General features: G+C 70.7%; 54 protein-coding genes and 3 tRNA genes (2 of these 57 running past the window's edge). 36 read left to right on the forward strand and 21 right to left on the reverse strand.

The features are described from left to right. Positions 1 to 1,401, forward strand: partial view of a succinic semialdehyde dehydrogenase gene (locus Q7L65_RS15935; RefSeq protein WP_304722475.1) — the 3' portion only. It extends 132 nt beyond the left edge of the window; only the last 1,401 of its 1,533 coding nucleotides appear in the window; its start codon lies off the left edge, out of view; the stop codon is at positions 1,399 to 1,401. A gap of 6 nt (positions 1,402 to 1,407) precedes the next feature. Here Q7L65_RS15935 and Q7L65_RS15940 read toward each other — a convergent pair whose 3' ends face one another. The 4 genes from Q7L65_RS15940 to Q7L65_RS15955 form a co-directional block, all read right to left on the reverse strand. Next, positions 1,408 to 2,082, reverse strand: a complete 675-nt coding sequence (locus tag Q7L65_RS15940; RefSeq protein ID WP_304722476.1) for a hypothetical protein — start codon at positions 2,080 to 2,082, stop codon at positions 1,408 to 1,410. Positions 2,083 to 2,170: 88 nt separating this feature from the next. Continuing rightward, positions 2,171 to 2,692, reverse strand: coding sequence for a hypothetical protein (locus Q7L65_RS15945; RefSeq protein ID WP_304722477.1), 522 nt, complete (start codon positions 2,690 to 2,692; stop codon positions 2,171 to 2,173). A gap of 183 nt (positions 2,693 to 2,875) precedes the next feature. Then, complete coding sequence (locus Q7L65_RS15950) at positions 2,876 to 3,172, reverse strand: hypothetical protein (RefSeq protein WP_304722478.1); 297 nt, start codon at positions 3,170 to 3,172, stop codon at positions 2,876 to 2,878. Positions 3,173 to 3,330: 158 nt separating this feature from the next. Beyond that, positions 3,331 to 4,734 carry a hypothetical protein gene (locus tag Q7L65_RS15955; protein ID WP_304722479.1) on the reverse strand — a complete coding sequence of 468 codons (1,404 nt, stop codon included), beginning with the start codon at positions 4,732 to 4,734 and terminating at the stop codon, positions 3,331 to 3,333. Between the two features lie 99 nt (positions 4,735 to 4,833). Between Q7L65_RS15955 and Q7L65_RS15960 the strand changes: the two genes are divergently transcribed. Together Q7L65_RS15960 and bcp are read left to right on the forward strand one after the other, a co-directional pair. Continuing rightward, positions 4,834 to 5,679, forward strand: coding sequence for a DNA-formamidopyrimidine glycosylase family protein (locus tag Q7L65_RS15960; protein WP_304722480.1), 846 nt, complete (start codon positions 4,834 to 4,836; stop codon positions 5,677 to 5,679). Positions 5,680 to 5,761: 82 nt separating this feature from the next. After that, positions 5,762 to 6,235 (forward strand): thioredoxin-dependent thiol peroxidase, encoded by a 474-nt coding sequence (bcp, locus tag Q7L65_RS15965; RefSeq protein WP_304722481.1) that lies wholly within the window; start codon positions 5,762 to 5,764, stop codon positions 6,233 to 6,235. Positions 6,236 to 6,355: 120 nt separating this feature from the next. Here bcp and Q7L65_RS15970 read toward each other — a convergent pair whose 3' ends face one another. Next, positions 6,356 to 6,535 carry a hypothetical protein gene (locus Q7L65_RS15970; protein WP_304722482.1) on the reverse strand — a complete coding sequence of 60 codons (180 nt, stop codon included), beginning with the start codon at positions 6,533 to 6,535 and terminating at the stop codon, positions 6,356 to 6,358. 82 nt (positions 6,536 to 6,617) lie between these two features. On the opposite strand from Q7L65_RS15970, the gene Q7L65_RS15975 reads away from it, so the two are divergent. Together Q7L65_RS15975 and Q7L65_RS15980 are read left to right on the forward strand one after the other, a co-directional pair. Then, a complete protein-coding gene (locus tag Q7L65_RS15975) occupies positions 6,618 to 6,944 on the forward strand; it encodes a hypothetical protein (RefSeq protein ID WP_304722483.1) in 327 nt (108 codons plus the stop codon). 129 nt (positions 6,945 to 7,073) lie between these two features. Then, entirely contained in the window at positions 7,074 to 7,553 is a 480-nt protein-coding gene (locus tag Q7L65_RS15980; RefSeq protein WP_304722484.1) for a hypothetical protein, read from the forward strand. A 119-nt stretch (positions 7,554 to 7,672) separates the two neighbouring features. Here Q7L65_RS15980 and Q7L65_RS15985 read toward each other — a convergent pair whose 3' ends face one another. Beyond that, the gene (locus Q7L65_RS15985; protein WP_304722485.1) at positions 7,673 to 8,236 is read right to left on the reverse strand and encodes a TetR family transcriptional regulator; all 564 of its coding nucleotides are present in this window, start codon (positions 8,234 to 8,236) and stop codon (positions 7,673 to 7,675) included. 125 nt (positions 8,237 to 8,361) lie between these two features. Here Q7L65_RS15985 and Q7L65_RS15990 point away from each other — a divergent pair, with 125 nt between their 5' ends. Then, on the forward strand, positions 8,362 to 9,282 hold the full coding sequence (locus Q7L65_RS15990) for an SDR family oxidoreductase (RefSeq protein ID WP_304722486.1): 921 nt from the start codon (positions 8,362 to 8,364) through the stop codon (positions 9,280 to 9,282). Here Q7L65_RS15990 and Q7L65_RS15995 read toward each other — a convergent pair. Further along, positions 9,279 to 10,163 carry a hypothetical protein gene (locus Q7L65_RS15995; RefSeq protein ID WP_304722487.1) on the reverse strand — a complete coding sequence of 295 codons (885 nt, stop codon included), beginning with the start codon at positions 10,161 to 10,163 and terminating at the stop codon, positions 9,279 to 9,281. The two genes, Q7L65_RS15990 and Q7L65_RS15995, sit on opposite strands and share 4 nt — an antisense overlap. Before the next feature lie 68 nt (positions 10,164 to 10,231). Between Q7L65_RS15995 and Q7L65_RS16000 the strand changes: the two genes are divergently transcribed. Beyond that, positions 10,232 to 11,338 (forward strand): trans-acting enoyl reductase family protein, encoded by a 1,107-nt coding sequence (locus tag Q7L65_RS16000; protein ID WP_304722488.1) that lies wholly within the window; start codon positions 10,232 to 10,234, stop codon positions 11,336 to 11,338. Positions 11,339 to 11,402: 64 nt separating this feature from the next. Here the strand turns inward: Q7L65_RS16000 and Q7L65_RS16005 are convergent, their stop codons facing one another. After that, a complete protein-coding gene (locus Q7L65_RS16005; RefSeq protein WP_304722489.1) occupies positions 11,403 to 12,212 on the reverse strand; it encodes an alpha/beta fold hydrolase in 810 nt (269 codons plus the stop codon). A gap of 87 nt (positions 12,213 to 12,299) precedes the next feature. Between Q7L65_RS16005 and Q7L65_RS16010 the strand changes: the two genes are divergently transcribed. From Q7L65_RS16010 to Q7L65_RS16020, 3 genes are all read left to right on the forward strand, one after another. Then, complete coding sequence (locus Q7L65_RS16010) at positions 12,300 to 12,566, forward strand: hypothetical protein (RefSeq protein WP_304722490.1); 267 nt, start codon at positions 12,300 to 12,302, stop codon at positions 12,564 to 12,566. Positions 12,567 to 12,709: 143 nt separating this feature from the next. Beyond that, positions 12,710 to 14,704, forward strand: coding sequence for an acetate--CoA ligase (acs, locus tag Q7L65_RS16015; protein ID WP_304722491.1), 1,995 nt, complete (start codon positions 12,710 to 12,712; stop codon positions 14,702 to 14,704). Between the two features lie 79 nt (positions 14,705 to 14,783). Then, positions 14,784 to 16,355, forward strand: a complete 1,572-nt coding sequence (locus tag Q7L65_RS16020) for an acyl-CoA synthetase (RefSeq protein WP_304722492.1) — start codon at positions 14,784 to 14,786, stop codon at positions 16,353 to 16,355. Between the two features lie 36 nt (positions 16,356 to 16,391). On the opposite strand, the gene Q7L65_RS16025 is transcribed toward Q7L65_RS16020, so the two are convergent. From Q7L65_RS16025 to Q7L65_RS16045, 5 genes are all read right to left on the reverse strand, one after another. Then, positions 16,392 to 16,979: a TetR/AcrR family transcriptional regulator gene (locus Q7L65_RS16025; protein WP_304722493.1), complete on the reverse strand. Its 588-nt coding sequence runs from the start codon at positions 16,977 to 16,979 to the stop codon at positions 16,392 to 16,394. A 90-nt stretch (positions 16,980 to 17,069) separates the two neighbouring features. Next, the gene (locus tag Q7L65_RS16030) at positions 17,070 to 19,250 is read right to left on the reverse strand and encodes a PQQ-binding-like beta-propeller repeat protein (RefSeq protein ID WP_304722494.1); all 2,181 of its coding nucleotides are present in this window, start codon (positions 19,248 to 19,250) and stop codon (positions 17,070 to 17,072) included. 235 nt (positions 19,251 to 19,485) lie between these two features. After that, on the reverse strand, positions 19,486 to 20,577 hold the full coding sequence (locus tag Q7L65_RS16035; protein WP_304722495.1) for an FUSC family protein: 1,092 nt from the start codon (positions 20,575 to 20,577) through the stop codon (positions 19,486 to 19,488). Between the two features lie 27 nt (positions 20,578 to 20,604). Further along, on the reverse strand, positions 20,605 to 21,843 hold the full coding sequence (gene serS / locus Q7L65_RS16040) for a serine--tRNA ligase (RefSeq protein ID WP_304722496.1): 1,239 nt from the start codon (positions 21,841 to 21,843) through the stop codon (positions 20,605 to 20,607). Positions 21,844 to 21,861: 18 nt separating this feature from the next. Beyond that, a complete protein-coding gene (locus Q7L65_RS16045) occupies positions 21,862 to 22,341 on the reverse strand; it encodes a cytochrome c (protein ID WP_304722497.1) in 480 nt (159 codons plus the stop codon). Positions 22,342 to 22,375: 34 nt separating this feature from the next. Here Q7L65_RS16045 and Q7L65_RS16050 point away from each other — a divergent pair, with 34 nt between their 5' ends. Then, entirely contained in the window at positions 22,376 to 22,777 is a 402-nt protein-coding gene (locus Q7L65_RS16050) for a hypothetical protein (RefSeq protein ID WP_304722498.1), read from the forward strand. A gap of 167 nt (positions 22,778 to 22,944) precedes the next feature. Here Q7L65_RS16050 and Q7L65_RS16055 read toward each other — a convergent pair whose 3' ends face one another. Then, positions 22,945 to 23,397, reverse strand: a complete 453-nt coding sequence (locus tag Q7L65_RS16055; RefSeq protein ID WP_304722499.1) for a hypothetical protein — start codon at positions 23,395 to 23,397, stop codon at positions 22,945 to 22,947. Between the two features lie 94 nt (positions 23,398 to 23,491). Between Q7L65_RS16055 and Q7L65_RS16060 the strand changes: the two genes are divergently transcribed. From Q7L65_RS16060 to hemW, 15 genes are all read left to right on the forward strand, one after another. Next, positions 23,492 to 23,857 carry an NADH-quinone oxidoreductase subunit A gene (locus tag Q7L65_RS16060; RefSeq protein ID WP_304722500.1) on the forward strand — a complete coding sequence of 122 codons (366 nt, stop codon included), beginning with the start codon at positions 23,492 to 23,494 and terminating at the stop codon, positions 23,855 to 23,857. A gap of 86 nt (positions 23,858 to 23,943) precedes the next feature. Beyond that, complete coding sequence (locus Q7L65_RS16065; RefSeq protein ID WP_370552580.1) at positions 23,944 to 24,546, forward strand: NADH-quinone oxidoreductase subunit B; 603 nt, start codon at positions 23,944 to 23,946, stop codon at positions 24,544 to 24,546. Continuing rightward, the gene (locus Q7L65_RS16070; RefSeq protein WP_304722502.1) at positions 24,539 to 25,048 is read left to right on the forward strand and encodes an NADH-quinone oxidoreductase subunit C; all 510 of its coding nucleotides are present in this window, start codon (positions 24,539 to 24,541) and stop codon (positions 25,046 to 25,048) included. Before Q7L65_RS16065 ends, Q7L65_RS16070 begins: the two co-directional genes overlap by 8 nt. A 62-nt stretch (positions 25,049 to 25,110) precedes the next feature. Then, complete coding sequence (gene nuoD / locus Q7L65_RS16075; protein WP_370552581.1) at positions 25,111 to 26,286, forward strand: NADH dehydrogenase (quinone) subunit D; 1,176 nt, start codon at positions 25,111 to 25,113, stop codon at positions 26,284 to 26,286. After that, on the forward strand, positions 26,286 to 26,927 hold the full coding sequence (locus Q7L65_RS16080) for an NAD(P)H-dependent oxidoreductase subunit E (RefSeq protein WP_304722504.1): 642 nt from the start codon (positions 26,286 to 26,288) through the stop codon (positions 26,925 to 26,927). Before nuoD ends, Q7L65_RS16080 begins: the two co-directional genes overlap by 1 nt. Further along, positions 26,920 to 28,230 (forward strand): NADH-quinone oxidoreductase subunit NuoF, encoded by a 1,311-nt coding sequence (gene nuoF / locus Q7L65_RS16085; protein WP_304722505.1) that lies wholly within the window; start codon positions 26,920 to 26,922, stop codon positions 28,228 to 28,230. The genes Q7L65_RS16080 and nuoF overlap by 8 nt, the downstream gene beginning before the upstream one ends. Further along, positions 28,230 to 30,704, forward strand: coding sequence for an NADH-quinone oxidoreductase subunit NuoG (nuoG, locus tag Q7L65_RS16090; protein WP_304722507.1), 2,475 nt, complete (start codon positions 28,230 to 28,232; stop codon positions 30,702 to 30,704). Before nuoF ends, nuoG begins: the two co-directional genes overlap by 1 nt. Continuing rightward, positions 30,701 to 31,735, forward strand: a complete 1,035-nt coding sequence (nuoH, locus tag Q7L65_RS16095; protein WP_304722509.1) for an NADH-quinone oxidoreductase subunit NuoH — start codon at positions 30,701 to 30,703, stop codon at positions 31,733 to 31,735. The genes nuoG and nuoH overlap by 4 nt, the downstream gene beginning before the upstream one ends. Further along, positions 31,735 to 32,268 carry an NADH-quinone oxidoreductase subunit NuoI gene (nuoI, locus tag Q7L65_RS16100; protein ID WP_304722511.1) on the forward strand — a complete coding sequence of 178 codons (534 nt, stop codon included), beginning with the start codon at positions 31,735 to 31,737 and terminating at the stop codon, positions 32,266 to 32,268. Before nuoH ends, nuoI begins: the two co-directional genes overlap by 1 nt. 6 nt (positions 32,269 to 32,274) lie before the next feature. Further along, complete coding sequence (locus Q7L65_RS16105; protein WP_304722513.1) at positions 32,275 to 33,027, forward strand: NADH-quinone oxidoreductase subunit J; 753 nt, start codon at positions 32,275 to 32,277, stop codon at positions 33,025 to 33,027. A 2-nt stretch (positions 33,028 to 33,029) separates the two neighbouring features. Further along, positions 33,030 to 33,329 carry an NADH-quinone oxidoreductase subunit NuoK gene (nuoK, locus tag Q7L65_RS16110; RefSeq protein ID WP_304722515.1) on the forward strand — a complete coding sequence of 100 codons (300 nt, stop codon included), beginning with the start codon at positions 33,030 to 33,032 and terminating at the stop codon, positions 33,327 to 33,329. Continuing rightward, entirely contained in the window at positions 33,326 to 35,341 is a 2,016-nt protein-coding gene (gene nuoL / locus Q7L65_RS16115) for an NADH-quinone oxidoreductase subunit L (protein ID WP_304722517.1), read from the forward strand. The genes nuoK and nuoL overlap by 4 nt, the downstream gene beginning before the upstream one ends. A gap of 10 nt (positions 35,342 to 35,351) precedes the next feature. Beyond that, on the forward strand, positions 35,352 to 36,878 hold the full coding sequence (locus tag Q7L65_RS16120) for a NuoM family protein (protein ID WP_304722519.1): 1,527 nt from the start codon (positions 35,352 to 35,354) through the stop codon (positions 36,876 to 36,878). Next, positions 36,875 to 38,437 carry an NADH-quinone oxidoreductase subunit N gene (locus Q7L65_RS16125; RefSeq protein WP_304722521.1) on the forward strand — a complete coding sequence of 521 codons (1,563 nt, stop codon included), beginning with the start codon at positions 36,875 to 36,877 and terminating at the stop codon, positions 38,435 to 38,437. The genes Q7L65_RS16120 and Q7L65_RS16125 overlap by 4 nt, the downstream gene beginning before the upstream one ends. Positions 38,438 to 38,551: 114 nt before the next feature. Beyond that, positions 38,552 to 39,778 (forward strand): radical SAM family heme chaperone HemW, encoded by a 1,227-nt coding sequence (gene hemW / locus Q7L65_RS16130; protein WP_304722523.1) that lies wholly within the window; start codon positions 38,552 to 38,554, stop codon positions 39,776 to 39,778. A 40-nt stretch (positions 39,779 to 39,818) separates the two neighbouring features. On the opposite strand, the gene Q7L65_RS16135 is transcribed toward hemW, so the two are convergent. Beyond that, positions 39,819 to 40,478, reverse strand: coding sequence for a metalloregulator ArsR/SmtB family transcription factor (locus tag Q7L65_RS16135; RefSeq protein WP_304722526.1), 660 nt, complete (start codon positions 40,476 to 40,478; stop codon positions 39,819 to 39,821). 56 nt (positions 40,479 to 40,534) lie between these two features. Between Q7L65_RS16135 and Q7L65_RS16140 the strand changes: the two genes are divergently transcribed. Continuing rightward, a complete protein-coding gene (locus Q7L65_RS16140; RefSeq protein WP_304722528.1) occupies positions 40,535 to 41,140 on the forward strand; it encodes a superoxide dismutase in 606 nt (201 codons plus the stop codon). Continuing rightward, entirely contained in the window at positions 41,137 to 41,397 is a 261-nt protein-coding gene (locus Q7L65_RS16145; protein WP_304722529.1) for a ferredoxin family protein, read from the forward strand. Before Q7L65_RS16140 ends, Q7L65_RS16145 begins: the two co-directional genes overlap by 4 nt. A 28-nt stretch (positions 41,398 to 41,425) precedes the next feature. On the opposite strand, the gene Q7L65_RS16150 is transcribed toward Q7L65_RS16145, so the two are convergent. Then, positions 41,426 to 41,986 carry an RNA polymerase sigma factor gene (locus tag Q7L65_RS16150; RefSeq protein WP_304722530.1) on the reverse strand — a complete coding sequence of 187 codons (561 nt, stop codon included), beginning with the start codon at positions 41,984 to 41,986 and terminating at the stop codon, positions 41,426 to 41,428. A 175-nt stretch (positions 41,987 to 42,161) separates the two neighbouring features. On the opposite strand from Q7L65_RS16150, the gene Q7L65_RS16155 reads away from it, so the two are divergent. Next, positions 42,162 to 43,193 (forward strand): hypothetical protein, encoded by a 1,032-nt coding sequence (locus Q7L65_RS16155; RefSeq protein ID WP_304722531.1) that lies wholly within the window; start codon positions 42,162 to 42,164, stop codon positions 43,191 to 43,193. On the opposite strand, the gene Q7L65_RS16160 is transcribed toward Q7L65_RS16155, so the two are convergent. Both Q7L65_RS16160 and Q7L65_RS16165 read right to left on the reverse strand, forming a co-directional pair. After that, positions 43,194 to 45,302 (reverse strand): bifunctional chorismate-binding protein/class IV aminotransferase, encoded by a 2,109-nt coding sequence (locus tag Q7L65_RS16160; protein WP_304722533.1) that lies wholly within the window; start codon positions 45,300 to 45,302, stop codon positions 43,194 to 43,196. A 138-nt stretch (positions 45,303 to 45,440) separates the two neighbouring features. Next, a complete protein-coding gene (locus Q7L65_RS16165) occupies positions 45,441 to 45,929 on the reverse strand; it encodes a Dps family protein (RefSeq protein WP_304722536.1) in 489 nt (162 codons plus the stop codon). A gap of 145 nt (positions 45,930 to 46,074) precedes the next feature. On the opposite strand from Q7L65_RS16165, the gene Q7L65_RS16170 reads away from it, so the two are divergent. Next, positions 46,075 to 46,977 (forward strand): hypothetical protein, encoded by a 903-nt coding sequence (locus Q7L65_RS16170; RefSeq protein ID WP_304722538.1) that lies wholly within the window; start codon positions 46,075 to 46,077, stop codon positions 46,975 to 46,977. Between the two features lie 34 nt (positions 46,978 to 47,011). On the opposite strand, the gene Q7L65_RS16175 is transcribed toward Q7L65_RS16170, so the two are convergent. Next, positions 47,012 to 47,569 carry a PadR family transcriptional regulator gene (locus Q7L65_RS16175; RefSeq protein ID WP_304722540.1) on the reverse strand — a complete coding sequence of 186 codons (558 nt, stop codon included), beginning with the start codon at positions 47,567 to 47,569 and terminating at the stop codon, positions 47,012 to 47,014. Positions 47,570 to 47,638: 69 nt separating this feature from the next. Between Q7L65_RS16175 and Q7L65_RS16180 the strand changes: the two genes are divergently transcribed. After that, the gene (locus Q7L65_RS16180) at positions 47,639 to 49,108 is read left to right on the forward strand and encodes an NAD(P)/FAD-dependent oxidoreductase (protein ID WP_304722542.1); all 1,470 of its coding nucleotides are present in this window, start codon (positions 47,639 to 47,641) and stop codon (positions 49,106 to 49,108) included. Beyond that, entirely contained in the window at positions 49,105 to 49,956 is an 852-nt protein-coding gene (locus tag Q7L65_RS16185) for an alpha/beta fold hydrolase (protein WP_304722544.1), read from the forward strand. The genes Q7L65_RS16180 and Q7L65_RS16185 overlap by 4 nt, the downstream gene beginning before the upstream one ends. A gap of 4 nt (positions 49,957 to 49,960) precedes the next feature. Here the strand turns inward: Q7L65_RS16185 and Q7L65_RS16190 are convergent, their stop codons facing one another. Together Q7L65_RS16190 and Q7L65_RS16195 are read right to left on the reverse strand one after the other, a co-directional pair. Further along, entirely contained in the window at positions 49,961 to 50,701 is a 741-nt protein-coding gene (locus tag Q7L65_RS16190) for an exonuclease domain-containing protein (RefSeq protein WP_304722546.1), read from the reverse strand. Between the two features lie 126 nt (positions 50,702 to 50,827). Beyond that, positions 50,828 to 50,914: transfer RNA gene (locus tag Q7L65_RS16195), tRNA-Ser, on the reverse strand. A 110-nt stretch (positions 50,915 to 51,024) separates the two neighbouring features. On the opposite strand from Q7L65_RS16195, the gene Q7L65_RS16200 reads away from it, so the two are divergent. From Q7L65_RS16200 to Q7L65_RS16215, 4 genes are all read left to right on the forward strand, one after another. Beyond that, positions 51,025 to 51,114, forward strand: a tRNA-Ser gene (locus Q7L65_RS16200). Between the two features lie 307 nt (positions 51,115 to 51,421). After that, positions 51,422 to 53,452 (forward strand): FG-GAP-like repeat-containing protein, encoded by a 2,031-nt coding sequence (locus Q7L65_RS16205; RefSeq protein WP_304722548.1) that lies wholly within the window; start codon positions 51,422 to 51,424, stop codon positions 53,450 to 53,452. 327 nt (positions 53,453 to 53,779) lie between these two features. After that, positions 53,780 to 53,853: transfer RNA gene (locus tag Q7L65_RS16210), tRNA-Arg, on the forward strand. A gap of 68 nt (positions 53,854 to 53,921) precedes the next feature. Next, a protein-coding gene (locus tag Q7L65_RS16215) for a hypothetical protein (RefSeq protein ID WP_304722549.1) crosses the window boundary here: on the forward strand, positions 53,922 to 54,091 show its 5' portion. The gene runs 37 nt beyond the window's last position; 170 of the gene's 207 nt are visible here — the first part of the coding sequence; the start codon lies at positions 53,922 to 53,924; its stop codon lies off the right edge, out of view.

Below are 54,091 nucleotides of genomic sequence, written 5' to 3' on the forward strand. Positions count from 1 at the left end.
AGAGCGCGCGCGGCGCAGCCGGCGTGGGAGGCGATCGGCTTCGAGGAGCGCGGCCGCGTGCTGCGGCGCGCCCAGAAGTGGGTCACCGACAACTCCGAGCGGATCATCGCGACGATCGTCAGCGAGACCGGCAAGACCTACGAGGACGCCCAGCTCGCCGAGATCATGTACGCCGCCGCCGCGTTCGGCTTCTGGGCGAAGGAGGCGCCGCACTTCCTCGCCGACGAGCCGATGAAGTCCGCCAACCCGCTCGTGAAGGGCAAGAAGCTGGTCGTGCGCTACCGGCCCGTCGGCGTCGTCGGCGTGATCGGCCCGTGGAACTTCCCGTTGACGAACTCCTTCGGCGACTGCATCCCGGCGCTCGCGGCCGGCAACGCGGTGATCCTGAAGCCGAGCGAGGTGACGCCGCTGACGTCGCTGCTGATGGCCGAGGGGCTGCGCGCCGCGGGCCTGCCCGACGACGTCTTCCAGGTCGCGACAGGCGACGGCGCGACCGGCAGCGCGCTGATCGACCACGTCGACTTCGTGATGTTCACGGGCTCGACGAAGACCGGCAAGAAGGTGATGGAGCGGGCCGCCAAGACGCTCACGCCGGTCGGTCTCGAGCTGGGCGGCAAGGACCCGATGATCGTGCTCGCCGACGCCGATCTCGACCGCGCCGCCAACGCCGCCGCCTACTACTCGATGAACAACGGCGGGCAGGTCTGCATCTCGATCGAGCGCGTCTACGTCGAGGCGCCCGCCTACGACGAGTTCGTGCGCAAGGTCACCGACAGAGTCAAGTCGCTGCGCCAGGGCCGCCCGTCAGGCCCCGGCAGCATCGACGTCGGCGCCGTCACCTTCCCGCCGCAGCTGGACATCATCGAGGCGCACGTCGCCGACGCCGTCGCGAAGGGCGCCAGAGTGCTGACCGGCGGCAGAGCCGCGCCCGGCCCCGGCATGTTCTACGAGCCGACCGTGCTGGTCGACGTCGACCACACGATGTCGTGCATGACCGAGGAGACGTTCGGGCCGACGCTGCCGATCATGAAGGTCGCCGACGCCGACGAGGCATTGAGACTGGCGAACGACTCGCCCTACGGCCTGCAGGCGTCCGTCTGGACGAAGGACCTGCGCCGCGGCGAGCAGCTCGCGCGCCGCGTCGAGGCCGGCGCCGTCTGCGTCAACGACGCGCAGGTCAACTACACGGCGCTCGAGCTGCCGATGGGCGGCTGGAAGTCGTCGGGCCTCGGCACCCGCCACGGCGCCGGCGGGATCCGCAAGTACACGCAGCAGCAGACGCTGCTGGTGACCCGCTTCGCGGGCAAGAGAGACCCGCACATGTTCCCCTACAGCAAGCGCGTGACGAAGCTGATCGGCGGGCTCACGAGACTGCTGTACGGCCGCGGCAAGCGCGCCTGACCGGTGTCAGGCGACGCGCTTCAGTCTCAGCGTCCCGCTCCAGCTGACGTGGTGCAGGCCGCCGTCGTCGCTCCAACTCGAATCGATGCCGGGAGCGATGCGGACGTTCTTGCCGCGCTTGACCGCCAGCAGCTGTCTGAGCGAGTAGGTGCGCGTCGTGGCGGCGACCGGGATGCCCGGGATCGACCACGCCGGCGCGCCCTGCGGGCAGCTCATCGGCGGCGGGAAGAAGCTCCACTGGATCCGCATTCTGTCGCCTCTGAAGGTGATCCCGGCGGCGATGCTCGTCGGCTCGAGCGCGTCCGGTGTCGCCTGCCCGCAGTCCCATGTGCGCGTCGGTGTCACGATCGTCGCGTCGCTGTTGCCGCCGTAGGTGAGGCCCGTGGCGGTGAACGGGAGCAGCAGGGCGCGGCGCTTCGCGGCGCTGAGCGGGATCGTCAGCTCGCCGCGCGTGGCGTTGCCGTCGGCGTAGGTCGCTCTGCCGCTGTAGGTGTAGTGGTCCGCGCCGTCGTCGAGCGCCACGCCGACGGTGCCTCTGACGTTCACGTCGACCAGCTCGAAGCGGGCTGAGGTCGCGGTTCTGGCGGCGGCTGCGGGCGCGGGCGCCGGCGCGACGGCGGCGCAGAGGAGCGCGGCGGTCAGGACGGCGAGCGGCGGCGGAAGACGGAGGCGTCGTTGCATGGTCCGACACGATCGTCGTCGCCGCCTTGCGCCGCCTCCGTCGTTCGGTGCAAGCGGCTCAGACGTTCGGGCCGGATCCGCCGCCCGCTCAGTGGCTCACGCAGGCGGGGATTCTCAGCCTGCGCCAGGTCGCGTCGGCGGTCGGCGAGACGAGCGCCAGTCTGCGCTGCAGTTGCTGGTAGGTGTCGATCGGGTCGGCGCCGCCTCTCAGGTCTCTGACGGCGTTGCCGATCAGCTGCAGCTGGCGGGCGTTCGCCGAGACGGCCAGCTCATAGTCTCTGCGCAGCGAGTCGGGCGCTCTGTCCTGCAGTCTCTGCAGTCTCACGAGCGCCGGGCGCAGCTGCGTGAGGCCCTCGGACAGGAACCGCTCGCCGCCGGCCGGCGCGTTCGGCACCGCGACCCTGTCGGTCGTCGCCGCGACTCTGTTGCAGATCTCGCTCGCCTGCGTGCGCAGCTCCTGCTCGCTGAGGCCGCTGCCGCAGCCCTTCACCAGCAGCACGATCACGATCAGCACGACGACCCCGGCACCGATCAGCACCGCGCGGCTTGGCAGCGCGGGGCTCCTCGGCGGTGGTGCGGTGCGACGGGACGACTGGGCACGTCTGGACAAGAGGCCGGATGCTAGTGAACGGTGCCGCTGGCAACTTCCCAGGCGCGCTGCGCGAGCTTCGGCACGCCGTCGTCCAGCAGTGGCGAAGAAGGGTCGTCCATGGTCCCCTCCAGCAGTTCCCGCCGACTCGCCGAACGCGCGTTGGCGTTCGGCGAGGGCCGCGGGGACGTCTGGGCAAAGCGATCAGGCGGTTGCGAGCAGCTTGCGCGAGTCGATCACGGCGTCGAACTCGTCCAGCGCGAGCTGGGAGGGGTTGCCGACCATCCCGACGACGGCGGCGCCGGTCGCCAGCGAGGTCGCGGTCAGCAGCGTCGCGAGCCTGTCGCGGCGGTCATGCGCCGTCTGCGCCGGGCTCCACGACCAGGCCGGGTCGCTGCCTTCGATCAGCACCGTGACGTGGTGCGGGTGGTGCGCAGCGGCCGACGCGACGAGCTCTTCGTCATGTCCGTTGGGCCCTGCGATCAGGAGGATGTCAGTCATCATGGCCGCCAGTCTGGTGTCGGGCTGTTAAGAACCCCTAACGCCTTTGGAACGTCCGTCTTAAGCCTCGTAACGCCCTTCTTAACAGCGTCCATGCGCCCGAGTTGCGGCGGCGTGCCGGATTCCAGATTGGACTACGCCACCGCTCCTGCGGCGGATCAGCGCACGACGACGGACTCGGTCATCGCGACCGGGTGCAGCGCGCAGAAGATGCGGTATGTGCCGGCCTTGCTGAAGCGCTGCGTGAAGCTGCCGCGGTCGAGATTCTCCGAGCCGAAGCCGATCGGCCCGGAGGCCAGCGTGACGTTGTGGATCGTGCCGTCGTCGTCGAAGTCCCAGCGCAGTCTGCTGCCGCGTCTGAGCACGATGTTGCGCTTGGAGAAGTTGAAGCCCTTGATCTTCACGGTCGCGCCGCTTCTGAGCGCGACGCGTCTGCCGGGCGGCGCCTGGATCGTGATCGCTCTGCCGCTGTCGGGATCGATCCCGGTCAGCGGGACGGTGAAGCGCGGCGGCGTCGGGCGGCCGGGCGGCCGGCCGCTGTAGGAGACGTCGAGCGGGAGCGCTCCGCATGGTTCGGTGACGGTCGGATCGGGCGCGACGTAGACGACGGAGATCCCCATCACGCGGGTGTGCGGGAGCACGCCGTCGTAGGTCGAGGTCAGCCGCAGCTTCGAGTTGGCGGCGAGCGGGACGCCGGTCGGCGAGGTCATCGCCGTCACGTTGATCGGACCGGGTTCGTGGAGGATCGGGCGCACGTTGTAGAACGGGTGCGTCGCCTGGCCCCAGGTCGGCTGGAAGCGGGCGATCTCGCGGTCGCCGCAGGTCGGTTCGGTGACGGTGAGGTCGCGGCCGCCGCCGTGGACGTGGCCGGTGCCGGCGACGAGGCGGCCGGCGGTCGGGATCGTCCACTCGGCCGAGCGTCTGTCCAGCGCACCCGGTCTGCCGCCGCCGGGGATGTTGTAGATCGGGTCGACGAGGCAGTTGTTGACGTCGAGCCAGTATGGCGTGACCTCCTGCAGCGGGTCGGCCGTCTCGACCGTCATGTCGTACTTGATGTACGCCTGGTCGGGAAGCTGTCTGTGGTTCATCAGCATCCACACGAGGAACCACGTGTCGTCTCTGGCGACGGGGTAGCCGTAGCCGGCCGGCAGCCGCATCTCCGCGCGCTCCTCGCCGGCGGCGTAGAAGCGCTCGGCCAGCGCCGGCAGTCTCGAGCGCGAGTCCCACAGCGTGAACTGCGAGCAGGTCTTGTCGGTGCGCGGTCTGGCGGGGCTGCCGGCGTTGAGGAAGACGACGTGGTGCAGCATCACGCGCGAGATCGGCAGCGGCTTGCCCCGCTTGTCGACGACGTTCACTCTCATGTCGGTGATGTAGCCGTCGACGCCGGGCGTCGGGACCCCGATCGAGTTCTCCTGACGGACCTCGTATCCGCCGATCTTGATCGGCCCGAACGTCTTGGAGATCGTCTGCGTCGCGGCCTGCGCGGTGGTCGCAGCGAGCGCCCACGACAGCAGGGTCAGCAGCGTCATCGCCAGCATCGTGGTCGAACGTCGGCGTGCCACAGCGCAACCTCTCCTCGCAGGTCCCTCTCCTGCGGGCAGCATACGCCCGGCGTGCAAGCCGCGGGCCACCTCCGCGCGAGCGTCTAGTGTGGAGGCCGGATGCCCGAGCTGCCCGAGGTCGAGATCACCGCCCGTCTGCTGGGTGAGGCGGTCGCAGGAGCCCGTGTCGAGTCGACGCTCGCGCCCGGGATCAACGCGATCAAGACGTTCGACCCGCCGCTGCACGCGCTCGACGGCACGACGCTGACGGGTACGCTGCGCCGCGGCAAGCAGCTCGGCGTGACCAACGACACGGGTTTGGTGCTGCTGTTCCACCTGATGTCGGCCGGCCGGCTGCAGCTGTACGACAGACGCGCGGGTCTGCGCGACAGAACGTCGCGCGTGCTGGTGCGGCTGGACGACGGGCGCGAGCTGCGTCTGCGCGAGTTCGGCACCAAGCAGGCGGCGTGGGCGAAGCTGCTGCGCGCCGAGGAGGTCGATGCCGAGGAGTCGATCGCGACGCTGGGCCCGGAGGCGTGGCCCGACCCGCCGCCGTTCCTGCCGCTGCTGAGACTCGCGCGCCCGCTGCACACGCTGCTGCGTGACCAGCGCACGATCGCCGGGATCGGCCGCTCCTGGGTCGACGAGATCCTCTGGACCGCGAGACTGTCGCCGTTCAAGCGCGGCAGAGACCTGTCCGAGGAGGAGGCCACGAGGTTGCGCTCGGCGACGGTGGACGTGCTCGGCGGCGCGATCGCGTTCTACGAAGAGACGCTGAGACTGCCGCTGCCGGACAAGCTCCCGCTGCCGCTGAAGGTCCATCGCAAGCACGGCGAGCCGTGCCCCAGCTGCGGCGCCGAGCTGATGGCCGTCCACTACGAGGACTACGTGATCTCGTACTGCCCGGTCGAGCAGACCGACGGCAAGGTCCTGAAGGACCGCCGCATGTCGCGGTTGTTGAAGTAGCGGGTCACGTCGCGGACCCGGTCTGCTCGCAGGGGTCTCGTATCCTCCGGCGCGAAGCATCCGCGAGCCCGAAAGGCATCCCATGATCGAGACCGGCGAGAAGGCCCCCCAGTTCACGCTTCCCGACCAGGACGGCAACGACGTCAGCCTGTCCGACTTCGCGGGCAAGACGGTCGTCCTCTACTTCTACCCGAAGGCGGACACCCCCGGCTGCACGACCCAGGCATGCGGCGTGCGCGACCACCTGCCCAACTACGCCGAGGCCGGCGCCGTCGTCCTGGCCGTCTCACCCGACTCGGTCAGAAGAGTGAAGAGATTCGCCGACAAGTTCGCGCTCGACTTCGCCCTCCTCGCCGACGAGGAGCACGCCGTCTGCGAGGCCTACGGCACGTGGGCCGAGAAGAGCATGTACGGCAAGAAGTACTGGGGCGCCCTGCGCGCGACCTTCATCATCGACGCTGAGGGCGTCGTGGTCCACGTGATCCCGAGAGTGACGCCGAGAACGCATGACGACGAGGTGCTGAAGGCGTTGGAGGAGCTGAGCGCGGCGGCGTAGGCGACCTCGCGTCCGGGCATGAGCGTCCGCGTCGGGCGTTGTCTGCGTCTCGTTCCGAGGACCGCGAGAATGGCTGACGGGTTGGCTGCCTCTGAGTGAGGCGCGAGCGCGGAGGAGCAGCTACAGCGGCCGCGTGCCGAGCAGCGTTGGGACGCGGGTGCGTTCGGCGAGCCAGCGTTCGGCGTCCGGATCGATCCAGCCGGCGATGAGGAGCATGTCGTCGGATCGTGCGGCTATGTCCTGTTTGAGCAGGCAGTCGTGGTGTGCGATGCGGTTGCGGAAGCGCTGGAGCAGGCGCATCCGCTGAGTCAGGTCTCTTCGGACGACCGAGCCGTGTGGGAAGGCGTGATGGAGTCGGTGTCGCCACAGTTCCTCGTAGGTCTTGCTGAAAAGACCGGCCCAGAAGCCGAACGGCGACGACCCGACCTCGTGTGACCGCCTTGCCTCTGTCGAGGCGCTCGACGGCGACGATGACCTGCTTGACGCCGTCGGGCTGGAGGACTCTGAAGTCCATGAGCCAGGTGTCGCGGAGCGGGTCTTGCGGTTGGCCGTCGCCGAGCACGGCGTCGATCGCGTTGCGGACGAGCACCTCGAAGTGGTGGACCATGCCGAAACATGCGGTGGCCAATTCGGCGTGCCAGTCATAGAGCGCGAGCGCCCGTTCGTGATCCCCGCCGACCTCATCCAAGAACGGCTGGAAGCGGGCTGACGAGAGCCAGGTCTGGGCTTGGCTCGGCTCCACGATCGCGCTACCCTACTTCTTGACGCCCCGGTCCCGCCTAGGACTCCTGCAAGGGAGTTATGCGGCCGGGGCTTTGCATTTCCGGGAGTCGCCGCTGTGTCCGCGCCCGTCGTGCTGAGAGCCGCCGGAGCGCGGGTGGCCTCGTCGCTCGGCGATGCGTCGGCGACGGTCGCGCCCGGCACGATCGTACGGGCTCGCGTCACCGCCCTGCGCGTCGGTTCGCCGCGCATCAGCGTCGTATTGCGCCGCACCGACGGATCGCGCGGCGTGCGGGTGCTCAAGCGGCGCAGCCTGCGCGCCGGAGCGTTCGCGGCGAGACTGCCGGCCGCCTTCGGCGCCCGCTACACGCTGACGGCACGAGCCGTGGGAAGGACGTGGCGGGCCGTGATCCGCACCACGCCGAAGCCAGCGCGCAGGCCTGCCGAGCCGAAAGCATCGGTGTCGGATCCCTCGTCGCCGACACCGATCCCGCCGAGCCCGCCGCCGGGCACGCCGATCGACGTGCCGGGGAAGGGAGCGTATGGAGAGGAAGTCGCGCGATCGGTCGAGTTCGACATCGCGAATCCGGTCGAGTGAGCGCGCGGCGCGCCCGAACAGGGTGCCCGATCGCGGCGCGAACGTAGACGCGCCCTTCGCGCGCGAGTTGCGCGCGCGGTCAGCGCGCGCGGGTCGCGGATGCGACGCGGGCGGATCCGCTACGCGGCCGTCACGGCCCGCAGCTCCGCGAACGACTCGTGGATCAGCTGTTCGAGGTCCTTCTCGTTGGCCCGGGCGACCCACCGCTCGAACGCGACGCGGAAGACGAGGATCGCGGCCTCGGCGGTGAGGGGTGCGGCGGGATCGTCGACGCCGCGCTGGCGCAGCGCGGCCGCGACCGCGTCGGCGAGCTTTGCGAGCTTGATCAGCTCGCGCTCCTGCAGCGCCGGGTTGGCGGCGATGATCTGCTGGCGGTGGGCGGCGAACTCGCGCCGCTCCTCGAACGCGGCGGCGACTGCGTCCAGGGCGACGGTCACGGCTTCGAGCGGTGGTGCGGACGCGGGGGCGGCGATGACCTGGGTCACGAACAGCTCTTCGAGCGCCTCCGCACCGTGGAAGAGCACCTCGCGCTTGTCGGCGAAGTAGCGGAAGAACGTGCGCTTGGTCAGCCCTGCGCGCTCGGCGATGTCCGCGACGGTCGTCGCGTCGAAGCCGCGCTCGCCGTAGAGCGTGAGTGCGGCGTGCTGGAGTTTCCCGAGCGCGTCCGGTTGCCATCGGCCCATACGGTCCAGGTTAGTCGATGGCACCTGGTGACATGACTCTGCTACGGTGATGTCACTTAGTGTCATCGACCGTCCTTGGGCTCGCCGACGCGGGGCGAAGGACGGGCTCCTCCGGAGGTCTTCTCATGCGTGTTCTCGTCACCGGCGCGTCCGGCCACATCGGCTCCGCGGTCGTTCCCGAGCTGCTCCAGGCCGGCCACCGGGTCGTCGGTCTCGCCCGCTCCGACAGCTCCGCGGACGCCCTCGCGGCCGCCGGCGCCGAGGTCCGCCGCGGCGATCTCGACGACCTCGACGGCCTGCGGGAGGCCGCCGCCGCTGCCGACGGCGTCATCCACCTCGCCTTCAAGCACGAGGCGATGCAATCCGGCGACTTCCCCGGCGCGGTCGCCGCCGACCTGCGCGCGATCGAGGCGATCGGGGCGGGGCTGGAGGACTCCGGCAAGCCGTTCGTCAGCACCTCGGGCACGCTGATGCTGACCTTCGGGGGGATCACCGGGCGCGCTGGCACGGAGGAGGACGTGCTGGAGGCCGGCCCGCGGATCGACGCGGAGAACACGGTGATCGGGCTGGCTCAGCGCGGCGTGCGCTCCTCGGCGGTGCGCCTTCCGCCGCTGGTGCACAGCACGCTCGACCACCACGGCTTCGGCCCGACGCTGATCGCGATCGCACGCGAGAAGGGCGTTGCGGGCTACGTCGGCGACGGATCCAACCGCTGGCCCGCGGTCCACACGCGCGACGCCGCGCGCGTCTACCGCCTGGCGCTGGAGAACGCCGCGGCCGGATCGCGGCTGCACGCGGTCGCCGACGAGGGCGTGCCCTTCCGCGACATCGCCGCGGTCATCGCGAGCAAGCTCGACGTGCCCACGGCGAGCATCGCGGCGCAGGAGGCCGGCGAGCACTTCTCATTCCTGGGCGCCTTCGTCGCGCTCGACAATCCGACGTCGAGCGCGCTGACCCGGCAGCGGCTGGGCTGGGAGCCGACCCATCCGGGGCTGATCGAGGACCTCGGCGCCGGTCACTACTTCGGTGCCGCGACAGCCGCTTAGCGGCGCTTCTTGCGCTTGCGGCGAGCGCCCTGGCTCTCGCCGTCGTCGCCGAGGCCCGGGAGGGTCTCGACGGCGTCTTCGTCGCCGCTGTCCGCGGCGGGCGCGGACGCGTCGAGGTCCTCGGGGGCGTGTTCACCGCGGCGGACCTCGGCGGCGCGCACGCGCTGCTCGCGCATCTCGGCCGCCGTCGGCCACGGCACGGCTTCGCCGCTGGACCAGGCCGCCGGCTCTCTCGCTCTGTTGAAGCCCCAGAACAGCAGCGCCAGCATCAGCAGCCAGTAGACCTGGACGATCGGCAGCGGCAGGATCGCGATCACGAACAGGACCGCGCTGAAGACGCCGAGGTAGCCGAGGAAGCGCGACAGCAGGCCGACTCTCATCGCGTTCAGCGAGACCATGATCAGGCCGATCGCGAAGGCGAACTGGGCGGCGATGCCGATGTAGATCAGCGCGCCGACGCCGGAGGCGTCCTTCAGCTCGTCCCACGTCAGCGAGCTCTCGGTCGCGAAGTGGTGGATGCGGATCGCGGTCACGACCTGCAGCACGCCGCTGAAGATCGCCAGCGCGACGCCGCCGATCAGCAGCAGCGGGCGTATGAACGGCTGCACCTCGGCGCGCGCCGAGGTGGCGCGCAGCAGGAAGTCGGCGACGAGGGTGATCGCGAGCAGGCCGAGCAGCGACGAGGCCGCGCCGATCAGCACGGCCGTGCGGTGGTCCGCCTGCGTCAGCGCGCTGGTGAGCGCGTTGTCGGTCGACGCGGTGCCGACGGCAATTCGCACGATCAACGGCGCGGCGATCGTCAGGACGGCTGCGAAGACCGCAAGGATGGCCACGCGCGGACGCTCGCGCGCCTCCGCCTGGAGAAGGTCGTTCGTGGCCATGTGGCGCACATGCTAACCGGGCCGGTGATGCGGCGACTCGCGGGGTGCGCTGCCGTAGACTCGCGCGGATGCGGAACGGCGCGATCGCCGTCTACGGCGCGACTGGCTACACCGGCACGCTGGTGGCGCACGAGCTGCGCCGTCGGGGGCTCGACTGCGTGCTTGCCGGCCGCGACGCCGGCAAGCTCGCGGGGCTCGCCGATCAGCTCGGCGGGCAGGTCCGCACGCATGCCGTCGAACTGGAGGACCGCGACGGCTTGCGCCACCTGCTGGGCGGCTGCAAGGTCGTGATCGACTGCGCCGGACCGTTCATGCGCTATGGCGAGCCGATCGCGCGGGCCGCGGTCGAGACCGGCTGCCACTACCTCGACACGACCGGCGAGCAGTCCTACGTCCAGCTGCTGCACCGCCGTTTCGACGACGCCGCGCGCGCCGCCGAGGTCGCCGTCGTGCCGGCGATGGGGTTCGACTACGTGCCGGGCGACCTGATCGCTCACCTCGCCGCGCAGGGGCTCGAGCCGCTCCGAGAGCTGACGATCGCCTACTCGACGCGTGACGTGACCCCGACCCGCGGCACGACGCGCACCGCGATGGAGCAGGCGCGCGACGGCGGCGAGGTCTACGAGGACGGCGACTGGCGACCCGCGCCGCTGCGCGCGCGCCGGATCCGCTTCCGCTTCCCCGAGCCGCTCGGCTGGCAGCCGGTGATGCGCTACCCCTCAGGCGAGGTCGCGATCGTGCCGCGCCATGTCCGCACGCGCCGGCTGACGACGCTGATGGGCGTCGAGACGCTCGTCGGCCACCGCGCCGCGGCGCCGCTGGTGCCGATGCTGATGCCGGCGTTCACGCTCGCGCTGCGCACGCCGCTGGAGCGGCTCGTGCACGCGGCCGTCGACCGCTTGCCGGAGGGTCCGCCGGAGGACCAGCGCCGCGCTGCGCGATTCACCGTCGCGGTGGTCGCGGCGGGGGAGGACGGCCGCACGCGCAGCGGGCTCGTGCACGGCGCCGACCCCTACGGCCTGACCGCGACGACGACGGTCGAGGGTGCCGCGCGGATGCTCGCCGACGACTTCAAGGCCGCCGGCGTGCTCGCCCCCGCCAGCGCCTTCGACGCGCGCGACTTCCTCGACGCGCTCGCGCCCGCTGGCGTCACGTACGCGCTGGACCCGGCCTAGCGCCGCTCCGCGCACGGCGTGCCTGGCTCTGCCGGCGCCTCGCAGCGAGGGGGCGCGTGCGCGCTTACGACAGCGCCCGGACCGCGGCGAGCGTGTCGCCGTCGAGCGTGCGGCGGGCGTGGGGGAGCAGGGCAGCGAGCGCGTCGGCGGATTCGACGAGGTGCGCGGGGGTCGCGCTGTCGGTGAGGACCGCGACGGGGACCGCGATTGCGCGCAGCTCGCCGCGCGTGACGGGCCAGCTCGCGAGCCCGCCGAAGTCGGCGAAGAAGGCGCGGTGGGCGGCTCTGACCGCGTCGTCGGCATCCGGTCGCCACGCCTCGACGGCCGCGGCCGGACCGCCCTCGCGCAGCGCGACCTCGAGCAGCGCGCGCTGCTCCGACAGCACCGCCGTCGCGCTGGCCGAGAACTGGTGCAGCGGCGGGGCCACCAGCACCGCCCCGCTGAGCAGCCCGGGCAGCCGCACGAGCAGGTCGAGCACGATCAGGGCGCCGAAGCCGGTGCCGACGGCGAGGGGAGCGGCGCCGGCAGAGCCAGGATCGGCCGCGGAGCCGCTCGCCGCGCCCGCCGCCCCGCCCGGCCCGCCCGTCGCCCCGCTCGGCTCAGCGTCGCCGATCGCCCCCGCCAGCATCGCCCTCGCGTCCTCGGCCTGCTCCTGCACCGTCGTGCGCTCGTACGGCTCGGGCGCGCCGCTGGCGCCGTAGCCGCGGCGGTCGTAGGCGAGCGTGCGCAGGCCGGCCCGGTCGCCGAGGGCGGCGACGAGCGCGTCCCAGTCGCGCGCGTCGGCAGCGAGGTCGTGCACGAGCAGCAGCGGCCGGCCGCTTGCGTTCGCGTCGACCGACAGTTCGACCCCGGCCCCTTCGACGGTCATCCTCATGCGCCGCAGCCTAATGATCGGGCCGCGCGCGGCGCAGATCTCGGCTTCTTCGCGAGCCCGCGGGCGCGGGGGAGTACCATCAGCCGCATGGAAGGCTTCGGTGGACTTTTCGGGGATCCGGACGAACTGCAGCGCAAGATGGCTGAGTTCGCGGACCAGATGCAGGGTGCCCAGAGACTCGCCTGGGCGGACAACGCGATCAAGCTCGCGGTCGACCTGACGGTGGCAGCGGTCAACCGCGTCAACATCCAGGGCACGACCGAGGAGCAGGCGCAGCAGATCCGCAGCGTCATGGCGGTCGTCTTCCCCGAGGCGGTCACGCTCGTGCGCGAAGCCCGCCAGGGCTTGCAGTAGCGCACGGCGCAGCCCGCGCGAAGCCCCTCGCGCGGCGCCCTGCGCGCTCCCTTGTCCCAGCTCAGTCCACCTGGTGGAATTCATTGCGGACGGCTTGCCGGGTACAACTCCCGCTTGGACGCCCGGCGAGGAGAGGGAGCGAGATGGCTGATACCGCACCAAGAGACGGCACGACGCTGGAGCACGAGCTCGAGGCGATGCTGGAGATCGAGCGGTTCGATCCGCCGGCGGAGTTTCGGCGGCAGGCGCTGCTGAGCGATCCGGCGGTCTACGAGGAGGCCGCGCGCGATCCGCAGGGGTGGTGGGCAAGACAGGCCGCGAACCTCGACTGGTTCGAGCCGTGGGACGCGGTCCTCGACGACTCCGACCCGCCGTTCTACAAGTGGTTCACGGGCGGCAGGCTGAACGCCTCGCACAACTGCGTCGATCGCCACGTCGAGGCCGGCATCGGCGATCGCGTCGCCTACCACTGGCATGGCGAGGAGGGCGAGCGGCGCGACGTCACCTACGCCGACCTGCATCGCGACGTCCAGCGCTTCGCCAACGCGCTGAAGGAGCTCGGCGTGCAGGCCGGCGACGTCGTCGGGATCTACCTGCCGATGATCCCCGAGGTCGTCGTCGCGATGCTCGCGTGCGCCCGCATCGGCGCGCCGCACAACGTCGTCTTCGGCGGCTTCAGCGCTGAGTCGGTGAAGGAGCGGATGGAGTTCTCCGAGGCGAAGGTGCTGGTGACCGTCGACGGCGCCCGCCGCAAGGGCAGGACCGCGCCGATCAAGGCGACCGTCGACGAGACGATGGGCGACCTGGCGAGCCTGCAGACGATCGTCGTGGTTCGCCACGCCGGCCTGCCGGACGTGCCGATGACCGCCGGCCGCGACGTCTTCTACGACGAGGTCTGCGCGGCCGCGGACCCCGTCTGCCCGGCTGAGTCGCTCGACGCCGAGCACCCGCTCTTCATCCTCTACACGTCTGGCTCGACCGCCTCCCCGAAGGGGATCCTGCACACCACCGGCGGCTACATGACCGGCGTATCGGCGACGCACAGATACGTCTTCGACCTGAAGCCGGAGAGCGACGTCTACTGGTGCGCGGCGGACGTCGGCTGGATCACCGGCCACTCCTACATCGTCTACGGGCCGCTCGCCAACGGGACCACCTCCGTGATGTGGGAGGGCGCGCCCGACTACCCGCACAGAGGGATCTGGTGGGAGGTCGCCGAGCGGACGAGAGCGACGATCCTCTACGCCGCGCCGACGGCGATCCGCACGTTCATGAAGTGGGGCCACGAGCTGCCCGCCAGATACGACCTCAGCGCGCTGCGGCTGCTCGGATCGGTCGGCGAGCCGATCAACCCGAAGGCGTGGCTGTGGTACCAGCAGGTGATCGGCGGCGGCCGCTGCCCGATCGTCGACACGTGGTGGCAGACGGAGACCGGCGCGATCATGATCACGCCGCTGCCCGGGATCACCTCGGCCAAGCCGGGCTCGGCCACGAAGCCGTTCCCGGGCGTCTTCGCGGACGTCGTCAGCGAGAGCGACGGCGAGTCGGTCGAGACCGGCCAGGGGCTGCTGGTGCTGACGCAGCCGTGGCCGTCGATGCTGCGCACGCTCTACAAGGAGGACGAGCGCTTCGTCGAGACGTACTTCGCCCGCTTCGGCAAGGAGACCTACCTCGTCGGCGACGCCGCGCGCCGCGACAGAGACGGCTACCTGTGGATCATCGGCCGCATCGACGACGTCGTCAACGTCTCCGGCCACCGCCTCTCGACGGCCGAGGTCGAGTCCGCGATCGTCGCGCACGAGAAGGTCGCCGAGGCGGCCGTGATCGGGCAGTCCGACGAGGACACCGGCCAGGCGATCGCCGCGTTCGTGACGCTCAACGGGGAGATCGAGGGCAGCGACGAGCTGGTCGCCGAGATCGGCGCCGTCGTCGCCGAGCGGATCGGCAAGTTCGCCCGTCCGAAGCGGATCATCTGGGCCGACGACCTGCCCAAGACACGCTCGGGCAAGATCATGCGCCGTCTGCTGCGCGACATCGCCGAGGGCCGCGCGCTCGGCGACGTCACGACGCTGCGCGACCCCGGCGTGATGGCCGCGCTGGAGAGCCAGGTCAACGAGGCGCAGGCGCAGGAGCAGTAGCGCCGCCTCCCGGTTGACGCGCGCCGCCCGCGCGGAGGAGGATCGGCGGCGCAGGGTGTTCCGGACGAGGGAGGGGACGATGGGCTTCAGCTCCTATGAGCAGGCGTGCGCCGAGCATCGCTGGCAGGTGCCGGCGCGCTACAACATCGCGCAGGACGTCTGCGACAAGCACCCGCCCGAGAAGCTCGCGCTGATCCACGAGCACTTCGACGGGACCGTGCGCGAGGTCCTGTGGGGTGAGCTGCAGGAGCTGTCCAACCGCTTCGCGAGCGTGCTGCAGACCGCCGGCGTGGAGCCCGGCGACCGCGTCGCAATGCTGCTGCCGCCGACGCCGGAGACGGCCGCCGTCTTCTTCGGCACCTGGAAGTGCGGCGCGATCCTGCTGTCGATGTCGGTCCTCTACGGCGACGAGGGGATCCGCCACCGGCTCACCGACGCGCGCCCGCGCGTGCTCGTCACCAACGCGGAGAACGCCGGCCGCATCGATCCGTCGCTGGTCGAGCGCGTGCTGATCCTCGACCACGACCTGCTGGCGACCGGCGCGCAGCAGTTCGAGCCGGTCGAGACCGCCGCCGACGACCCCGCGCAGCTCTACTACACGTCCGGCACGACCGGCCTCGCGAAGGGGATCGTGCACGCGCATCGCTACCTGCTCGCGCACGAGGAGTTCAGCTACTGCCACGAGGTGCAGGACGGCGAGCTGTTCCACGGGATGGGGGAGTGGGCGTGGGCGGCCGGGATCGCGCCGCTGCTGGGGCCGTGGCGCCTCGGCGCGGTGCAGTGCGTCTACCAGCGCGAGGGCGGCTTCGACCCGCACAGACAGCTCGACTTCCTCTCCCGCCACCACGTCACGAACGTCTTCACGACGCCGACCGCGATGCGCTCGATGATGTCGATCGAGGACGCCGGCACGCGCTACCCGCAGCGCCTGCGTCGCGTCTGCAGCGCCGGCGAGCCGCTCAACCCGGAGGCGATCCGCTGGTTCCGCGAGCAGTACGGCGTGACCGTGCTCGACTACTACGGCCTCAGCGAGTCGTATCCGCTCGTCGCCAACTACCCCTTCATGGAGGTCCGCGAGGGGTCGATGGGCAAGGCGATGCCGGGCTGGGAGGTCGCGATCCTCGACGAGGACGAGCGGCCCGTCGCGCAGGGCGAGCGCGGCGAGATCTGCCTGCGCGCCCGCACCAACCCGCACTATCCGCTCGGCTACTGGGAGCAGCCGGAGGCGACCGTCGAGACGTTCGACGGCGACTGGTTCCACACCAAGGACGCCGCCTCGCAGGACCCCGACGGCTACTACTGGTACGAGGGCCGCGCCGACGACGTGATCATCGCCGCCGGCTACCGAATCGGCCCGTTCGAGGTCGAGTCGGTCTGCCTCGAGCATCCCGCCGTCGCGGAGGCGGCGGTCGTCGCCTCGCCCGACGAGCGGCGCGGCTTCGTCGTGAAGGCGTTCGTCGTGCTGGCAACCGGCCACGACGGCTCCGACGCGCTCGCGGACGAGATCAAGGCGTTCGTGCGCGACCGCCTGTCCGCCTACGCCTACCCGCGGCGCGTCGAGTTCGTCGACGGCCTGCCGAAGACCCTGACCGGCAAGATCCGCCGGATCGAGTTGCGGCAACTGGAGGCGGAGCGGGCGCAGGCGGGCTAGGATGGACGGGAACGCTGACTGCCTCCCGGGTCTCGCTCACTCGTGCTCGGCGAGGATCTGGTCCAGCAGACCGAGTGGATCTTCGACGTCGCGATCGGTCAGCTCGTCGAACCAGACGCGGAAGCCCGAGTGAATCCGTGCGACGAACAGTCGTGTGCGCCAGTCCGCGGATCCGGCAGCGCCGCGTCGTCGCATCAACGTGTCTGCGTACTCGCGCTCGAGATCAGCGAACTGCAGCTCCGGCGCCGCGCGCACAGCGGCCGCCCCTTGCAGGACTCTGAGGTATCGCATGATCCGGTCCCAGTCCACGAGCACGTGTCGAGCGAGCTCGCGCATCGCCTGCTGGATCACCTCTCTGTCGCTCATGTCGCTCGGAGCCGATGCGATCGATCCCGTGACCCCGTCAGCCATGTCACGGAACGGCTCCAACAGGAGATCTTTCTTGGTGGGGAAATAGCGGAAGAAGCTGCGCGGCGCCACGTTGGCCACCTCGCATATCTCCGCCACCGAGACGGCGTCGTACCCACGCTCGGCGAAGAGCCCGATCGCAGCCTCGGCGACTGCGGCCTTCGCGGCAGCTCTCTTGCGCTCGCGCAGCGAGCCAGGCGGGTGTCGGCTGGTCACGAACGAAGTGTTGCCGATAGCCGGCGTCGTCGGTATCCGTCCCTCACCACCGCTGCCGGCGCGGGGCGCCGGCAGCGGTGGTGAGTCGTCCTAGTTGATGCCTCTGTTGACGAAAGCCGCGACGTCGTCGATCTCTCTCTCCGAGAGCGAGTCGCCGAAGGCCGGCATGCCGCCGCCGCCTTCCGCGACCTGTCTCTTGGTCGGGTCGAACGCCTTCGCGTCGGGGATCGCGGTCAGGTCGGGACCGCCGTTGCCGCCTCTGCCGTCGGCGCCGTGGCAGACGGCGCAGTTCTCGGCGAAGACGTCTCTGCCGGCCTCCGGGTCGGGTCTCGCGGAGACGTCACCGCCCGCGTCGTCGTCTCTGGGGTCCTCGCCCGCGTGCGTGATCGCCTCGCCGGAGCCCGGCGCCGGCGCGGGGCTGACCTCGCCGTCGAGCGAGAAGACCCACAGGTTCGCGCCATGGGGCGCGCCCGCGAGCGCGTTGCCGCCCGCGACGATCGCGACCTTCTGTCTGCCGTCGACCTCGAAGACCGTCGCCGCCGCGTTGGCGCCGGCGCCGGTCTGGAACGACCACAGCTCTCTGCCGGTTGCGGCGTCGAGCGCGAGCAGGCGGCCGTCGTTCTTCCCGACGAAGACGAGACCGCCGGAGGTCGTCGCCGAGCCGCTGTAGCACGACTGCGGTCTGCCTCTCTCGTTCTTCATCTTGTACGACCAGACCGGCTCGTTCGTGTTCGCGTCGAGCGCCGTCAGATAGCCGGGCATGTCGAAGCCGAGCGTGCCGAGCCCGCCGCCGAGGTTGGTCGAGCCGGCGATGAAGCCGCCGCTCTTGGGACCCTGCGCGCTCCAGCCGATGCTCTCCTGGCCGCAGACGTACAGCATGTTCGTGTCGGGGCTGTAGGACATCGGCGCCCACGTCGTGCCGCCGGAGGGCGCGCCGACCGTGATCGCGGCGCCGCGCTTCGTGCCGCTCGGGTTGAAGACGAGCGAGGCCGGGTCGCCGTCGACCGGCCGGTTGATTCTGACCGTTCTCGCGTTCGGGATCGCCGGCGAGGCGCGGATCAGCTTCTCGAGCGCCTCGTACTGCGCGTCGGTGACTCTCATCGGCATCAGCGCCGTCGTCGACGGGATCCACTGCGTCTTCGCCGACTTGTTCTCCGGCGCCTGCGGGACGGGCGTCTCTCTGCCGGGATAGAGCGGTCTGCCGGTGCGCCGATCGACCGCATAGACCCACGGCATCTTCGGCGCGATCGCCGCCGCCGGGATCTTCTCGCCATCGATCTCGGCGTCATACAGCACGACCGGGCTGCTGACCGTGTTGTCCCAGAGATCGTGGTGCACGAGCTGGAAGTGCCACTTGTATCTGCCGGTGGTGGCGTCGACCGCGACGATCGAGTTCGAGTACAGGTTGTCGCCACCGCGCTCGGAGCCGTTGACGTCCGGACCCGAGGTGCTGGTGCCGAAGATCAACAGGTTCTGCTCCTTGTCGATCGCCGGAGCGTTCCACAGGCCGGAGCCGCCGAGTCTGGCGCTGTCGCCCTCCCACGTCGGGTCGGCGACCGGGTCGTTGCCGTCACCGGTCAACCAGAACTTCCACTTGACCGCCCCGGTCTTCGCGTCCAGCGCCGTCAGACGGCCTCTCGCGAGGAACTCCGAGCCGGAGTTGCCGATGTAGACGAGACCGTCGTAGTAGAGCGGCGCCGCGATCGAGGTGGCGTTGTTCGTGTGCCAGTCGAAGACCTTCGTCTCCCACTTGACTTTGCCCGTCTCGAGGTCGATCGCCTGCACCTTGCCGTCGATCCGCGACGAGTAGAGCGTGTCGGTCCCGTTGTAGCCCAAGCCCCGCGACTCCCAGCCGCAGCAGACGGTCGTGATCTGGGGGTCGAGGTCCCCTCTGAGCTTCCAGATGACGTCCTGCGTGCGCGTGTCGATCGCGAAGACGTCGTTCTCGCCAGTCGACAGGTACAGGTTGCCGTTGATCGCGAGGATGTTCTCCTCGTGCGAGTACTTCGCCGCGGTGCCCGAGTCGAGATCGAGCATGAAGTCGCCCTTGAGGTTGGCGACGTTCGAGGTGTCGATCTGTCTCAGCGGCGAGTGGAAGGTGTGCCCGTAGTCACCGCCGGTGACCGGCCAGTTCACCCCCGCCGGCTCGAACGGATCGATCGTCCCGACGGCGGGGACCGGGTTGCTGTCGCTGGAGTCGACGTTCGACTGCGTCGTCGTGTCGGGCTCGTCGTCGCCTCCGCAGCCCGCGAAGACAGCGACGAGCGCCACCGCGACGAGCGTCAGCAGATACGCGCCGAACCGATGTCGCTCCCGACCACGGCTATCACTGCCCGAAGTGTTCATCTCGACGACTCCCCATCTGAAACGCGCATTGGTCTCCTCCCTCGATGCCGAGCTCCCAAAGCCGTGACACCGCATGCCTAAAGGCAGAGAATGCCACAAGTGGCGCCGTTACGGACGATCGCCCGCTCGTCATCGAATACGACCACCGCCGATTCGTTCGCTATGTCGAGCGCCCGTCGTCGTGCCACGGGCGCGCTCCCGACGGCAGTTGCGGTGCGACGCGCCAGACCAGTTCGCCGATCGCGAGACCGATCAGGATCCCGGCGCCGCTGGTGAGGGCGCGTTCGAGCGCGATGTCGGCGCCCTGGTAGTCGACCGCGCTGATCGTCAGCAGGGCGGTCGGCGTCAGCAGCACGACGAGCCAGAAGTAGCCGCGTGCGAACAGCGCGAAGAGGCCGAATGCGCAGAGGCCCTGGGCGGCGACCATCAGCCACTGCGAGCCGGTCGAGATCGTCAGCAGCGCGATCCCGATCGTCCCCACGAGCGTGCCGGCCGCGCGCTGCAGCGCCCGCACGCGGCTGGCGTGCTCGTCCGGCTGCAGGACCGCGAGGATCGTCAGCGGGATCCAGTAGCCGTGCTCGAGGTCGAGCAGCTTGTAGCCGAGCGTCGTGACCGCGACGACGGTCGCGAGCCGCAGCGCGTGCGCGCGCAGGACGGCGTCGTGCGCGAACGTGTCGCGCAGCTTCCCCGCGCCGGTGCGCAACACGTCGGAGAGCGCCGGGGCAGTGGCCGATCTGTTGAGCGGATGGTCGCCCGAGTAGGCCAGCACCATCAGCGCGACGCCGACGGCGGAGGCCGCGAGGAACCACATGCTGCGCTCGCCGATCGACAACGGGGCGGCGGGGATGCCGTTGGTGATCGTGAAGATCGCGCCGATCACGAAGCCGGTCAGGCCGCCGTCGGGACCGAGCGAGCGCAGCGCGGTCGCGAGCGCGACGATGACCAGAACGGCGACGGCCGAGGCGACCGCGCTGTCCTGCACCGCTGTCGCGATCGTCACCGAGAGCGTGCACAGCAACGCCGCCGCGATCCCCCAGCCGAGCCGCTCGCGCAGCGGCCCGCGCGGGACGCCGAGCGCGGCGTTGAGCCCGCCGAAGCAGCCGGCGACGCCGATCGCCGGCTCGTTGAACGCGACCCCGAGCGCCAGCGGCCCGCACGTCGCGATCGCACCCGCAAGACCCGCGAGCGGATCGATGCCCGCGCGCTCGACGCGGAACGCGTCGGACCAGAGGGTGCCCGTCGCCTCGCTCATCGCGGCGAGAGGCTAACGGGCGTGCCGCTACGACGCAGCCGGGATGACGGCCGGGGCACCCGCGTCTGCGAGCACCTGGGGGAGGACGATCGAGCCGTCCTCCTGCTGGCCGTTCTCCAACAGCGCGATCATCGTGCGGCCGACGGCGACCGCGGTGCCGTTGAGCGTGTGCAGCGTGACCGGCTTCTTCGAGTCCTTGGGGCGGTAGCGGATGTCGAGACGGCGGGCCTGGTAGTCGGTCGTGTTCGACGTCGAGGTCAGCTCGCGGAAGCGCTCCTGCCCCGGCAGCCAGCCCTCGGTGTCGAACTTCTTCGCCGCCGAGGCGCCGAGGTCGTCGACCGCGATGTTGACGACGCGGTAGGGGATCTGCAGGTCCTGCAGGATCGACTCCTCCATCGCCAGCAGCCGCTCGTGCTCGGCAGCCGACTGCTCTGGCGTCACGAACGAGAACATCTCGACCTTGTCGAACTGGTGCACGCGGAAGATGCCGCGCGTGTCTCTGCCGGCCGAGCCGGCCTCGCGGCGGAAGCAGGGCGAGAAGCCGGCGTAGCGCAGCGGCAGCTCCTCCTCGGCGAGGATCTCGCCCGCGTGCAGCGAGGCGAGCGCGACCTCGGAGGTGCCCGCGAGGTAGAGGTCGTCGGCGGGCAGGTGGTAGATCTGCTGCTCGGTGTCCGGCAGGAAGCCGGTCCCGTACAGCGCCTGCTCGCGCACGAGCACCGGCGGGATCACCGGCTCGAAGCCGCCCTCGGCGGCGAGCTTGCCGAGCACCCAGCGCACGAGCGCCAGCTCCAGCAGCACCAGGTCGCCCTTGAGATAGGCGAAGCGAGAGCCCGACAGGCGCGCGCCGCGCTCCATGTCGATGCGATCTCCGGCCAGCTCGAGGTGGTCCTTGCCGGTCTTGGTCGCGTCGCCGACCTCGCGCACGACCGTGTCCTGCGGCGCGGCGTCCTCGGACGGGACGTTCGGCAGCGTCAGCAGCAGTTCGTCGAGCTCGCGCTTGCGTGCGGCCTGCTCGTCGGAGAGCGTGCGCCCGCGTGCGGCGAGCTCGCTCATCGCGGCGTGCTCCTCGGGCGTCGGCGCGCCGCGGCGGCCGCGGCTGAGCTGGTTCTGCTCGGCCTGGATCTGCTCCAGCTGCTCGGTCAGCGTGCGCCACTGCTCGTCGAGTGCGAGCAGGCGGTCGATCGCGTCAGGCGCGACGTCGCCGCGACGGGCGAGCCCGGCGCGCACTGCGTCGGGCTGTCTGCGGATCAGTCTGAGGTCGAGCACGGCTCGGACTCGCGCCCGTCAGTCGCCGCCGGTGTCTGATCCCGGACCGGTGTCGCCCTCAACTGAGGTGCAGGAGTAGCCGTTGGAGGAGTCGCCCGTGCCCTCGGGGCGCTCGCCTGCCTCGGAGCCGGCGTACTTGGCGACGAACTGCGCGACCAGCTTCGCGTCTTCGCCGACGAGGATGTTGCCCGGCATCACAGCGCCGGAGAAGCCGCCGTTCTGGATCGCGTAGAGGACGCGCTCGACACACTCGTGACGGACGTTGAAGTTCGGTCCGTCGGTGCGCTCGCGCGTTCTGATGTTCGCGGCGGACCCGCGAGTGCCGACCTGCTTGAAGGTGTGGCAGCCGGCGCAACGCTGCTTGAAGAGCTCGGCCGGGCGATAGTCCGACGTATCGCTCTTGGAGACCTCGATCTTCTGCTCACCACAAGCGGCGAGAGTGACGGAGATCGTCAGTGCGGCAGCGATGAGGATGATCAACTTCGGGAGGCGCGTCATGCGGTCGGGGACTATACGGAAGAATCCCGCCGCGATGCCCCTCTCCCCCCTCGCTCGCTTCCTCGCGCGCCCGCTCGCGCTCTTGCTGCTCGCCGTCGCGCTGCTCTCGACAGGCTGCGGTTCGCCCGCCGCCGTCGACGTCGCCGAGAGCGAACCGGTCGCGATCGCGATGTCCGAATACCGCCTGCAGCCGCAGGACGTGCGGCTCAACGGCGCCGGCGAGCGGACGTTCGAGATCACCAACGACGGCACGCTCGTGCACCGTTTCGAGTTGCGCAGCGAGGACCTCTCCAGACGGATCGCGCTCGGCAGACCGCTGAAGCCGGGGGAGAGCGAGACGCTGACGGTGAGGCTCGGCTCCGGCAGCTACGTGATGCGCTGCGCCCAGGAGCGCCACAACACGCTCGGCGAGTACGGCTCGGTGAAGGTCGGATGAGAAAGAGGGTCCCGGCGCCGACCCTCTTTGGTTGCCGCCGTTGAGGACGATCGAATGCGAGAAGATCGTCTCGATCGGCGCCGGGACTGAGACGGTTCTTCGCCGTCACCCGTCCGTCTCCTCCTGCGAGACGGAAAACCTTATTTAGGGCGTCCTAATTAAGCGATTCAGATCGCGCCAGCTTCGCTCGCGGCGCGCAGCGCGAGCGCGACGATCACGAAGCACGAGATCGCCATCACGCCGACCTCGCGGCGGACGATCGACATCACGACGACGCGCTGCTCGGCGGGCGGCAGTTCGCCGACTTCCTGCGACGACGTGAAGCCGCGTCCCTCGAGGATCGTCTCGGCCGATCCGATCCGCAGCTGCTCCGCGATGAACGAGACCGCAAGGGGCAGAACCCCATACAGAATGTGGAGATCCCCTTTTGGAGAGTGACCCAGCAGGAGCAGCATCGCGCCCAGCAGAACCTGCACGACGATCGTCGCCTGAGCGGCCCGCAGCAGGGGCCAGAAGATGAGGCTCGGCTCGACCCTGAACCACGCCCAGGCGCCGACGATTCCGGCCGCGAGGTTGAGGACGAGCAGCAGCACGCCGATGATGAGGTGGACAGTTGGCATCTTGCGCCTTTCAGCACATCCAATTCGACACTTTAAGCACTAAGTAACACGTTGTTACAAGCTACTGCTGACTGGTGATATAACCACGGCCGAGATGCTCACTACGTACGGTCCCGCCATCGTCTTCGTCGTCCTCGGTGCCCTCATCGGCGCCGTGTTCGTCTCCGCCGGCTCACTGCTCGGCCCCAAGCGCGCAGGATCTACACAGGAGGCGCAGGTCACTCCCTACGAGTGCGGCCTGCCTTCCGAGGTGAGAGGCAACTTCCGCTTCGGGATCAGCTTCTACCTGATCGCGATGCTCTTCATCCTCTTCGACATCGAGGTCATCTTCCTCTACCCGATCGCCGTGCAGCTGAAGGCGTTCGGGACGTTCGCGCTGGTGGAGACGATCGTCTTCATCGTGCTGCTGATGGTGGCTTTCGTGTACGTCTGGCGCCGAGGTGCGCTCGAATGGAAATAACGCGAGCCAAGCTCGGGGCCCCCGCAGACCAGTCCCGCCCGCCCGGCGGCGAGGAGTTCCGCATCCAGCAGCAGCGCGCCCGCGACATGCTGCGCGGCGACCTGACCGATGTCGAGCTGGAGCAGTACGTCGAGGAGCGCGTGCTGACGACGACGCTCGACAAGGTGACCGCCTGGGCGCAGGGCAACTCGATGTTCCCCGCGACCTTCGGCCTCGCCTGCTGCGCGATCGAGATGATGTCGCTGCCGGGCGCGCGCCTGGACATCGGCCGCTTCGGCTTCGAGGCCTTCCGCGCCTCCCCGCGCCAGGCCGACATGCTGATCCTGTCGGGCCGCGTCTCGATCAAGATGGCGCCGATCATCCGGCGCATCTACGACCAGATGCTGGAGCCGCGCTGGGCGATCTCGATGGGCGCCTGCTGCTCGTCGATGGGCGTCTTCAACAACTACGCGCTCGTCCCGGCCGACAAGTTCATGCCGATCGACGTGCACGTGCCCGGCTGCCCGCCGCGCCCGGAGGCGCTCGCGCACGCGATCCTGAAGCTGCGCTCGAAGGTCCAGGGCAACCCGCCCAGAGGCTGGCGCGAGCGCTACGAGGCCGTCGGCACCGAAGAGGTCGTCGGCGCCGCCGACCGCCCCGGCGTCAACGCGATCAACGTCTTCCAATCCGGGGAGACGCAAGGTGCCTGACGCGACCGGTCTCGAGCTGATCGCTCAGGACCTGCGTGAGCAGCACCCCGACGCGATCCTGGACACGCTCCACTTCCGCGAGCAGGCGACCCTGCTGGTCGATCCCGCGCAGGTGCGCGAGGTGCTGATCGGCCTGCGCGCGAAGGGCTACAGATTCCTCGCGTCGCTGCACGGGGTCGACTACTACCCCGAGGAGCCGCGTCTCTCGGTCCACTACCAGCTGCTCGACATGGACACCGTCGACCGCATCGCGGTGAAGGTGCGGATGGGACTCGACGACGCGCACGTCGCCAGCGTCGTCGACCTCTGGCCCGGGGCCAACCATCCCGAGCGCGAGGTCTACGACATGTTCGGCGTCGTCTTCGACGGCCACCCGGACATGCGCCGCATCCTGATGCCCGAGGACTACGAGGGCCACCCGCAGCGACGGGACTTCCCGGTCGGCGGCGAGCCGATCATCTTCACCTACAACGAGGACAAGATCCCGGGGTGGACGCAATGACCGCGTTGAGCGACTACCGCAGACGCGAGGAGTCGATCTCCTACTCCGCCGAAGCCGCAGGGATGGGCACGCAGTCGGAGCTGATGACGATCAACATGGGCCCGCACCACCCGTCCACGCACGGTGTGCTGCGCCTGATCCTCACGCTCGAGGGCGAGGTCGTGCGCGACATCAAGCCGATCATCGGCTACGTCCACACCGGCATCGAGAAGACGGCCGAGCAGAAGGCCTACTGGAAGGTCATCCCCGTCGTCGAGCGGATGGACTACCTCTCCTACTACTTCAACGCGTACGCCTACTGCGGTGCGGTGGAGCAGCTGCTGGAGATCGACGTCCCCAAGCGCGCGCAGTACCTCCGTGTGATCCACATGGAGCTGAACCGGATCATGTCCCACCTCGTCTGGCTCGGCACCAGCTGCATCGACCTCGGTGCGATCGGCATGTGGTGGTACTGCTTCCGCGAGCGCGAGCAGGTCCTCGACCTGTTCGAGATGTCCTCCGGCCAGCGCATGCACACGCGCTACTTCCAGGTCGGCGGCGTCATAGAGGACATCCCCTCCGGCTGGGTCCAGCGCGTGCGCAGATTCACCAAGACGATGCGCGAGCGCTCGCACCAGTACGCGGCGCTGCTGGACAGAAACGAGATCTTCCTGCAGCGGATGCGCCACACCGGCGTCGTCGACGAGAGAACGCTGCTCGACCTCGGCGTGACCGGCCCGCTGCTGCGCGCGACCGGCAACCCGTGGGATCTGCGCAAGGCCGCGCCGTACTCCTCCTACGAAGACTTCAGATTCAAGATCCCGGTCGGCACCGAGGGCGACAACTACGATCGCTACCGCGTCCGCCACGCCGAGATGCTCGAGTCCTGCGACATCATCGACCAGGCGCTCGACGGCCTCCCCGAGGGTCCCTTCATCACCGAGGACCGCAAGGTCGCGCTGCCGCCGCGGCACGAGCTGGCGACCTCGATGGAGGCGCTGATCCACCACTTCAAGCTCGTCACCGAGGGCTTCCGCGTGCCGCCGGGCGAGGTCTACCACCCGATCGAGTCGCCGCGCGGCGAGCTGGGCTGCTTCGTGCGCTCCGACGGCTCCTCCAAGCCGGCGCGCGTGCACATGCGCGACCCCTCGTTCGTGAACCTGCAGATGACCGCCGCGGCGACACGCGACTCGTACATCGCCGACCTCGTCGTGTCGCTGGCGATGATCGACCCCATCCTCGGAGGAGTGGACCGCTGATGTCCGAGCAGCCCTCAGCCGTGGCTCGCTACGGCCACGGCTCGCGCATCCCTGGCTGGGACGACGCCGTCGATCTCGGCAAGGACCCGGCGACGGTTCCGGACCCCGCGACGACGCCGGTCCCGGCCGAGCTGCGGGCCGAGATCGAAGCCGCGATGGCGAAGTACCCCGACTTCCGCTCCGCGACGATCCCCGCGTTGCACGCCGCCCAGGCCGTGCACGGCTGGTGCTCGCCCGAGGCGCTGGAACAGGTCGCCTGCGTGATGCGATTGACGCCCGGCTACGTGACGGCAGTCGCGACGTTCTACGACATGTTCGAGACGACGCCGGTCGGCCGTCAGCGCGTCTACGTCTGCACGAACATCTCCTGCTCGCTGCGCGGCGGCCAGGAGATGCTCGCCGCCGTCAAGGAGGCGGCCGGCGACGATCCCGACTTCAACGTGCGCGGCTTCGAGTGCCTCGGCGCCTGCGACATCGCGCCGATGGCGTCGGTCAACGGCGAGTTCGTCGGCCCGCTCGAACTCGCCGACGCGGCGCAGCTGATCGCGGACCTCAGAGAGGGCCGCGAGGTGCTGCCCGAGAAGCAGCTTTCCCGGCGCCCCTGCGCCGACCCCGCAGCGAAGGACACTGGCCATGAGTGACAAGCTCCTGTTCGACCGGATCGACGAGCCCGGCCTCGACACGCTCGAGGTCTACAAGCGCCGCGGCGGCTACCAGTCGCTCGAGAAGGCGCTCAGAATGACGCCCGAGGAGGTTCTCCAGAACCTGCTCGACTCCGGCCTGCGCGGTCGCGGCGGGGCCGGCTTCGCGATGGGCAAGAAGGTCTCGTTCCTGCCCAGAGGCGCGATGGACAAGTACCTCGTCTGCAACGCGGACGAGTCCGAGCCGGGGACCTTCAAGGACCGCGAGCTGATGCAGAAGACGCCGCACATGCTGATCGAAGGCATGATCATCGCGGCCTACGCCGCCGGCGCCAACCGCTCCTTCATCTACATCCGCGGCGAGTACGAGCTGCAGGCGATGAAGCTCGAGGCGGCGCTGATCGAGGCGCGCGAGGCCGGCTACCTGGGCGAGGACATCCTCGGCTCGGGTCACTCGCAGACGCTCGTGCTGCACCGCGGCGCCGGCGCCTACATCTGCGGCGAGGAGACCGGCCTGCTCGACTCGCTCGAGGGCAAGCGCGGCAACCCGCGCCTGAAGCCGCCGTTCCCGGCCAACCAGGGCCTCTACCAGGGCCCGACGCTGATCAACAACGTCGAGACGCTGGCGACGGTCCCGGCGATCATGCGGATGACCGGCACCGAGTACGCCAAGCTCGGCGTCGAGAACTCCGCCGGCACGAAGCTGATCTCGATCTCCGGCAACGTCCAGAGACCGGGCAACTACGAGATCGAGCTGGGGATGAAGTCGCGCGACATCATCTACGGGCTCGCCGGCGGCCCGGAGCCGGGCCGCGAGGTCAAGTTCTGGTTCCCGGGCGGATCGTCCTCGCCGGTGCTGCTGCCCGAGGACCTCGACCTCGGCTACGACTTCGACTCGATGGCGAAGGCCGGCTCGATGCTCGGCTCCGGCGCGATCATCGTCGTCGACGACAGCAACTCGGTCGTCGACGTCGCGCTGACGCTGGCGAAGTTCTACAGACACGAGTCGTGCGGCAAGTGCACGCCGTGCCGCGAGGGCACGAACTGGACCGTCAAGATGCTCCAGCGCATCCACGGCGGCGAGGGCACCCCGATGGACCTCGACATCATCGCCTCCGTGCAGGACCAGATCATGGGCAACTGCTTGTGCGTGCTGGGCGACGCGATGGCGATGCCGCTCGCCTCGATGGTCGCGAAGTTCCGCGGCGAGTTCGAGCAGTACATGGAGGAGGCGCGCGAGCGCGCCGGCCTCGGCGCGGCGCCCGCCACGCCGGAAGTCGCGATCGCCGGAGCCGCCGCCTGATGCCTCGCCCCGAGAGACAGTTCGTCACGTTCTCGATCGACGGCCGCGAGGTCAGCGCGCCGTCGGGCGTGATGCTGGTCGACGGCGCCAAGTACGGCGACGTCGAGATCCCCGTCTTCTGTTACGAGCCGAAGCTCGGCAACCCCGTCGGCGCCTGCCGCATGTGCCTCGTCGAGGTGGAGGGGATACCGAAGCTGCAGACCGCCTGCTCGACGCCGGTCAAGGACGGCATGGTCGTTCACACGCAGACCGCGCGCGTGAGAGAGGCGCAGAACTCGGTCGTCGAGTTCCTGCTCGTCAACCACCCGCTCGACTGCCCCGTCTGCGACAAGGGCGGCGAGTGCCCGCTGCAGGACATCACCTTCGGCTGGGGCCGCGGCGTCTCGCGGATGGTCGAGCCCAAGCGCCACTTCAAGAAGCCGCTGGAGCTGTCGCCGCTGATCGCGATCGACCGCGAGCGCTGCATCCTCTGCTACCGCTGCGTGCGCTTCTCGCAGGAGGTCAGCGAGGACTACCAGCTGATCCTCAACGAGCGCGGCGCCTCCTCGTTCGTCGGCACGTTCGACGGGCATCCGTACGTCGCGCCGTTCAGCGGCAACATCATCGAGCTGTGCCCGGTCGGCGCGCTCACCTCGCGCGCGTACCGCTTCCGCGCGCGGCCGTGGGACATCGAGGGCTCCGGCTCTGTCTGCACCCACTGCCCGGCGCAGTGCAACGTCGAGTTCACCGTCCGCGACGAGCGCGTCCTGCGCGTGCTCGCGCGTGACCACGAGGGCGTCGACGACGGCTGGCTGTGCGACAAGGGCCGCTTCGCCTACCAGGCGATCCACTCCGAGGAGCGCGTCGTCGAGCCGCTCGTGCGCGACCCGCAGAGCGGCGAGCTCGCTCCCGCCACGTGGGAGTACGCGCTCGACGCCGCCGCCGCCGTGCTGACGCAGGCCGGCGCCAAGGTCGGCGCCGTCGCCGGCGGCACGACCACCAACGAAGAGGGCTTCCTGCTGCAGCGGCTGCTGCGCGAGGGGCTCGGCTCGCCGCACCTCGACGCGCGCGCCGGCCTGCCGCCGGTCGACGTCGCGACGCAGCAGGCGCTTGCCGCGCCCGCGCTGCAGGCGACGATCCCGGACCTCGAGTTCGCCCACACCGTGCTGGTGCTGGGGACCGACCCGATCGACGACGTCGCCGCGCTCGACCTGCGGATCCGCAAGGGCGTGCGCCGCAACAGAGTCAAGCTGGCGGTCGCGACCAGCCGCCCGAGCGCGCTCGATCCCAACGCCAGACTGTGGCTGCGCTACGCGCCGGGCGCCGAGCACGCGTTCCTCGCGGCACTGGAGGCCCAGCTGAGCGGCGCCGAGGGCGTCCAGGAGCTGTGCGACAAGGCCGACGCCGACCCGAAGGCGATCGCCGCGCTCGCGACGATGCTGCAGGACGGCGGCGAGGACGTCGTGATCCTCTGGAGCCAGCGGCTCGGCAGCGCGCCGCTTGCGTCGCTGCTGAACGTCGCCGCGACGCTGCGACTGGCGGACGTCGCCGGTGCCGGCCTGCTGGAGGTTCCGGTCGGCGGCAACGGTCGCGGCCTGCGCGAGGTCGGCGTCCAGAGCAACGCCGGCCCCGGCCTCACTGCCGCCGCCAAGCCCGGCAAGAGCGCGCGCGAGATCGCCGCCGCGGCCGTCAGCGGCGAGATCGAGACGCTCTACCTGCTGCACGCCGACCCCGTCCGCGACTACGCCGACCGCCGCCTCTGGGAGCGCGCGCTCGCCGACGCCGAGGGCGTCGTCGCGCACGCCTCGCTGCTGAGCGACGCGCTGCGCGCGAACGCGACCGTCGTCTTCCCGGCCGAGTCCTACGCCGAGAAGGAGGGCACGATCGTCAACCTCGACGGCCGCGTCCAGCGCCTGCGCCCCGCGATCGGCCGGCCCGGCTCGGTCCGCGCCGAGTGGCAGGTGCTCGCCGACGTCGCCAAGCGCGTCGGGCTCGACGTCGAGGCGCTGACCGGCCCGATGGTGACCAGACAGGTCGTCGCCGCGGTCCCGTTCTACGCCGGCCTGACGCTGGAGGAGATCGGCGGCAAGGGCGTGCGCTGGCAGGAGCGCGACGCGGTCGCGCAGGCGCCCGCCGCGCCGGCAGGCCCGTTCGAGAGCGGCGTTCCGCTGGACGCGCTGAGACCGAACGGCGCGCTGCGCCTCGGCACCTACCGCTCGATCTGGGCCAACCCCGAGGTCGAGGTCTCGCCCGCGCTGAAGTTCCTCGCCGCCAAGCAGCAGGCCGAGCTGTCGCCGATCGACGCGGAGCGGCTGGGCCTCGAGAACGGCGAGAAGGTCTCCGTCAGCGCCGGGGACGCGAGCGTGCTCGCCCATGTCTTCGTGCGCGGCAACATCCCCGCCGGCACGATCTTCCTCGCCGAGGCGACAGCCGAGCAGTCCGCGACCGAGCTGCTGGGCGAGGAGCCCCGGCTCGTGGAGGTCCGTCCCGCATGAACCTGCCGATCACCTTCGCCGAGGTCGGGTTCGCCGAGCCATGGTGGATCCAGATCCTCAAGGCAGTGATCATCTTCCTCGTCGGCTTCACGCTCGTGCCGCTGTCGCTGATGCTCGACCGCAAGCTGATGGGCCGCATGCAGATGCGCTACGGCCCCAACCGCGTCGGCCCGTTCGGCGCGCTGCAGCCGATGGCCGACATCGGCAAGCTGCTGTTCAAGCAGCAGTTCCGCCCGAGAACGTCGGTCGGCTTCCTGTTCGCCGTCGCGCCCGCGATCTCGATGGTCTGCGCGGCCGCCTCGCTGGCGATCATCCCGTTCGGCGACACGGTCAACATCTTCGGCGAGAAGGTCGGCCTCTACGGCGTCGACGTCTCGATCGGGATCCTCTTCCTGTTCGCCTTCTCCGCGCTGTCGGTCTACGGGCTGATGCTCGGCGGCTGGGCCTCGGGCTCGAAGTACTCCTTCCTCGGCGCGATGCGCTCCGCCGCCCAGCTGATCTCCTACGAGGTCTCGATGGGTCTGTCGCTGATCGGCGTCGTGATAACGGCCGGCACGCTGTCGCTGACCGGGATCGTCGAGGCGCAGTCCGGGATGTGGTACATCGTCCCGCAGTTCATCGGCTTCCTGATCTTCCTCTTGGCCGCCTTCGCTGAGACCAACCGCCCGCCGTTCGACCTCACCGAGGCCGACGCCGAGCTGGTCGGCGGCTACTCGACCGAGTACGGCGGCGGCCGCTTCGCCGCCTACTACGCGGCGGAGTACTTCAACCTCGTGATCGCCTCGGCGGTCGCGGCGACGATGTTCTTCGGCGGCTGGATGCTGCCGTTCGGGATCGACCCGCCGCGCTTCGTCGACCCGATCGTCGTGCTCGTCAAGACGATCCTGATCGTCTGCTTCTTCATCTGGGCGCGCACGACGTTCCCCCGCCCCCGCTACGACCAGCTGATGTCGCTCGGCTGGAAGATCCTGCTTCCCCTGGCCACGGCCAACGCGCTCGTGACCGCAATCATCGTGGTGGTGACTCACTGATGGCCTGGAACCCCGGCGAGGACGTCATCGCCGTTCAGCGCGCTCCCGAGCCCGGTGGCGTCGGCGGCGCCTACCGTGCGTTCGGCGAGACGCTGCGCGGTTTGAAGACGACCTTCGGCCGCATGCTGGAGAGACCGATCGTCTACCAGTACCCGGAGGAGAAGGTCCCGGTCTACCCGCGCTTCCGCGGGCGCCACAAGCTGCACCGCTTCGAGGACTCGAAGCTCGAGAAGTGCGTCGGCTGCTCGCTCTGCGCGGCCGCCTGCCCGGCCGACTGCATCCGCGTCGTCGCGGCCGAGAACACGCCCGAGCACCGCGTCTCGGCCGGCGAGCGCTACGCCGCCGTCTACGAGATCAACCTCTCGCGTTGCATCTTCTGCGGCTACTGCGAGGTCGCGTGCCCGTTCGACGCGATCACGATGGGCCACGACTACGAGATGTCCGACTACAACCGCGACGACCTCATCTTCACCAAGGAGATGCTGCTCGCCGAGCCGCTCGAGCGCACGCCGCTGCGGACCGAGGACGAGTAGGCCGCGATGTCCGCAGTCATCTTCTTCATCGCGGCGATCGGCGCGCTCGCGGGCGCGATCGGCGTCGTCGCGCTCAGAAACCCGTTCTACAGCGTGCTCGCGCTCGTCGGGCACCTGATCTCGCTGTCGGCGCTGTTCCTGCTGCTGCGGGCCGAGTTCCTCGCCGCCGCGCAGGTGATCGTCTACGCCGGTGCCGTCACGGTGCTGTACGTCTTCGTCGTCTCCTACGTCGGCGACGGGACGGTCCCGTTCGGTCCCGGCGGCCTGCGCCTGCGCAACGTCTCGGCGATGTTCGTCGGCGTGTTGTTCGTCGAGCTGGCGATCGCGATCCTCGGCTCCGGCCTGAAGGCGATCGACGGCAAGGGCGCGCCGTACGTCCCCGGCTTCGGCACGCCCGAGTCGATCGGCGAGGCGCTGCTGACGAAGTTCCTGCTGCCGTTCGAGCTCGCCTCGCTGCTGCTGCTGGTCGCGGCCGTCGGCGCCGTGATGCTGGCGCGCCGCCGCAGCGGCGGCGTCACGCTCGACGACGAGCCGTACGACGCAGCGCGCTACATCACGCCGCGCTCGCTCTTCTCCGGCACGATGGCGGAGGCCGTCGGCGCGCTGCACGCGCCGCCGGAGCCGCCGCGCGTCGCGCCGAGACCTGCCCCGGAGCGCGAGCCGGTCCCGGCCGCACCTGACCCTGTCAACGCGAGCTCCCCCGACATCACGGCCGATGACGCCAGTCGTGGAACTCGCAATCCGAAGGACGAGGACTGACCATGGACCTCGGTTGGTACCTGGTCGTCTCGGCCCTCATATTCTGCATCGGCGCAGGCGGCGTCCTCACGCGGCGCAACCCGCTCGTGATCCTGCTCTGCCTGGAGCTGATGCTCAACGCCGCGAACCTCTCGCTGATCACGTTCTCGCGCATGCACGGGAACGCGGACGGCCAGATCTTCGCGCTGATCGTGATGGTCGTCGCCGCCTGCGAGGTCGCCGTCGGCCTCGGCCTGATCGTCGCGATCTTCCGCCGCAAGCTGCCGATCGACGTGGATGAGCTGAAGGAGCTTCAAGGGTGAGCACTACGACCTGGGGCTGGCTCGTCCTCGCCTTTCCGCTGGCGGGGACGATCATCATCGGCCTCGGCCACAAGCGGCTGGGCAGAGGCCCGGCCGGGGCGATCGGCACGCTCGCGATCCTGCTCGCGTTCGTCTGCGCCGTCGGCTCGCTGATCTCGCTGCAGGACCACCCCGAGGACCAGCGTCAGCTCGTCTCCTCGCTGTGGGACTACGCGGTGACCGGCTCGATCGACGCGAGACTGTCGATCCTGATCGACCCGCTGTCGGTCTTCATGATGCTCGTGATCACGGGCGTCTCGACGCTGATCCACCTCTACTCGATCAGCTACATGAAGAGCGACCGCGGCAACGCGCGCTACTTCGCGTACCTCAACTTCTTCGTCTTTTCGATGCTCGTGCTGGTGACGGCGGCGAACTTCATGCTGCTGATCGTCGGCTGGGCCTTCGTCGGCGCGGCGTCCTACCTGCTGATCTCCTTCTGGTTCCGTCGCGAGACGGCCACGAGAGCCGGCATCAAGGCGTTCGTGATCAACGTCGTCGGCGACGTCGGGCTGGTGCTCGGCACCTTCTTCATCCTGCGCCACAGCGGCACGCTCGACTTCCTCGGGACGTTCAGAGCGGTCGACGACGGCGCCTTCGCGACGCACAACGGCGCGCTCGTCGCGGGCTGCCTGCTGCTGCTCGTCGGCGCCTTCGCGAAGTCCGCGCAGATCCCGTTCCACACCTGGCTGCCGGACGCGATGGAGGGCCCGACCCCGGTCTCCTCGCTGATCCACGCCGCCACGATGGTGACCGCGGGCGTCTACCTGATCTCGCGCATGCACCCGCTGTTCGAGCACGCGCCCGCCGCCGCCAACGTCGGCGCGATCGTCGGCGCAGTGACGCTGTTCGTCGCCGGCACGATCGCGCTGGTCCAGACCGACATCAAGCGCGTGATCGCGTACTCGACGATGTCGCAGATCGGCTACATGATCATGGGCGTCTCCGCCGGCGCCTACGCCGCGGGCATGTTCCACCTGCTGACGCACGCCTTCTTCAAGGCGCTGCTGTTCATGGCGGCCGGCTCGATCATCGGCGCGATGGCCGGCTCGCAGTCGCTCGACAAGATGTCGGGCTTCAAGAGATCGATGCCGTTCACGTTCGGCTGCTTCGTCGTCGGCGGCCTCGCGCTGTCGGGCGTGCCGCCGTTCTCGGGCTTCTTCTCCAAGGACGAGATCCTCGCCTTCGTCGGCGACCGCGGCGGCTGGTTCGTCGCGCTCTACGTCGTCGGCTACGTCGGCGCGTTCCTGACCGGCATCTACACCTGGCGGATGATCTTCCGCGCCTTCTTCGGCAGACCGGTCCCGGAGGCCGTCGAGCTGGAGCACGGCCACATCGCACACGCCGAGCAGCCGACCAACCCGGCCAACGGCGAGGTCGAGGACACCGACGTCGGCTTCCCCGGCCCGGAGCACGTGGTCGCCGAGCGCGAGATACCGATGAAGGTCGCGATGGGCATCCTCGCGCTCGGGGCGACGTTCCTCGGCGTGCTGCAGATACCGATGGTCACGCACGTGATCACGACCTTCCTGGAGCCGACCTTCGAGGACTCCAAGTACCTCCACGTCGAACCGAGCGACGGCCTCGTCTGGTTCGGCATGATCCTCGGCACCGTCGTGGCGCTGACCGGCATCGCGATTGCCCACTACATCTGGGTCCGCAAGCCGGGCACGTCCGCGGCGATCCAGGCGCGCTTCAAGGGGCTGCACACCTTCCTCTTCCACAAGTGGTACTTCGACGAGCTGATCGACCTGCTCGTCGTGCGCCCGTGGAGCGCTGTGGGCAGCTTCGCGCGCACGTGGTTCGAGCGGGTGATCGTCGACGGCGTCTTCGTCGGCGGCGCGACCGGCATCGTGAAGGCGGGCTCCTCCGCCGTCCGTGCGCTGCAGACCGGGTTCCTGCGCTACTACGCCGCACTGCTGCTGCTCGGCGGGGCCGCGGTCGTCCTGTACTTCCTGATCGCGAGCTCGTGAGGCGCCGCTGATGACCCTCTCAATCCTCATCTGGCTGCCGCTCGCCGTCGCCCTCGTCGGGGTCGTCCTCGGCGGGAAGGTGGCGCCGAAGCTGGCTGTGCTCGGCTCGCTCGCGACGCTCGGGATCGCGATCTCCTTCGTCGTCCGCTACAAGACCGGCGACGGCCTGCAGTTCGTCACCGACGAGAACTGGATCTCCGAGCTGGGGATCACCTACAAGCTCGGCGTCGACGGCCTCAACCTGCTGCTGCTGCTGATGGCGACGTTCCTGTTCGCGCTCGCGACGATCTTCGCCAACATGCGCGAGTGGGAGCGGCCCGGCCTGTTCTTCTTCTGGCTCGGGATCGCGGAGACGGCCGTGCTCGGCGCGTTCGTCGCGCAGGACCTGATCCTGTTCGTCGCCTTCTTCGACCTGATGCTGATCCCCTTCTACTTCCTGACGGGGATCTGGGGCAACGGCTCGCGCGAGCAGCGCGTCAAGGCCACGCAGAAGCTCGTGATCTACACGCTCGTCGGCTCGCTGCTGATGCTCGTGGCCGCGATCGCGACCGGCGTGCTCGCCGCCCAGCAGCACGACACCAGAATCACGTTCGCGATCTCCGCGCTGCAGCAGCTGCCGCTCTCGCACGGCTCGCAGAACTGGATCTTCCTCTGCTTCGCCGCCGCCTTCCTCGTGAAGATGCCGGCCTTCCCGCTGCACGCCTGGCTGCCCGACGGGTACAAGGCGATGCCGCTGCCGGCGCTCGGGGTCTTCTCCGGCGTGCTCTCGAAGGTCGCCGCCTACGGCTTCCTGCGGATCGTGCTGCCGGTCTTCCCGGACGCCTCCGTGCACTTCCAGGAGCTGCTGCTGCTGATCGCGCTCGGCTCGATCCTGTACGGCTCGGTGATGGCCTTCTCGGCGCAGAACGTGCGCATGGTCGTCGCCTACTCGTCGGTCGCGCAGATGGGCTTCATCACGCTCGGGATCTTCGCCCTCAACGAGGACGGCGCCCAGGGCGCGCTGCTGCAGATGGTCAACCACGGCCTCGTGACCGTGCCGCTGTTCTTCATCGTCGGGCTGCTGGCCGCACGCGCCGGCGGCTCGGAGGAGATCAAGGACCTCGGCGGGATCGCGTTCCGCGCCCCGGTGCTCGCGACGCTGTTCCTGATCATCTCGCTCGCGACGCTCGCGATGCCGGGCTCGGCCAACTTCGTCGGCGAGTTCCTGATCCTGCTGGGCGTCTTCAGAGCGAAGGTCGCGTTCGCCTTCTTCGCCTCGATCGGCGTCGCGCTGGCCGCGGTCTACGCACTGCGCGCGTTCATCCGCGCGATGCACAACCGCGTCAACCCGACCGTCGACTCCAGCGAGGTGACGTTCCGCGATCTGGCCGTGCTGGTGCCGTCGATCGCCGTGATCCTGGCGCTCGCGCTCTACCCCCAGTTCGGCCTGACGAAGAGCGAGCAGGGCACGCAGCAGAGCGTCGCGCAGGTGCAGGCGAAGACCGGCCAGCTGACCGCTGAACAGACGACCAAGCAGTCCGAGGAGCAGACGCCATGACCTCCGCGCTCGTGATGGCGGCCGCGAGAGCCCCGCACATCGACTTCGCCGGCCTCTCGCCGCTGATCGCGCTGGCAGGCGGCGGCGTGCTCGTGCTGCTGGTCGGGATCTTCCTCGGCCGCAGCGCGCGCAACGTCACGCCGGTGATCGCGCTGATCGCGATCGCCGCCTCGATCGGCCTGTCGGTCTGGCAGTTCGGCGAGTCGAAGTCGATCATCTCCGGCGCGCTGGCGATCGACGACCTGACGCTGACGCTCAACTTCATCCTCGGTGCCACCGGCATCGCGGCCGTGCTGATGTCGTGGCGCTCGCACGCCGCCAACACCGCCGGCCACGCCGAGTACTACGCGCTGCTGCTGCTGTCGCTGCTGGGGATGCTGACGCTCGTCGCGGCGCAGAACCTGATCACGCTGTTCGTCGCCTTCGAGCTGCTGTCGATCCCGCTCTACGTCCTCTGCGCGGCCGAGTTCCGCCGCGAGGGGTCGCTCGAGTCGGGCCTCAAGTACCTGATCATCGGCTCGGTCGGCTCGGCGACGCTGCTGTACGGCCTCGCGCTGATCTACGGCGCGACCGGCTCGACCGACTTCGCCGGGATCGACAGAGCGCTCGCCAACGCCGAGATCCGCGAGGACATGCTGCTGCTCACCGGCGTCGCGCTGACGCTCGTCGGGCTCGCCTTCAAGGCCTCCGTGGCGCCGTTCCACCAGTGGACGCCCGACGTGTACCAGGGCGCGCCGACGCCGATCACGGCGTTCATGGCGGTCGCGACGAAGGTCGCCGCCTTCGGCGTGCTGCTGCGGCTGTTCGACGGCGCGCTGCCGATCATCTCGCCGCAGTGGGGGCCGATGCTGGCCGCGCTCGCCGCGATCACGATAATCGTCGGCAACGTCGGCGCCCTGACGCAGACGTCGCTCAAGCGCGTGCTCGCCTACTCCGGCGTCGCGCAGGCCGGCTACCTGCTGTCCGGCGTCGTCGTCGGCACGCAGCTGGGCGCGAAGGCGACGGTCTTCTACCTCGTCGTCTACATGGCGATGAACGTCGCCGCCTTCTCGGTCGTGATCGCCCGCGAGCGGGCGTCGATCTGGCGCGACGAGGTCAGCTCGCTGGCCGGGATCGGCAAGACGCAGCCGCTGCTCGCATGGCCGCTGACGATCGCGCTGCTCGGCCTCGCCGGCATCCCCGCGACCGCCGGCTTCATCGGCAAGTTCTACTTGATAAACGCGCTTGTGGACGGCGGCTACGCGTGGCTGGCGATCGTGCTCGTGATCGGCTCGATGATCTCGCTCGGGTACTACCTGAAGGTCATCGCGGCGATGTGGATCGGCGAGCCGGAGGCCGCTGCCGCGACCGCGTCGGCGCCCGCCGTCGCCGCTCCGGGCGCGCCGCCGATCATGGCCGGCGGCTCGCAGGAGGCCGACGAGCTGGTCGAGGGCGCGCAGCCCGAGATGCTGTTCGTCGCCTGGCTGGCGACCGCCGCCGTGCTGTTCTTCGGCGTGATCCCTGGTCCGCTGTTCGAGCTGGCCGGCAAGGCCGGCGCGTCGCTCACCGGCATCTTCTAGGCGGTCCTTCACCCCTTCGCAGCGCCGGCGCACCGGTCGCCCTCGTGGCGGCCGGCGCGAGACCGCGGGAGCCCTCGACGGGCTGACCACCGCGGCGCTGCCACACTGGAGCGGATGCCCGCGCCGCTGCCGCACGCTCCTGACGCCCCGCTGCCCACCGACGGCGCCCTTCCGGCCGACGCCCTCGCCGGCCTCGGCGAGCGCCCGCTGGCGATCTACGTGCACGTGCCGTTCTGCGCGACGCGCTGCGGCTACTGCGACTTCAACACGTACACGGCGCAGGAGCTGCCGGGCGGCGTCAACCGCGGCTCGTACGCGGCGAGTGCGATCGCTGAGCTGGGGCTGGCGCGGCAGGTGCTGGGAGCGTCCGCGCCCCAGGTCCAGACCGTCTTCTTCGGCGGCGGCACCCCCACGCTGCTGCCGGCCGCCGACCTCGCCGCGATCCTGCGCGCGATCGACGAGCGCTTCGGGCTCGCGCCCGGCGCCGAGGTGACGACGGAAGCGAACCCGGAGAGCGTCACGCCGCAGACGTTCGAGACGCTGCGCGCGGCTGGCTTCACGCGCGTCTCGCTCGGGATGCAGAGCGCCGTCCCGCACGTGCTGAAGACGCTCGACCGCACGCACACGCCGGGCCGCCCGGCGGCGGCTGTCGCCCAGGCGCGTGCGGCCGGCTTCGAGCACGTCAGCCTCGACCTGATCTACGGCACGCCGGGGGAGAGCGACGACGACTGGCGCGCGTCGGTCGACGCCGCGCTCGCGGCCGCTCCCGACCACGTCAGCGCGTACGCGCTGACGGTCGAGCCCGGCACGCGGATGCACGCGCGCGTGCGCCGCGGCGAACTGCCGCTGCCGGACGAGGACCAGCTCGCGGATCGTTACGCGATCGCCGACGAGGCGCTGTCAGCAGCCGGGCTGCAGTGGTACGAGATCTCCAACTGGGCGGCGTCGGACGACGCCCGCTGCGCCCACAACCTCAACTACTGGCGCGGCGCGGACTGGTGGGGCGTCGGCCCCGGCGCGCACAGCCACGTCGGCGGCGTGCGCTGGTGGAACGTGCTGCACCCCTCCGCCTACGCGACCGCGCTGAGCGAACGCCGCTCCCCGGCCGCCGGCCGCGAGCAGCTCGACGCCGAGACGCGCCGCTTCGAGCGCGTGATGCTGGAGACGCGCCTGCGCGAGGGCCTCGACGCCGAGCTGCTGCGCGAGGACGGCCTCGCCGCCGCCCGTCGCGCCGTCCTCGACGGCCTCGCCGACCCGGCGGCCCTCGCGGCGGGGCGTGTCAGGCTGACGCGGCGGGGGCGGCTGCTTGCCGACGCGCTCGTGCGCGATTTGGTGGATTGACAGAAGCCGGTCGCGTGAGCGTGGCCGCGAGACGGTGCGCTCACGCGACCGGCGTCGGCCGGATCTCGTAGACGCAGGCGTGCGAGCCGCTGAGGATGTGGGCCACGCGTCTGACGTCGGCGTCGGGGAGCAGCTCGCGCAGGAACGAGATCTCGGTCGAGCAGGCGTGGCCGTAGCGTCTGGCGACCGCGAGGATCGCGCAGTTGTGCTCGCGCAGCAGGAAGCCCTCGCCGTCGTCGGTCGCGGCGAAGTCGGCGAGGTAGCCGTCCTCGTCGAGCACGCGCGCGATCTCCGCGACGCGGCCGGCGAAGTCGAGGCCCTCCAGCCGCGTCTGCACGCGTCTGACGCGCGCCGTGCGACGGCGTTCGAACGCCCGTCTGACGACGCCGGGGTCCTCGTCGGCGAGATGGTCCAGCAGCTCCAGCGTCAGCTCCCCGTACGCCTTCGGGAAGAGTGCTTCGGCCGCGGCGCCGAGCGCATAGCTGCGGCGCGGGCGCCCGGGGCCGGCGATCTCGTCCCTGTGCACCACCAGATCGGCCGCCGCGAGGCCCTGCAGATGCTGGCGCACGGCGCTGACGGTGATGCCGAGCTCCTGGGCCAGCTCCTCCGCGCGCGCCTCGCCGCGCTTGCGGAGCGTGACGAGCAGCGTCCTGCGGGTAGACGGAAGTTCTGCGAGGACGGGACCAAGTGCCGGTTCCATGTATGTTTGAACAGTAGCGACTGTCTATATCCGCCGCGGACCACGAAGGAGCCAAGATGGCCTACGAGCTTCCCCCGCTTCCCTACGCATACGACGCCCTCGAGCCGCACATCGACGAGGCGACGCAGCAGTTTCATCACGACAAGCACCACGCGACGTACGTGGCGAGAGCGAACGAGGTGCTCGAAGGCACGGAGTGGGCCGACAAGCCCGTCGAGGAGCTGCTGAAGAACCTCGACAAGCTCCCCGCTGACAAGCTCAATCCGCTCAGAAACAACGCGGGCGGTCACTACAACCACACGCTCTGGTGGGAGAGCCTCTCCCCGGACGGCGGCGGCGCCCCGACGGGCGACCTCGCCGCGGCGATCGACGCCGCGTTCGGCTCGTTCGACGAGCTGAAGGCGAAGATGGCCGCCGCCGGCGCGGGCCGCTTCGGCTCCGGCTGGTCGTGGCTCGTGAAGGGCCCGGACGGCCTGGAGGTCACCTCGACGCCGAACCAGGACACCCCGCTGGCCGACGGCAAGACGCCGCTCTTCGGCATCGACGTGTGGGAGCACGCCTACTACCTGAAGTACCAGAACAGACGCCCGGACTACATCGCTGCGGTCTGGAACGTCGTCAACTGGGACAAGGTCGCCGAGCGCTACTCCGCAGCCTCATGACGTATGTGATCGCGGAGCCGTGCATCGGCACGAAGGACGTGTCGTGCACGGAGGTCTGCCCGGTCGACTGCATCCATCCGACGCAGGATGAGCCCGGCTTCGCCGAGGCGACGATGCTGTACATCGACCCCGAGGAGTGCATCGACTGCGACGCCTGCGTCGAAGCCTGCCCGGTCGACGCGATCTTCCCGGAGGATCTGCTGCCGGAGCAGTGGACGGAGTACGCGCAGAGAAACGCGGAGTACTTCCAGAATTGAGTCGTGCTGCAAGCGGAGCGCACGCTGCTCAGAGCGGCGTGCGCTCTTCTTCCAGCATCACCCGCAGCCGCCTCAGCGCGCTCGCTATGCGCGACTTGACGGTGCCGAGCGGTATCCCGGTCAGCGCCACGATCTGGCTCTGGCTGAAGCCGAGGTGGAAGTGCAGTCGCACGACCTCCGCCTCCACGCTCGACAGGCGCGCGAGCATCCCGTCGACGACCATCCGGTCGACCACGTCGGCCGACGGCTCGCGCTCGCAGGCAGCGTAGTCCGGATCGGCGTCGGCCGGGTCGAACGGCTCCGGGATGCGGCGGCGCAGATGGTCGATCGCACGCGATCTGGCGATCGTCGCCAGCCACGTGCGCAGCGACGCGCGCGTCGGGTCGTAGCTGGCGCAGCGCAGCCACGCCTCCAGCAGCACCTGCTGGAAGACGTCCTCGGCGGCGTTGCGATCGCCGAGCGTGTCGGAGATCGCGGCGAGTGTCGGCGGCCCGTACTCGGCGCAGAGTGCGCGGACCGCGTCCGGGTCGCCGCGGCGGAGGCCGTCGGCGATGCGGACCTCGATGGATGACGGGCTGCTTTGTCGCATCGGAAGCACGCCCACTGTCGCACGGTTGGCGGTGGCGCACGGTATGGCGTCGGTAGGAGTTGGCGCATCCGCCGGGTTAAGCGCCGAAACCTGGAGAGTCGTACAGGGTTTGACAGTCATCTCGCTGGGCGCGTAGGTTCCCTGCGAGGAGTCCCCCCATACAGAAAGGATCGTCATGAGATCGAGGTACGGTTGGCACGGCCGCCTCGCAGTGGCGACCGCCGCACTCGCGACCTTCGCGGTCGCAGTCCCGGCGAACGCTGCCACGACGTCCGTCAGACTCAGCGGTGGTTCGACCACGCTCAGACTGGACGGCAAGACGGCGAGAGCGCTCACGAGCGCCGGCATCACGGTGAAGCCGTCGAAGCCCGGGAAGAACAGAGGCGGCGCGCTCGTCCTTCCGGTCAGCGGTGGCTCGATCGATCCGGCCAACGCCAAGGGCACGATCGATCACAAGGGCGGCATCACGCTGTCGATGGGCAGAACGAAGGTCGCACTGACGGCGTTCACGCTCAACACGGGCAAGAAGACGGTCAGCGCCAAGGCCGGCAGAAGCACCCTCGCCGTCGGCTCGCTGAGCGGCGGCAAGGTCACCCGCGACGGCTTCGCGACGAAGGTCGCGGGCCTGAAGCTGAAGCTCGGCAAGCAGGCTGCAGGCGTCCTCAACAGAGCGTTCGGCGTCAGAGTCTTCAAGTCCGGCCTCGCGCTCGGCACCGCCGCGAGCGCCCCGGTCTCGAGAGACGTCGCGATCGACAGAGGCACGACGACGCTGCAGATCAACGCGCAGACGGCCGGCGCGCTGAGACAGTTCGGCGCGACGCTCGCCCCGATCGCCCCGGCGACGGCTGACGCCGCGACCGGGCAGCTGTTCTTCCCGATCACGGGCGGCACGGTCAACCCGACGGCGTTCAGCGGCAGCATCACGCATTCCGGCGGCCTCAACATCGGCCCGCTGCCGCTGTCGGACCTCGTCGTCAACCTCGGTGCGACGCCGACGCTGACGACGAACCTCGGCGCTGTCGCGGATCTCGACCTGTCGAGAATCACGACCTCGGTCGACCCGAGAACGCGTGCGATCAACGTCGGCGGCGCCGGCGTGAGAATCAACGCGACGGCCGCGGGAGCGCTCAACGCCGCGTTCAGAACGACCGCCTTCCAGGCCGGTCAGGAGATCGCGACGGCTTCGCTCGCCGCGATCGCGCGGTAGTCAGCTCGCAAGGACCACGTTGCTCGACCTGCGCGTCCCCTCCGGGGGCGCGCAGGCCAGCGCCGCTTCGACCTCGCCGGCCGCCGCGCTGGTGAGCAGGATCGCGTCCGCCCGTGCGAGCCGCTCGATCCCGATCGCTTCCTCGACGACGCGCCGGCCCGCCCGCTCGATCAGCAGCGCACGTGTGACGCCGGGCAGGATCCGGCCGTCCGCGGGCGGCGTCACGAGCGTGTCGCCCTCGACCGCGAAGACGTTGCCCCACGCCGCTTCGAGCACCGCGCCGCCGCCGTCGAGCAGCAGCGGGGTCGCGTTCGGATCGCCGCCGAGCGCCGCGCGCGCGTCCGCGCCGAGCGCGTCGAGCAGCGCGCGATCCAGCCACTTGTGCGACCCCAGCCCGCCCGGCAGCGTGAACGGCACGAGCGGGACCGGCGTCGCGCGCGGTCTGTCCGGCACCACCTGCACGTCGATCGTGCCGTCGGGCGCGACGACGACTCTGAGGCGGGCGCGGGCGGGCGCGGCGCCGCGCGCGGCGCCGTTCGCGTGCCCGTTCGCGAGGGCGGCCAGGGGCTTGCCAGCGGCGCGCGCGATCCGCGCGCCGAGGTCGCTCGGCAGCTCGATCGCGTAGAGCGCCGCGACGCTGCGCGCGAGGCGATCGAGGTGCGCGTCGGCGTGCTGCGCGACGCCGTCGAGGACCAGCAGGGTCTCGAACACCCCGCGTGACGGGTCCGGGCGCCGGCGGGGACGGATGAGGGCGGAAGGCGCTGCGGTCGAAACCGATGTTCGCTGCTCGTCGAGGGTTCCGCCGATCGCGGCAATCAGCGGGCGGACCTTGACGAAGCACTCCTCCAGCTCCGCGCGCGGGTCGGAGTCGGCGACGATGCCGCCGCCGGCGCCGAGCCAGAGGCGGCCGTCGCGTGCCTCGAAGGTGCGGATCGCGACGTTCAGCTCCAGCCCGGCGAGCGGGCTCGCGTAGCCGATCGCGCCGGTGTACAGCTCGCGCGCGGTCGACTCGAGCGCGTTGACCACGTGCATCGCCTGGACCTTCGGCGCGCCGGTGACGGAGCCGGGCGGGAAGGTCGCGCGCAGCAGTTCGCCGTCGCCGACCTCGGGCCGCAGCGTCCCCTGCACGCGCGAGACGAGATGCCAGAGGCCCGGATGCGCCTGCGCCTCCGGGGTGCGCGCCGCGACGACCGATCCGTACTCGCTGACGCGCCCGAGGTCGTTGCGCATCAGGTCGACGATCATCACGTGCTCGGCGTGGTCCTTGGCGGAGGCGAGCAGACGGGCGCGGGCGTCGTCGTCCTGGTCCTGCGGCCGCGCGATCGTCCCCTTGATCGGAGCCGTCTGCGCGATACGGCCGCGCCGGCGCAGGAACAGCTCCGGCGAGAGCGAGGCGATCCCGCCCCACGGCGCCGGGAAGGCGGCGCCATAGGCCGGTTGCAGCCGCTGCACGGCACGCGCGAACAGATCGGTCACGTCGCCGCCCGGCCACTGCGCTTCGAAGCGCAGGCAGATGTTCGCCTGGAAGATCTCACCCGCCGCGATCCGCTCACGACAGTCCGCGACGGCCGCGACATGCGCGGCCGCGCCGTCGCCGGCGATGCGGAAGCGGGGCGCGGGAACAGGCGACTCCGCCGGCTCGTCGATCCGCTCCAGTCGCCCGCGCAACTCGTCCAGCCGTTGCTCGATCGCCCGCTCCCGCTCCGGCGCGACGAGCGCCTCGAACCACCAGGCGCCACTGGAATCCAGACGCAGCAGATGGTCGTAGTAGGCGAGCTGGAACGGTGGCAGCGGGGCCGGACGCGGCGGTGGGGGCGGGAGCTGTTCGACCCGTGCGCCGAGTCCGTAGCCGAGCCACCCGAACCAACCGCCGCCGACGGCGTCGCCCGCAGCATCCGCGCCGACGACCTCCGGCAGCTCGTCCAGCAGCGCGAAGGGATCCTCGCTCGCGTCGGCGCGGCGCACGGGGGCGGAGCCGAGGATCGCGCCGCCGCCGGCCCAGCGGCCGGTCAGCGCGAACGGCCACGGGTCGCCGGCCAGCCCGCGCAGGACGGCGGTGGGGGAGCAGCCGGTCGAGAGCGGCACGCGCAGGAGCCGCACGGCGGTCATGCGCTGGAGGATAGGGAGGAGCGCCGAACGGACGAGGACCGAACGTCTGCTACCGCTCAGCAGCAGACCTTCGGTCCTCGGTGCTGCGCGCCGCTCGCAGCGTGGTCGTGCGAGCGGCGGAGGTGCGAGTTGCCGGGTTCAGCCGGCCTGGACGCGGATCATCCAGAGGTTCTCCTCGAGACCCGCGACGACCGAGTGGAGCAGGTCGGCCGTGACGGTGTCGACGTCCTCCAGCTTGTCCATGCGGTTGCGGATGTCGCCGATCGAGTCGGTCAGCAGGCGCGTGAACGAGGCGATCACGTCCTGGTCGAGCTGCTGGCCCTCGGGCAGCGGCGCGAGGATCGTGCGCGCGCCGACCGTTCTGACCTGGCCGTCCGGCGAGTAGCCGAGCGCGACCGCGCGCTCCGCGACCTCGTCGGCGGCGAGACGCCAGGCGTCGACCAGCTCGTCGAGGAACAGGTGCAGCGAGCGGAAGTTCGGCCCCACGATGTTCCAGTGGGCCTGCTTGCCCAGCAGCGACAGGTCGATCAGGGTCACGAGCACCGCCTGCAACTCGGCGCCGATCGCCTCGCGGTCGTTGTGCCGCAGCGTCGGATGGTGGTCTTCGCTGATCGTGTGATGCGCCATGTTTCGCTCCTTGTGGCCTACTCGTGTACCTAGGTTCTACCGGTATGCCCGAGCCGCGTGTGTTTTGTGCGTGAGAACGCTCACGGCCGGCGCCCGGGCGGTCACTTCGGCACTCTTTGCGCTCACCCTCCTACACTCGCCAGGAGTGCACCTCGAAGACTCCTCACCGCTGCTCGACAGCCTGCTGCGCGAGACGCTCGCCGATCGAGCCCTCGAAGGCTGCCGCGTCGCCCTCGCCGGCGACCGCGAAGGACCGCGCCGGCGACTCGCCGCCGCGCTCGCCGACGGCGGCGCCGTGCTCGTCGACGAGCGGCCCGAGCTGGCGATCGGCCCGTTCGCGCACGAGCAGCGCGGGGTCCGCGGCCTCGTCGAGCCGGGCACGGTGCTCGGCGCCGTCGCGCGGGCGCTCGACGCGCCGGTCGTCGCGATCGGCTGCTCGCAGGTCGCGCGGCTGGTGCTGCGGATCGCCGCGGGCCCCGCGGTCGTGCGGGGGCTGGCACGGCTGACGAACCTCTCGCTCGCCGGCCGCACCGTCGCGGTGCTCGGCTACGGCGACGTCGGCGCCTCGGTGGCGCGCAGCGTGCGCGACGTCGACGGGCACGTGCTCGTCGTCGAGGAGGAGCCGCTGTGCGCGCTCTCGGCCGCGCTCGACGGCCACCGCGTCAGCGAGACGCTCGAACCGGTCGAGGTCGTGATCGCCTGCGAACGCGCCGCCGCGATCTCCGAACTGCCCGCGGGCGCGCTCGTCGCGAGCGCGCTGCCGGGCCGGCTGCCGCCGGTGATCGGGGTGGTCACCGGACCGGGAATCGTGCACGCCTCGGGGCGCGACGTGATCGGCGCCGCGCTGCTGTCGCCGGCCGGCGACGGGCTCGCGCCGGGGGCCGCCGACGTGCTGCTGACGCTGCAGGGCCTGGCGCTGCACCAGCTCGCCTGCGACGAGCTGGAGGCCGGCGTGCACCGGCTCGCGTGCGAGTCGGAGGAAGCGGTCGCGCAGGCGTGGTTGGAGCGGCTGGCGCTGCAGGAGGCGCGCACGTCGGAGTGGGGGTGAGGGCCGCCCGCCGCTCGGCGAACCGGGCGCGCGGCTAACCGTCCGCGCACGGCTCGGCGCCGGCTGCGGGCAGCGCGAGCAGGAACTCGTCGAGCAGCTCGATCGACATCGCGTGGTAGCGGATGCCGATCAGCAGGGTGCGTCTCGGCCCGCCGCCCTCCTCGAGGTCCCATGGGTCCTCGGCCAGCATCGCCTCCAGCTCCGCCTGCTTGTCGACGTGCCAGGCGCGCCGCGCGTGCAGCAGCGGCTCCGGCTCGCTGCCGGCGAAGATCTTCAGCAGCGTCTCGTCGCGCGTCTGCGGATGGCCGGCGGTGGCGCTCGCGGCCCATGCGGCGAGCGCGGCGCGGCCGGCGTCCGTCAGCGCGTAGAGCTTGCGCCGGCGGCCGTGCTGCTCCTTGCGCTCCGACAGGTAGCCGGCGGCGGCCAGGCGCGTCGGCTCGGCGTAGAAGGTCGTGTGCGGGACCGGCCAGAAGTTCTCGATCGACTGCGCCAGCGCCTGCTTGAGGTCGTACGGCGTCGCCTCGCCGAGCTGGTCGAGCAGCGCGAGCACGGCGTAGGAGGTTCCGCTCAGACGGATCGACTTGTCATCCATGATGCGTTCCGTATAGTACGCCCTGCACTGTTGGAAACCGGAGCATCGATCGACCTGGGAGCTGCTGTCATGGGTGTGAGCGAAGACCGGGCGCCGCGTCTGCACGCGACGCAGTCAGCACGAGGTGAGGAGTTCGACGCCGTCATCGTCGGCGCCAGCCTCGCAGGTTGCACGGCGGCACTGAAGCTCGGCCGTGCCGGCGCGCGCGTCGCGCTGGTCGAGCAGCGGCCGGACCCGCACGCCTTCAAGCAGGTCTGCTCCCACTTCGTGCAGGCCTCCGCGGTCCCGACGCTCGAACGGCTCGGCCTGCTCGACGCCGTGACGGCGGCCGGCGCGGTCCGCTCCAGCTTCCGCATCTGGACCCGCTGGGGCTGGATCGTCGCGCCGCCCGAGTCGGCGCAGTACGGCCTCAACCTGCGCCGCGAGCTGCTCGACCCGCTGTTGCGCGCGGCCGCGCTGGGGACGCCGGGTGTCGAGTCGTTCCTCGGATACGGGGCTGTGGGGTTGGTGCGGGACGGGCACGGGAGCGCCGCCGCCGGCGCGGCTCGGGGTGACGGGCCTGGCGCGGCCGCCGACGGCGCGGCGCGCGGCGCAGCCGCTGGGCGCGTGCGCGGCGTCGTCGTGCGCGATCGCGCGGGCGAGGAGCGGCAGCTGCGGGCGCGGCTGGTCGTCGGTGCGGACGGGCGCGGGTCGCGGATCGCGAGACTGTCCGGCGTCGCGACGAAGACGACGCCGCATGGGCGCTTCGCCTACGGCGCCTACTTCGAGGGCCCGCAGCCGGCGCACGCGCCCGACGCGTCGCTGTGGATGCTCGATCCGCAGTGGGCCGCCGCGTTCCCGACCGACGCCGGCCTGACGTTCTACGCCGCGATGCCGACGAAGGACCGCCTGCCCGAGTTCCGCGGCGACCCCGCGAAGGCGCTCGTCGCGATGCTCGCCGACCTGCCCGAGCCGCCGCCGATCCGCCAGGCGAAGATGGTCGGCACGATCACCGGCAAGCTCGACATGCCCAACGTCGAGCACGAGCCGACCGCGCCCGGGCTCGCGCTGATCGGCGACGCCGCGCTCGCAACCGACCCGCTGTGGGGAATCGGCTGCGGCTGGGCGCTTCAGACCGCGGAGTGGCTCGGGGATGCGGTTGCGGGATCGCTTGCGGCCGACGGCGCCGCCCTCGACACCGCGCTCGCGAGCTACCGCCGCCGCTGGCGCCGCGGCCTGCGCCCCCACGCGAGAGTGATCGACGACTTCGCCGGCGGGCGCCGGCTGAACGCCGGCGAGCGGCTCGTGTTCGCCGCGGCGGCACGCGACGGCCGTGTCGCGGCGGTCACCGACGCCTTCGGCGCGCGCGTGATCGACCCCAACGCATTCCTCGTGCGCGCCGTTCCGCGAGCCGTCGCGGTCAACGTCCGGCACGCGCTCGAGCGGCGGCCGCGGTACGCGCCGCTCGCGCCCGCTGGCGTCGCTCGCCTCAGATCCGAGGGCGACATCGGCGCGCGTGACGATGCGGCGGCTTCCGCGACGACCGCCGCCGTCGCATGAGCACGCTCGTGCGCGGCGTCGAGGCCGGCGGGACGCGGACGCGGCTGCGGACGGCCGGGCCGCAGGACGCGCGCGACGCGGTCGTGTTCGTGCACGGCAATCCCGGCTCGGCCGACGACTGGGACGCGCTCGTCGACGCGGCCGGGGCGGTCGGGATGCGGGCGGTCGCGTTCGACCTGCCCGACTTCGGCACGACGGTCGCGCCGTCCGGCTTCGTCCATGACGTCGCCGGCTACGCGGCCTTCGTCGAGGCGCTGCTCGCCGCGCTCGGGATCGAGCGAGTCCATCTCGTCGCGCACGACTTCGGCGGTCCGATTGCGATCGCGTGGGCGGCCGGTCGCCCGGACCGCCTGCTGAGCGTGACGCTGCTCGACACCGGCGTGCTGCCCGGCTACCGCTGGCACCGGCTGGCGCGCGTGTGGCGAACGCCGGTGCTCGGCGAGCTGTTCCAGGCGACCGCGACGCGCCCGGCGTTCCGCTGGCTCGTCGGCAGCAGGGAGCCGCGCGGGCTTCCGCGCGCGTTCCTCGACGGGATGTACGACCACTACGATCGCCGCACGCGTCGCGCGGTGCTGAAGCTCTACCGCGCGACGAGCGACCCGGGCGCCGGCGCGCGCGAGCTGGCCGCGCTGCTGGCCCCGCGCGACATTCCCGCGCTCGTGATCTGGGGCGAGCACGACGCGTACCTGCCGTCGTCCTACGCCGCCCGCCAGCGCGACGTCTTCCCGAGCGCCGACGTCCACGTGCTCCCCGCAAGCGGCCACTGGCCCTTCGCCGACGCGCCGGAGACGGTGCGGCGGCTGCTCGTGGAGCACCTGGAGCGGGTCGCGGTGGGCGCGGCGGCGTGACCGTTCAGGCCGCGAGCGGCTGCTGCTCGGCAGCCGCGGCGGCCGCGACCTCCGACAGCAGCGGCACGACCGGCCAGTCGCGCTCGATCTGCTCGAAGCGCCCCTGCTCGCGGAAGTACGCCTCCAGCGACGCGGCCTGCTCCGCCGCCCAGCCGATCTGCTGGGCGTGCAGCAACGTCAGCTCGGTCTCGCGCAGCTCCGCGATCGACTGCGCGAGGCGCCAGGCGACGCGCGCGGCGGCGAGCGCGTCGGCGTTCGCGTTGTGCGCGTCGTCGAGTCGCACGCGGTAGTGCTCGCAGACGGCGCCGAGCGTGCGCTTGCCGCGGCGGAAGCGGTCGTACTGCTTGTCGATCACGAACGGGTCGATCACGAGCATGCGGTCGGCGCCGACGCGGTCGATCAGCGGCACGATCCCGTGACGGCGGGCCTCGCGATCGAGGCAGGTGAGGTCGAAGCGCGCGTTGAACGCGATCACGGGCACGCCGTGCAGCAGCTGGTCGGCCAGCAGCGCCGTGATCTCGTGGACGGCCTCGGCCGTCTCGACGCCCTCGGCGCGCGCCTGCTCGGTCGTGATCCCGTGCACCGCGGTGGCGCCCGCGGGGATCTCGACGCCCGGGTCGACGATCCATGAGTAGCTCTCCGACCGCCTGCCGCCGCCGACGAGGCTGACCGCGGCCGTCACGATCCGATCGCTCGTCGGATCGACGCCGGTCGTCTCCACGTCGAATGCGGCGAGGCGTCGCATGTGCCAACTCATGCGACGGATGGTGACTGCCGGTCCGGACAGCTCCCCGCCGAGGCTGTTCAGAAAAAGCGGCGGATTGCAGCGGGAACGCGTTCAGTGCTCGACGGAGAGCCGCGAACGACGCAACGGAGGGGGAGGGATTCGAACCCTCGAAGGGCTTGCACCCTCGCTGGTTTTCAAGACCAGTGCATTCAACCGCTCTGCCACCCCTCCGGGGTGTGCTGGGACGATGCTAATGGACCAGGGCGCGGGGGTCGTCGCCAGGGTCGTGGGGGACAGATGCACCTTGGCGCCCGAGCCTCTACACTGCCCATTCCTGCCCGGGACAGGTGGCCGAGTGGCTGAAGGCGCTCCCCTGCTAAGGGAGTATGGGGTTTAGAGCTCCATCGAGGGTTCGAATCCCTCCCTGTCCGTCGAAGTGCAGCCCCGTCACCACTGGTGATCGGGGCCTCGCAGGTGGCAACGGCGCCGAACGGCCGTTGCAAGCAGCTGTCAGGCACCCGGCGACGCGATGACCGTGACGCTTGCCGCCGCCTTCGTCGCGTCCTCCCTCCCAGCCGCCGGCGGTCGTCTCAGGAGGGCCGATGACCACCGGGCTTGAGTTCGCGCGCGTTCGCTCCGATACCGGAGAGATCGACGGATCGTGCGCCGTCTGCGCGCCGATACGACGTGCCGACCGCGACTCGACCGCAGCATCACGCACCGCACAACGGAGGAACGATGGACACCGATCAGATGCCGGGCCGCGCCCGCACGCGCCGCCGGGCGGCAGCGATCGCGGCGACCGCGGCCGCCTCGCTGGCGCTCGCGACCGCGCCCGCCTGGGCCGGCCCGAGCGCCGTGTCCTACCGGGCCCTCTCGCCCGCGATCGGCAACGGGGTCGGCACACCGGTTGCGGTCACCACCGGCAAGCTCGACGCGACGAGCGGCCGCGACGACGCCGTCGCCCTCACCAGATCTGGCGGCAACACGACGCGCCTGCTCGCCTACGCCAGCACCGTCTCCGGCGCGCTCTCGCTCGCCGGCACCTCGGTGTCGGTCGGCACGGACCCGACCTCGCTGGCGGTGGCGGACTTCGACGGCGACGGCGACCTCGACGCAGCCGTGGGGACCTCCGACGGCCACGTGATCCGCTGGACCGGAAGCGGCAGCGGGGCGTTCACGATCGCTGCGTCCACCCCCATCCCCCCGGCTGTCGGCGGCTCCGCCAACAGCAGCGTCACCGACCTGGCGGTCGCGAACCTCAACGGCGACGGCATCCCCGACCTGGTCGCCACCTACTCCCGCAACGTCGCGCTCGGCAGCGACGGCTACGCCGCGCTCGTGACCGGCAGCGGCAGCACCTGGACGGTCGGGACGCGCAACGCGTTCCTCAGCAATCCCGTCGCAGTCGCGGCGGGCGACATGGACGGCGACGGCATCGACGACCTGGTCGCCGCCGACGACGGGCTCGTCACCGACGGCGTCACCGTCGTGCTCGGCGACGGCAGCGGCGGTCTGGCGCCGCCGACCGACTACGACGTGTCGCCGCTGCAGGGGCCGACCGACGTGTCCGTCGGCGACCTGGACGCCGACGGCGCGCTCGACGTGGCCGTCACCACGACCGGCCTGGCCGGCTTGGTCGACACGGTCACCTCGCGGCTCGGCCGCGGGGACGGCACGCTCCTGGGCCGCGAGGTCCAGTACCAGGTCGGTCAGGACCCGCAGTGGGTCAGCGCGACATCCGACCTGACCGGCGACGGCTTCGCCGACGTGCTGGTGCTCGACCAGTCGACGGTCGAGTTGAGCGCGGCGTTGAGCGACGGCTTCGGCGGTTTCCGGACGCCGGCCGATTTCGACGTGGCAGGCGTCGTCCCGCTCACCGGCGCCGCCGGCGACTTCGACGGCGACGGCTGGACCGACGCCGTCGCGCTGATGACCAACGGCGACCTGTCCGTGCTGCTGCACCGCACACCCGGGATCGCGACGACGAGCGCTGTCACCTTCGCCGACCAGCCCGCGACGACGAGCAGCGCTCCCTCCGCGGTCACCGTGACCAACGCCGGAACCGACGCGGACGCGCCCCTGCTGCGCGTCTCGGGCACCGCGCTCAGCGGAGCCGGCGCGGGTGACTTCAGCACCGAGAAGGGCACGTGCGCGGGTGCGGCGCTGGCGATCGGGCAGTCCTGCGCGCTGCAGGTGCGCTTCGTCCCGAGCGTCGCGGGCGCGCGCTCCGCCACGCTGAGCGTGACGAGCAACGGGCCGAGGGCGACCACGACCGTCGCGCTGAGCGGGCTCGGGACTGCGATCCCGAGCGGGCCGCAGGGGCCGCAGGGGCCGCAGGGGGCGCCGGGCGGGATCGGTCCGCAGGGCAGTCCCGGGACGACCGGCGCCGACGGCGCGCGGGGTCCGCAGGGCCAGCCCGGCGCCGGAGGGGCGACCGGTCCCGTCGGCCCCCGGGGCGCCGACGGCGCAGACGGTGTCACGACCAGCACGCCCTGCCCGCAGGTGCGGATCAGAGGGATCTACCACCTGCGCTGCCAGATCCGGTTCGCCGCGCCCAAGGGCGCTCCGCGCTGGGTGCGCGTACGGATCTTCCAGGGCAATGCGCAGGTCGGCCAGCGGCTGGCGAAGATGACCTCCGGACGATCGATCGCCGTCCCTGTGGGCAAGCGCAAGCTCAAGCGCGGCAAACACAAGATCTATGTGGTCGTGCGCAACCCGGCAACCAATCTCGCGGTGACCTACGTCAACTTCGTCACGGTGCGCTGAGCGGCTCTGCTCTCTCGTCGGCTGACCAAACGAACTGACCGAGTTCCTCACGCGACGGCTCCACCACATCCAGCAGGTGCTTCAGGGCGCGCCGGGTCGTGCCTGCGGCGGGCGGCTCCGGATGACCGGGGCCACGCCTCGATAAACATCCCTGTAACCGGTGCGAAGGATCGAGGGGGTCGCGCAGCCGCTGGGCGAGGAGTCGGAGCAACGCACCGCCGTCAGGGCCGCGGGCCATACCCGACCCGCCTGGCACCGCGCCGCTCACGCCGCCTGGGGGCCGGCCGTCATCCTCGTGGCGGGACGGCTATCATTCCCGCTCCGCTTGCGCCCGTAGCTCAGCTGGATAGAGCGTCGGTCTACGGAACCGAAGGTCAGAGGTTCGAATCCTCTCGGGCGCGCTTGCGAATGAGGCCCCTGCGAAAGCGGGGGTTTCGTCGTTTCTGAGAGCGGGCGCAGACTCGGTTTCATGGGCGCGCAGCGGATCACCGACGATGTCGTGCGCGAGGTCGCGCGAGATCTGCGCGAGCGGTACGCCTTCGACGACGAGGACGTGCGGTTTCTGGGGGCCAAGCTGGCCGACGATCCGCGGGTTGCGCGACGTGCGGATGACCGTGCCTTTGCCGAGCGTTTCATCGG

It is taken from the genome of Conexibacter sp. CPCC 206217 (assembly GCF_030646165.1).
Classification (GTDB): Bacteria; Actinomycetota; Thermoleophilia; order Solirubrobacterales; family Solirubrobacteraceae; genus Conexibacter.

What these genes read in the sequence shown, in the direction of transcription:
- Q7L65_RS15940 (WP_304722476.1), bottom strand. Translation starts at nt 2,082, where the DNA reads ATGCAACGACGCCTCCGTCTTCCGCCGCCGCTCGCCGTCCTGACCGCC.
- Q7L65_RS15950 (WP_304722478.1), bottom strand. Translation starts at nt 3,172, where the DNA reads ATGACTGACATCCTCCTGATCGCAGGGCCCAACGGACATGACGAAGAG.
- Q7L65_RS15960 (WP_304722480.1), top strand. Translation starts at nt 4,834, where the DNA reads ATGCCCGAGCTGCCCGAGGTCGAGATCACCGCCCGTCTGCTGGGTGAG.
- bcp (WP_304722481.1), top strand. Translation starts at nt 5,762, where the DNA reads ATGATCGAGACCGGCGAGAAGGCCCCCCAGTTCACGCTTCCCGACCAG.
- Q7L65_RS15970 (WP_304722482.1), bottom strand. Translation starts at nt 6,535, where the DNA reads ATGCGCCTGCTCCAGCGCTTCCGCAACCGCATCGCACACCACGACTGC.
- Q7L65_RS15985 (WP_304722485.1), bottom strand. Translation starts at nt 8,236, where the DNA reads ATGGGCCGATGGCAACCGGACGCGCTCGGGAAACTCCAGCACGCCGCA.
- Q7L65_RS15990 (WP_304722486.1), top strand. Translation starts at nt 8,362, where the DNA reads ATGCGTGTTCTCGTCACCGGCGCGTCCGGCCACATCGGCTCCGCGGTC.
- Q7L65_RS15995 (WP_304722487.1), bottom strand. Translation starts at nt 10,163, where the DNA reads ATGGCCACGAACGACCTTCTCCAGGCGGAGGCGCGCGAGCGTCCGCGC.
- Q7L65_RS16000 (WP_304722488.1), top strand. Translation starts at nt 10,232, where the DNA reads ATGCGGAACGGCGCGATCGCCGTCTACGGCGCGACTGGCTACACCGGC.
- Q7L65_RS16005 (WP_304722489.1), bottom strand. Translation starts at nt 12,212, where the DNA reads ATGAGGATGACCGTCGAAGGGGCCGGGGTCGAACTGTCGGTCGACGCG.
- Q7L65_RS16010 (WP_304722490.1), top strand. Translation starts at nt 12,300, where the DNA reads ATGGAAGGCTTCGGTGGACTTTTCGGGGATCCGGACGAACTGCAGCGC.
- acs (WP_304722491.1), top strand. Translation starts at nt 12,710, where the DNA reads ATGGCTGATACCGCACCAAGAGACGGCACGACGCTGGAGCACGAGCTC.
- Q7L65_RS16020 (WP_304722492.1), top strand. Translation starts at nt 14,784, where the DNA reads ATGGGCTTCAGCTCCTATGAGCAGGCGTGCGCCGAGCATCGCTGGCAG.
- Q7L65_RS16035 (WP_304722495.1), bottom strand. Translation starts at nt 20,577, where the DNA reads ATGAGCGAGGCGACGGGCACCCTCTGGTCCGACGCGTTCCGCGTCGAG.
- Q7L65_RS16045 (WP_304722497.1), bottom strand. Translation starts at nt 22,341, where the DNA reads ATGACGCGCCTCCCGAAGTTGATCATCCTCATCGCTGCCGCACTGACG.
- Q7L65_RS16050 (WP_304722498.1), top strand. Translation starts at nt 22,376, where the DNA reads ATGCCCCTCTCCCCCCTCGCTCGCTTCCTCGCGCGCCCGCTCGCGCTC.
- Q7L65_RS16055 (WP_304722499.1), bottom strand. Translation starts at nt 23,397, where the DNA reads ATGCCAACTGTCCACCTCATCATCGGCGTGCTGCTGCTCGTCCTCAAC.
- Q7L65_RS16060 (WP_304722500.1), top strand. Translation starts at nt 23,492, where the DNA reads ATGCTCACTACGTACGGTCCCGCCATCGTCTTCGTCGTCCTCGGTGCC.
- Q7L65_RS16065 (WP_370552580.1), top strand. Translation starts at nt 23,944, where the DNA reads ATGCTGCGCGGCGACCTGACCGATGTCGAGCTGGAGCAGTACGTCGAG.
- nuoD (WP_370552581.1), top strand. Translation starts at nt 25,111, where the DNA reads ATGGGCACGCAGTCGGAGCTGATGACGATCAACATGGGCCCGCACCAC.
- Q7L65_RS16080 (WP_304722504.1), top strand. Translation starts at nt 26,286, where the DNA reads ATGTCCGAGCAGCCCTCAGCCGTGGCTCGCTACGGCCACGGCTCGCGC.
- nuoF (WP_304722505.1), top strand. Translation starts at nt 26,920, where the DNA reads ATGAGTGACAAGCTCCTGTTCGACCGGATCGACGAGCCCGGCCTCGAC.
- nuoG (WP_304722507.1), top strand. Translation starts at nt 28,230, where the DNA reads ATGCCTCGCCCCGAGAGACAGTTCGTCACGTTCTCGATCGACGGCCGC.
- nuoH (WP_304722509.1), top strand. Translation starts at nt 30,701, where the DNA reads ATGAACCTGCCGATCACCTTCGCCGAGGTCGGGTTCGCCGAGCCATGG.
- nuoI (WP_304722511.1), top strand. Translation starts at nt 31,735, where the DNA reads ATGGCCTGGAACCCCGGCGAGGACGTCATCGCCGTTCAGCGCGCTCCC.
- Q7L65_RS16105 (WP_304722513.1), top strand. Translation starts at nt 32,275, where the DNA reads ATGTCCGCAGTCATCTTCTTCATCGCGGCGATCGGCGCGCTCGCGGGC.
- nuoK (WP_304722515.1), top strand. Translation starts at nt 33,030, where the DNA reads ATGGACCTCGGTTGGTACCTGGTCGTCTCGGCCCTCATATTCTGCATC.
- Q7L65_RS16120 (WP_304722519.1), top strand. Translation starts at nt 35,352, where the DNA reads ATGACCCTCTCAATCCTCATCTGGCTGCCGCTCGCCGTCGCCCTCGTC.
- Q7L65_RS16125 (WP_304722521.1), top strand. Translation starts at nt 36,875, where the DNA reads ATGACCTCCGCGCTCGTGATGGCGGCCGCGAGAGCCCCGCACATCGAC.
- hemW (WP_304722523.1), top strand. Translation starts at nt 38,552, where the DNA reads ATGCCCGCGCCGCTGCCGCACGCTCCTGACGCCCCGCTGCCCACCGAC.
- Q7L65_RS16135 (WP_304722526.1), bottom strand. Translation starts at nt 40,478, where the DNA reads ATGGAACCGGCACTTGGTCCCGTCCTCGCAGAACTTCCGTCTACCCGC.
- Q7L65_RS16140 (WP_304722528.1), top strand. Translation starts at nt 40,535, where the DNA reads ATGGCCTACGAGCTTCCCCCGCTTCCCTACGCATACGACGCCCTCGAG.
- Q7L65_RS16145 (WP_304722529.1), top strand. Translation starts at nt 41,137, where the DNA reads ATGACGTATGTGATCGCGGAGCCGTGCATCGGCACGAAGGACGTGTCG.
- Q7L65_RS16150 (WP_304722530.1), bottom strand. Translation starts at nt 41,986, where the DNA reads ATGCGACAAAGCAGCCCGTCATCCATCGAGGTCCGCATCGCCGACGGC.
- Q7L65_RS16155 (WP_304722531.1), top strand. Translation starts at nt 42,162, where the DNA reads ATGAGATCGAGGTACGGTTGGCACGGCCGCCTCGCAGTGGCGACCGCC.
- Q7L65_RS16160 (WP_304722533.1), bottom strand. Translation starts at nt 45,302, where the DNA reads ATGACCGCCGTGCGGCTCCTGCGCGTGCCGCTCTCGACCGGCTGCTCC.
- Q7L65_RS16165 (WP_304722536.1), bottom strand. Translation starts at nt 45,929, where the DNA reads ATGGCGCATCACACGATCAGCGAAGACCACCATCCGACGCTGCGGCAC.
- Q7L65_RS16175 (WP_304722540.1), bottom strand. Translation starts at nt 47,569, where the DNA reads ATGGATGACAAGTCGATCCGTCTGAGCGGAACCTCCTACGCCGTGCTC.
- Q7L65_RS16180 (WP_304722542.1), top strand. Translation starts at nt 47,639, where the DNA reads ATGGGTGTGAGCGAAGACCGGGCGCCGCGTCTGCACGCGACGCAGTCA.
- Q7L65_RS16185 (WP_304722544.1), top strand. Translation starts at nt 49,105, where the DNA reads ATGAGCACGCTCGTGCGCGGCGTCGAGGCCGGCGGGACGCGGACGCGG.
- Q7L65_RS16190 (WP_304722546.1), bottom strand. Translation starts at nt 50,701, where the DNA reads ATGCGACGCCTCGCCGCATTCGACGTGGAGACGACCGGCGTCGATCCG.
- Q7L65_RS16205 (WP_304722548.1), top strand. Translation starts at nt 51,422, where the DNA reads ATGGACACCGATCAGATGCCGGGCCGCGCCCGCACGCGCCGCCGGGCG.